Here is a 54,812-nt window from a genome sequence, read left to right as displayed (position 1 = left end):
CACCGCGATCATGGCGGGCACCGGCGTTGCAGCACGCCACGGTATTCTGATCAAGGATGCAGAAGCACTGGAGGTTGCCCACCACATCGACACCGTGGCGTTCGACAAGACCGGCACCCTGACCGAGGGGAAGCCCACTTTGACGGCTGCGATGCCTGCCGAAGGCCTCCAGGATCAGTTACTGCCGTTTGCTGCGGCCATTCAGAACGGCAGCGAGCATCCACTGGCCAAGGCCGTGATGGACGCTGCACGCACCCAGGGTGTGACCGTTCCTCGTGCCACTGAGGTCACAGCGGTAGCTGGCAGAGGCATGTCTGCTGTCATCAAAGGACGCCAGATCCGCCTCGGGAGTACACGTTACATGGAGGAGTTGGGTGTCAACATGGCCAGTCTGACCGGGGCTGCAGCACAGATGCAGCAAGAGGGCCGCACGGTATCCTGGTTGGCTGACGTGACCGATGCGCCAGAAGTGATGGGACTATTGGCATTTGGAGACACCGTGAAGCCCAGCTCACAAAAAGCCATTGCCCAACTGCATGCTCTGGGCATCCAGACCGTCCTGGTCACCGGGGACAACAAGGGAAGCGCAAGCGCAGTAGCCCGCGCGTTGGGCATCGATCAGGTTCGTGCTGATGTGCTGCCGGAAGGCAAGGCGGATATCGTGGCGCAGCTCAAGTCAGGTGGCAGGCACGTTGCGATGGTGGGTGACGGCATCAACGACGCGCCCGCTCTGGCTGCGGCGAATGTGGGAATTGCCATGTCCACGGGCACCGACGTGGCCATGCATGCTGCGGGGATCACGCTGATGCGTGGTGACCCCGCGTTGATCGCAGATGCCATCGACATCTCCCGGCGCACGTACGCAAAGATCCGTCAGAACCTTTTCTGGGCATTCGCGTACAACGTGGTCGGGATCCCCTTGGCTGCATTTGGCTTGTTGAATCCCATGGTGGCGGGAGCAGCTATGGCCCTCAGCAGCGTGAGTGTGGTGACCAATGCGTTGCTGCTGCGTTCTTGGAAGAGGTAAGGACTAGCGCCAGATCCGACAACGGATCCTGTCAGATGTAGACCGCGTATGTCCATCGCTATCCGGTCGAACTCAAGAGGTTCTGTGAACGTGCTGATGGTGCACATCTGGTGCGTGGGGGTGAGCGTGGGTCATAGGCACTCGATTTTCTTGGTGACCTCGCTCAGCGTGAGCTGCCCGTGCTTCCCTGGGGGTGTGCGCAGCCACTCCAGCACTGTGTGACCGCCGGGCCCTGATCGCTTTGAGAATGCGTGCGAGAGAGCCGCCTGAACCTGTTTGGGTGGCGCACAGGTGCGGACCGCTGCGATTGCTGCATTCTCCTGTTCAGCAAATGCCGTGCGCGCCATGTCGCGCAGTGTCCGGTCACCAGGCAGGACGAGCCGTCGATCAAAAAGCCAGTGTTCTGACTGTTGGATCAGGTCATCGACTGATACCGCTGAGGCGGAAAACTCCCCCAAAGCATCTGCCAGGAGCGGTTTGGTGGTGTCATCTACTACCGCGAAGCCGACACGTTCCCGAGCCCAGAGCTGGTGCTCGTATCGCGTGTCCTTGTCCTTGTACAGCGAGGTCACCGAAGCGATATCCGTCGCATGCATACCAAGCGCTGAGGTCAGGTACCGCAGCAAAACGGAGGGGAGGCCTGAAAAGGCATCGGGGTGCCGCCCGGTGGCGCGCAGCATGACCAGTTGGACTGCAGCGCCAAGGCGTGCAGTCCCTCTGAACCGGGGCGGGCGCAGCTCCTGGATGTCTTCAATGCTCAGCCCAAAGCACTCTTCGACTTCCCGCTTAGATAGCGATTTTGGCAGGGTATCGGCGCCAACGAAACATAGGTAGTAGCTAGACAAGCTGGTCCTCCCGTGGCTGGCGTGGTCGCAAGCCTGCTGCAGTCTACGTATTCGCTACTGATAATTCCAGACAATAAAAAATTGCGGGTTAACCCGTAGCTCTTAACCGGGTTTTCTGCACGGAAAGTGAGATCACCCCGCTTCGGGTGGCGCTGGGCGGTGACGCCTTCGGCGTCATCCAGGCGGCGCTCAAGGGCAGGCTGTCTGCCCTTGAAGCGCAGGAGAGTCTGGCGCGATCGGTGGCCTTCGATAGCTGATCGCTGTTTCAGGTCAAGCCCAGGGCGACGGCAAAGCCAGCAGCAGCCATGGCCGCGTACGACGGGAGCACTCTCCATGCGAGCGCCCTACCGCCCAGCGACATCAACAGGACAAGTTTGGTGACCTGATTGACGGATGCGGCGATGAACAAGGCCAGGGTGGCCGAAGCGGCGGTGACGGCGCCCTCGGTCACCAGGCGGCCAATCGAGAGCGTGATCGCATCGACGTCCACCAGACCCGAGGCAGCGGCGGTCAGCATGACGCCAGCATCCCCGAAGCGATCGGCAAGAAAGCGGCCTGCCAGCATCACCGCGGCCAGGAAGGCTGCGAACTGGAGCGCGGAGCGCAGCTGCAATGGGTTGCCAAGCTGAAGTTCGGGCAAGTCGTCGGCGGGCGACCGCGCCGCCAGGAACGTCCCCAGAACACCGCCAGCCACGGCCATGGCCACGAAGATGACCACCGGGTCCCAGCCGATGCCGGGGGCTGCGATGGCGACGAGAGCCGCCATGCGCGCAAACATGGCTGCGCAGGCGAGCGCCGCCCCCGCCGCTGCCAGTGGATGCCAGCCTGGCGTCTGCCCGGCCCAGCGCGCCAACGTGGCCGTGGTGGCGGTGCTCGACACGATCCCGCCGAGCAGCGCTGTGAATACCAGCCCTCGTTTCCTGCCGAGCGAGCGCATCAGGACGAACCCAGCGAACGACAGCACTGCCAGCAGGACAACGGCCCACCAAAGGCGATAGGGATTCAACGCCTCATAGGGGCCAAAGCCACGATCAGGGAGTACGGGCAGTACGACCACGCTGATCAACAGCAACTGCGTGCCGCTGCTGATCTCCGCCTCGGACAGCTTGCCGACGCCGGCGTGCAAGAGCTGCTTGAAACGCAGCAGCGCCAGCACGACCACGGCGGCGACCGCCGAAACGCGCCAAGCGCCACTGGTCGCCAGCGCCCCGATGGCGAAAGTCGCAAGGGCGGCGACGGACGTGGTCAGTCCCATCACGGCATGCATATGCGCCGTCACCAGGTAGCCCACCACCAGATACACCCCGACGAGTACGAGCAGCGCGATGAGCATGCCGGCTCCCCAGCGCTGGGCCAGCAGCCCGCCAAGGCCGCCGAGCAGGCCGATCAGCGCAAAGGTGCGAACGCCCGCGACGCGATGTCCCTCGGGCCGCTCGCGTTGCTGCCATCCCCGTTCCAGGCCGATCAGAAGTCCCGAAGCGAGTGCCAGCCCGAGCCCGACCAGCGCGGGATCATCGAATTCACTCATCGTCGAACCTGGACGCGGTCACGGATGAAATCACGCTGCAGTCCCAGCGAAGCATCGGTGCGCGCCATCGACACCTGGGGATCGGTCTCGATGCCGCTCAAGGCGCGAATGGCATCGATGGTCTCGGGGATTACGATCGCCTGGTTGAAGACCTGGTAGGTGTAGTACGCCTGATCGCCATCGACCGAAAGCACGTCCTCCCACAACGCGACCTCCCACAGGTCGCCGCGCGGGCGGCCGAGATCGGCCATCAGTTCCACCGTGCTGTTGAGGGCCACGAGACCATCCGAGGATCGCACGAACGCGATCCGTGGCGCAGCGCGAAAGGCCGCCAGCACCTCGTCGCGCGTGGCCGGCCTCGTCAGTTCGACCCACCAGGTGTGCAGGTGGCTGCTGTTGTGCGGCGCCTTGACCGCGATCGTGACGACGTCCAGGTCCGGGATCACAGTGCGCGCGTCCGGTCCCTGATGGCTGGGGATCGTCTTCTCCGGCACGAGCGTGTTGATGATGCCCTCCGCATGCGCCTCCCACGGGTCGGAAGCCCGGCGGATCAGCGTCCCGCGGGCTCGCTTGAGCAGGCCCGCTGTCCGAAGCGCCCCCAGGGTGCGCACGATCGACGTCGTGTTGCAGGACACCACCCGGGTGGAGGTGCGGCCGATCGCGGTTGCGTAGTTCTCCTGCGCGACGAACGAATGACCGGTCAACGCGTGGGACTCGCCGCCATGGAAGATGGACTTCACACCGGCAGCGTCGTACGCCCTCTTGTTGACCGCGGCGACTTTCTTGGGTGTGCAATCGACCACGACGTCCGCGTTGGCGAGCAGGTCGGCCAGATCGCCCGCGACAGGAAGCCCCGCAGCACGCATCGATTGTGCGGCTTCAGCGGTCGCCGCGTAAATCGGGAAAGCGCGCTGCGCGGCCACCTGCAGGCGATAGTCGTGCACCACATCCGCGACGCCGGCTAGCGCCATGTCCTCCTGGAGTGCGACCGCATCCGCCACCCGCTTGCCGATCACACCGTATCCGTTCACCGCCACTCTGACCTTGTTCATGCCTGACTCCTTGCTTGATGAGGCGCCTCAGCCGCGGCTGCGCGCGATGGAAAACGTGAACCGGATCGCCAGCGCATAGCCCAGCAGCGCGAGTACCGGCATGTCGCCCCAGCGCGGGCCCACGCCGTGCTGCATCAACAAGCTCGATGCGATGTACAGGCCGAGCGTCACGAGCGCCAGCGCGACGCGACGGCCGAGGCGGTCGATCCCGCTCAGCATCCTGGCATCCGGCTTGATCGACAGTTGCAGCAGGTCACCCTGCCGCAAGACGCTGTGCAGACGCCGCGCCATCAGGGAGGGCAGGGCGTGGGCCGCGTTCCCCAGTTCATATGGCAGACGCTGCGATGCCGCAGACTTGGGCTCGTCGAAGACGCCCGTGGTCGTGTGGCGAGAGATGGCTTCGATGATGGAAAACTCGGGTGCCAGCAGGCGCACCGTCCCTTCGAGCAACAACAGGGTACGCGTGAGCACGAGGAGGTCCCTGGGCAGCCGGACTTCCTGGGTCCGGCCCGCCGCCACGAGCTGCGCGAGAGCACCTGAGAGCGACCAGTCCTTCAGCGGCCTCTGTGCGCAGTCTGCGACCAGGGCACGCACGACAGGCACGAACACGGCCCGATCGGTGCCGTCGCCGAGCAGGCCCAGGTCGAGCCAGGCATCGACCACCCATTCGGCATCCTGCTCGACGAAGGCCAGGGCGAACGCCACCAGCGCCCGCCGCATGTTGCCGTCGACCCGGCCCACGATGCCGAAGTCGTGCAGGCATATGCGGCCATCGTCCATCACGAAGACGTTGCCGGGATGGGGGTCGCCGTGGAAGAAGCCATCGCGGAAGATCTGGGCGACGTAGCTGTCCACGAGTTTGCCCGCGGCCGCCACCGCGGTGGACGAAGGCAGACCGTGCAGGTGAGCTCCGTGGCTGAACTGCTGGACCATGACGGTCGGCGTGCACAGGCCGTCCACCACGTCGGGGATCACGATGTCGGCAGAGCCGCGCCAGGCGTCGGCGAAACGTCGCACGGAAGCTGCCTCGCGCGACAAATCCATCTCGTAGCGGAAGTTGGCCGCAACCTCGTCCACGATGGCTGCCAGCCCCCAGCGACGCAGCGAGGGCACGAGCCCCTGCATGACCAGGACGATGCGGCGCAGGATGCGCATGTCGGTCTCGGCCTGCTCGGCCGCGCCAGGGCGGCGGATCTTCACCACCACTTCCGTCCCGTCCGGCAGGGCTGCACGATGAATCTGGGCGATCGAGGCCGCGGCGAGCGCGTGCATGTCGAAGCGTGCGAAGAGCTGCTGCCATGGGCGGCCGAGCGCCGCCTCGACCTCCTGGACCGCCTGCTCGGGAGGAAACGGCGCCACATTGGCCTGCAGGCTGGCCAGAGCCTCTTGCGCATCGGGCGCCAGAATGTCGGCCCGCAGGCTGAGATGCTGGCCCAGCTTCACGAAGGTCGTGCCCAATCGCTGCAGCACTTCGGCGAAGCGGTCGGCCGCCCGGTGGGTATCGCAGCGCATCAGGCCCCGGTGCCAGGCCACCCAGAGCAGGAACCCGCTCAGGGCCATAGCGATCTGCGTGGCCCGGCGCAGCGCCGAGCGTTGCGTTGGGCGGCCCGCAAGACGCACGGTGGAAACGGGGCGGTTCGGTCGCGTCATGGCTCATCCAACCTGTTGCGCAGGCGGCCCGCATGCCAGGCTGCGATGTTCGAGATGGTCTCGTCGAGGATGCGCGCGATCGCCTCCGACGTATTGAACCCGACATGCGGTGTCACGAGCACACGCGGATGCGTCAGCAGTGGGCTGGATGCCGACCAGCCGGTATCGCAACCCAGTCCGCCGCAGCCCGTGGGCACTTCGGGAGACAGATCCCCTTCCTGTTCCAGCACGTCCAGTCCTGCTGCGGCGACGGTACCTGCCTCCAGTGCGTGCAGCAGGGCGGCGTCGTCGATGAGCGCACCCCGTGCCGTGTTGATCAGTACCATGCCCGGTTTCATGCGCGCGAAGGCCTGGCCATCGAGAAGGTGGTGCGTGGCCTGCGTGGCCGGAACATGAAGGCTCAGAACATCGCTGCTTTGCAGGATCTGCTCCCACGTCACCACGCGGACGCCGGCGATGGGTGCTGCCGTGATGTCGAGCGATGGGGCGAGGGCCGGGTCGTACGCGAGAACTTCCATGCCGAAGCCCAGGGCGATACGGGCCACGTGGCGCCCGATCCGGCCCAGCCCGACGATGCCCAGCGTCTTTCCTTCCAGCTCGAAGCCGGTGAGGCCGCGGTAAGCGAAAGAACCTTGGCGCGCCCGCTCGTGGGCTTGTGTCAGATGGCGAGCCACGCCCAGCAGCAGCGCGAAGGCATGTTCGGCGACGCTGGCGGACCCATAGTCCGGCACGTTGCACACGGCAATGCCGCGTCGGCGGCAAGCCTGCAGGTCGATGTGATCGAAGCCCGCGGAGCGCGTTGCCACGAGCCGCACGCGCGGCAGCAACCGGAGCACCGATTCGTCAACGCGCGTGCGCACGAAGACGCACAGCACCTCGGTGTCTTCATCGCCGACATCGGATACCACCAGGCGTTCGTTCTGGACGAAGTGCGCGTGCCAGTGGGTCGGAAGCCGTTGCTGCAGCGCGGCCTGGTCCGCCGGTGCGATGTCGGAGAACAGAACGGACAGACGGTTTTGTGCGGTCATGAGCCCTCCTCGATTACCCGGTGCAGGGACAGGATGCAGAACGCGGCGATGAAGTGCCCGGTCTTGGTGCCTTGCGCGAGTTCCGCTTGCGCGAATACCGTCGGCAGCCGGCCGGCGACCGCATCGCGCATGGTCTCGAATCCGTCGAGCAACTGAACCGTGAAGAACGCCGCGCGGCGCATCGGGCCCTGCGTGCGGCCGCAGTCCGCGTAGGCCAGTGCGGGCTTGAATCTGGCCGGAGGATTCGTCATGGCACGGCCAGCCTCGCTCGGGGCTCACGGAACTGCCACAGCACGATGAAGCTGAGCACAGCGGCAAAGAAGCACCACACCGAGATGAACCAGGTTGCATAGAACATGTAGGCGGCGATTGCGGAGACAAAGGCGGCCACCCCAAAAGCCGCCACGCGCCGGTGGCTAGAAACCATCAGGCTTGCGCAGGTGCCGATCAGATACAGGGCCATCGTGGTCATCACGTAGAAGTGCGGAGAGTCGTAGAGGATGTGCTGGCCGACCACGCGGGCCGTGATGGGCAGCTTCACCAGCATCGCCAGCAGGTACAGACCGACGAGCGCGCCCGCGACTGCAATGGCCACCAGAACCCGACGGCGCCAACGGACGCTCTCCAGCGCCAGCGCAGCCAGCGGGACGTAGATCGGCCACAGGACGTGCGAGAAGAACGAGTAGAGATGCGTCAGCGCCACGTTCAGCAAGGGCGCGCGGTCGGGGAACGTCAGCCACAGCATGCCTTCGAGCAGTTGCTGGACCCCGAACAGCAGCGGGATGGCGGCATACGGCAGTTCGCGCCGTGAGCGGGCCCGGCGCATGGTGACGGTCCCCAGGCCCAGCAGAACCGCTGCGGCCGTGAAACTGGCGGGTGCGGAAAAGCACATGGGCAGTCATCTCCCCTCGATCGTGAGCGTCATGGCGAGCGCGGCGCAGCGGCTCATGGCGCGCCGGCTTCCATCAGTTCCTGCACCGCTGTCGCCAGCGGTGCCACCACGCTGATGCCGTTAGAGACATGCGGCACGGTGTCGCAGGTCACCACCCGCTGGGGCCCTGCCGCAAGAAGTGCGTGGTACGCGTCGGCGGCGAACAGGGCGTGCACCCCGATGCACACCGGTGGCGGCAATCCCACGCTGCGCACACTGGCGATTGCCTGGATCATCGTGCGCGCGCTGGACACGATGTCATCGATGAGCACGGGCTGGCGGTCTGCCAGGGCCGCGGTGTCGGGAAGGCTGACCTCCACGTCCTTGTCGCCCCGGCGGATCTTCTGCAACACCGTGAACGGCGCGCCAGCCAAGCGCGCGACTTCCTGGACCCATTGCTCGCTTTCCGCATCGGGTCCGATCAACACGGGACGGTCCACATGGGCTGCGACCCAGGCCGCGATGGCGGGCGCGGACTCGACCACACGGGTCGGCACCCGGTAGACCTCGCCGAGCGAGCGGTAGCGGTGCAGATGGGGATCGACGGTGACGATACCGTCGAACACCGTCGACACCAGCGCAGCGAACGTGCGGGACGTGATGGCTTCGCCCGTGTTGAAGCGCCGGTCCTGACGCAGGTACGCCAGGTACGGGGCAGCCAGCAACACGCGGGTGGCGCCGAGGTCGCGCGCTGCGTCCGCGGCGAACAACAAGGGCAGCGCCTTGGCGTCCGGCTGTGCCAGGCTGGCCACGATCACGACGGTGCGGCCGGTGACGTCGGCGTCCAGCCGCACCAGCGACTCGCCGTCCGGGAACCGGTGCAGTTGCAGGGCAGCCCGCTGCGCGCCCAACGCCCGGATCAGTCCATCGGCGAAGTCTTCGTCGCCCGGCAGGTGAAAAACGAGAGGTTTCATAGGTTCTCCGAAATCTGGAAGATCGGTGGGCGCGAGCGGACGAACTGCAGCGCATAGGCCAGCTCGCCCGGCGCCTGGGCGTGCAGCGTGAAGAGCGGCTGTCCCGCTTCGACCTGGTCGCCCAGGCGCGCATGCACGTCGATGCCGGCGGCAGCGGCGGTCGGTGCTCCGGCGAGCTTGGCCGCCCGCGCGAGCAACCGGTTGTCGATTCGGGAGACCCGTCCCGTGGACGGCGATGCGACGGTGTGCCGATGCGTTGCCACCGGGATGCTGCGCAGGCCGCCCTGCTCAGCGCAGATCGCCTCGAACGTGGCCCAGGCGCGGCCGTCGGCCAGCACCTGCGTGGCGAGCGTCAGGCCGCCGCCGGCGGGCGCTGCACCGCCCATTTCGAGGATGTCCGCCGCCAGCCGCAACGCTCGCTCCCGCAGGTCGGCCGGGGCCTCGGGCGTCCCTTGTAGGACGGCCAGCACGTCGCGGGCCTCCAGTGCCGGGCCGATCCCGCGGCCGACCGGCTGCTCACCATCGGTGACGCGCAAGGCCACGTGCAGGCCGATGGCGCTGCCCACCTCCTGCAGGCGCCGACCGAGCGCCGCCGCGGCCTGCGCGCTGCGCACTTTGGCGGTGGCACCCACGGGCAGGTCGATCAGCACATGGGTCGAGCCCGCAGCGGCCTTCTTGGACAGGACCGAGGCGACGAGCTGGCCCTCGCTGTCCAGGTCCAGCGGCCGCTCGACGCGGATGAGGATGTCGTCGGCGGGGCTGAGCCGTACCGAGCCGCCCCAGACGATGCAGCCGCCCGTGCGTTCGACCACGCGCCGCATGCTTCGCACATCCAGGTTCACCGGCGCCAGCACCTCCATTGTGTCGGCCGTCCCGGCCGGCGAGGTGATGGCGCGCGAGGAGGTCTTGGGCATCGTGAGGCCGCAGGCGGCCACGATGGGCACCACGAGCAGGGTCGTGCGGTTGCCGGGCAGGCCGCCGACGCAATGCTTGTCCACCACCAGCGGGCGCCCCCAATCGATGCGGTCACCGACGCCAATCATGGCTTTCGTGAGCGAGACGGTCTCCGCGAGGTCCAGGCGATCGCCGGCGCAGGCGGTGATGAAGGTGGCCAGATGCAGGTCAGAGTAATGGCCCGCCGCGACGTCGGAGATGATGGCGCTGAACTCGGCATCGCCCAGGGCATTGCCGTAGACCTTGGCCCGGACATGGCTGAGCGAATCCAGCGGCGGTGCATGGGTCACCGTGACCAGCTGGCCCGGCTGCGCCCCCAGCGACGCCCATGCCGATTCGGACAGGCCAGCGACGTTCTCGGCCAGCCAATCCCCATCGACGACGCTGAGCGTCGCCACGATGCTGCGGCGGCCGGCCGTCAGCTGCACGCGCGCCTGGGTCGTGAAACCCTCCGACCGGCAGACAGGGCAGTCGCGCCGCATGTAGACCACCGGCTCCTGATGGGTGTCGATGCCGGTGCGCCACGCCTGCAGCGTGTTCACGCCATCCTCTCCGGTGCCGGTGCCGGTGCCGGTCTCGTGCAGGTGCGCCGTCATACCAGATCCACCGTCTGCAGGTACTCGGGCACGGCAACCGACCAGCCCAGTTCATGGTCGATCCGCGCGCGCAGCGCATCGGCCGCCTCCGGCTCGCCGTGGGTCACGAAGGTTCGGCGCGGTGTTTGCGTGAAGCCGCGCATCCACGCGAGGATCTCGTCGGCATCGGCGTGGGCGGAAAGGTTGTCGAGCGAGGCCACCTCGGCGCGGATCGGCACGTCCTGGCCATGGATGCGGACGGTGGACGCGCCGTGCACGATCGCGGCGCCACGGGTGCCGCCCGCCTGGTAGCCGGCGAACAGGATGGTGTTGCGATGGTCGGGCGCGAATGACTTGAGGTGGTGCACCACGCGTCCTCCAGTGGCCATGCCACTGGCGGAGATGATGACCATCGGTCCACGACCGGCGCTGAGCGCCTTGGACTCCTCGACCTTGTTGACGATCTTCGCGGCATGGCACATGCCCTCGCATTCCTCGGGCGAGAGCCGGTGCTCGTCGCGATGGGCGTGGTACAGCCGTGTGGCATCGATGGCCATCGGGCTGTCCAGGTACACGGGCAGGTGCTGGTGGATGCGCCCTTGCTTCTTGAGCTGGTAGATGCCGTACATCAGGCTCTGCGCTCGGCCGACAGCGAACGCTGGGATGACCACGACCCCTCCACGGGCGGCCGTCTTGTTGATGACAGTCTCCAGCTGCGCCAGTGCGTCGGACGCTTCATGCTTGCGGTTGCCGTAGGTGGATTCCACCAGCAGGTAGTCGGCGCCGGGGACCTGCACCGGCGGGCGCAGCACCGGGTCGTTGGGCCGGCCGATGTCGCCGGAGAAGAGCACGGATCGCCGGCCGTCGTTGAGGTGCACGAAGGCCGAGCCGAGCATGTGCCCGGAAGGCGTCAACCGCGCGGTGAGTCCGGGCAGCGCCTCGAAGTCCTGAGAGAACGGACGTGGCGCGAACAGCTTCAGGCAGCGCTCGGCGTCCTCACGGGTGTACAGCGGCAGCGCGGGCTGGTGTTTGGAGAAACCGTGCCGGTTGGCGAACTTCGCCTCTTCCTCCTGCAGATGGCCGCTGTCGGTGAGCAGGATCTTGCACAGCTCGTGCGTCGCGGACGTGCAGTAAACCCGGCCGCGAAAGCCTTGTCGCGCCAGCAGTGGCAGGTAGCCGCTGTGGTCGATGTGGGCGTGGGTGAGCACGACCGCGTCGACGGTCTTGGGCGCGACCGGCAGCGGCTCCCAGTTGCGCAGGCGCAGCTGCTTGAATCCCTGGAACAGGCCGCAGTCCACCAGAATGGTCGCGTCGCCATGGCGCAGCAGGTATTTGGAACCGGTCACGGTGCCGGTGGCACCCAGAAACTGAAGTTGCATGGTAGGTCTCCAAGGATGTTGTCGTTCAAAGAAGGACCGGCCGATCCGGCAACTCGTTGCCGTGGTCCGCGCCCCGCGGAAAGTGCTGCACCAGCAGGTGGCTGACGGCCACGATGCCTTCCAGGGCTCCGGCCTCGAAGCGTCCCTGCGCAAACTGGGCTTCCATGCGCTGGCACACAGCCGACCACCTTTCGGCACCGCAACAGGCATGGATGCCGCGATCGGCCACGATCTCCACGGCCCGGTCGGCCAGCAGCACGTAGATCAGGACGCCGCTGTTGTGCGCCGTATCCCACACACCCAGGCGTGCGAACAGGTCCAGCGCCCGCTCGCCCGGCGATTGGTTGCGCCACAGTGGCGATCCGTCCAGCGCACCCTCGACCACGAAGCGCAGTTGGCCCCCATGCTGGAACTCTCCCGTGCGGATGGCCTGCTCGATCGCATCCAGGGCACGCGGGGGGAAGGCGCGGCGGACTGCGCGATCCGTGGTCGCAAGGTGGCGAAGAAGTCGTTGCATGTTCATCTCACCACCGTCCTGACGCGCCGCCGCCACCGAAGCCGCCGCCGCCGCCGCGGAATCCTCCGCCCGGCCAGCCGCCTCCCCGGTGGCGCCCGTGCAGGCCGCCGTGGCCACCCATGCCGATGCCCAGCAGCGTGACGAGGAATCCCGCCAGTCCAGCCACCGCGGCCACCGCGAAGGTGCCCACCAACAGCCACGCAGCGGCACCCAGCACGCCAGCCGTGACCAGGGAGCCTGGAAGGCGGCCGAGGGCGTTGCGCAGCACTCCGCCCAGCATCAGGGCCGCGACGAACAGGAAGGGCCAGGCCTGCCCGATGTCGTTGGTCTGCCCCTGCCGCCGTGGGTCCGCCGCAGGCAGGGCCTCGCCATCGATCACCCGCATGATCTGTTCGGCGCCTGCGGCGATGCCGCCGTCGAAATCGCCCTGGCGCAGGCGCGGCGTGATCACCTCGTCGATGATGCGCCGCGATACCACGTCGCTCAGCGCACCCTCGATGCCGTATCCGACTTCGATGCGCACGGTGCGGTCGTCCTTGGCCACCAGGAGCAACGCGCCGTCGTCCACCTTGCGACGGCCGAGCTTCCATTGCTCTACCACCCGCAGGGTGTACTGCTCGACGGGTTCGGGCCGCGTCGAGCGGACCATCAGCACGGCGATCTGCACGCCCTTGCGTTGCTCGAAGGCCCGAAGCTGCGCATCCAGCGCGGCGACACGATCGGCGGCGAGCGTTCCCGTGAGATCGGTGACGCGCGCCTGCAGCGGGGGAACGGCGACCAACTCCTGCGCGGACGCGACCGAAAGGAACAGGCTCAGCAGCAGCCAGGCCAGAGCGTGGGCCAGCCGAAGAGGGGCCGCCGGAGAGAGCACCGCTGTTCTGGGCGTTCTCATGTCAGGGGCGCGCCGCCGGCGCCGAGGCGCCGAAATCGACCTGTGGCGGCGCCGCCATGGCCTTCTCGTCGGCGACCGAGAAATTGGGCTTGACGACGTAGCTGAACAGCTTGGCCGTGATGTTGGTCGGGAAGCTGCGCGTGAGCACGTTGTAATCCTGCACCGCCTTCACGTAGCGCCCACGCGCCACGGTGATGCGGTTCTCCGTGCCCTCAAGTTGGGCACGCAGGTCTTGAAAAGCCTGGTTCGCCTTGAGTTGCGGGTAGTTCTCGCTCACCACCAGCAGCCGGCTCAGCGCGCCGGACAGTTCGCCCTGTGCCGCCTGGAACTTCTGGAACGCCTCGGGGTTGTTGACGAGTTCCGGCGTGGCCTGGATCGAGGTCGCCTTCGCGCGGGCCTCGACCACCCGGGTCAGCGTCTCCTGCTCGAAGTTGGTCTCGCCCTTGACGGTCGCGACGATGTTGGGGATCAGGTCGGCGCGCCGCTGGTACTGGTTCAGCACCTCGGACCAGGCGGACTTGGTCTGCTCGTCCAGCCGCTGGAAGTCGTTGTAGCCGCATCCGCTCAGCGACAGGGCAAGCGCTGCGAGCAGGGACATCAGGATCAGTCTCATGGTTCGGTTTCCGTGGAAGTGAGAAAAGTGCGGGACGGTGAAGCGCTCACCAGGACGGGGTTGGCTGGCCACCAACGCCGCGGAATGAGCAGCAGCGCGAGGGTGGCGGCCAGTGGAATCGACAGCCACGCAAAGGTGCTCTGCATCACAGCGCCGAATAGCCATCCGGTGGCGGCCGATCCCAGTGTTTGTCCGAGGCCGGCTGCCGCGGCGAGCCCTCCCATCGCGATACCGAGCCGCCGCGCCGAGGTGCCGGCAGCGAGGTAGGCCAGGGTGGGGAGCACGAGACCCGTGCCCGCAGCCGTGAAACTCACGCCGACGTACAGCCACATCTCGCTGCCATGGCGGGCCAGCATCAGGAGCCCGGCGATGCCCAGGACCATGCCGCAGGCCAGTACGCGGCGTGGGTCGGCGCGCTCCAGCAGGCCGGTGAAGAACAGCACCGCGTTGACGCCCAGCATCACCAGACTGCACTCGGCGAACATCAACGACACCTCTCGGGAGGAGAGATCGGGGTGGCGCTGGCCCTGCAGCACGATGCCGAGTTCAAAGCCGGCAAGCACGAACATGACCACACCGTTGAGAATCCAGAGCGCCAGGGAGCGGCTCCGGGGTGCTCCGTCGTGATCGGCTGCGTCCGCCTCTCCAAGGGAGGAAGGTGCGGGAAGCGTTGCGGCCAGGCCCAGCATCATCAGCGCGCCGAGCGCGGCCGAGAGTGCGATTACGAGCGTGGTCGATGAGCCCTGTACCAGCACGCTCAAGAAGCCCAGGCCGACAAGCCGTTCTGCAGCGGCGTTCAGGCCGGGGCCGAACAGGAACCCGAGCAGCGACATCGCACCCAGCCATGCAAAGCGCCTGGCGCGAATCGATTCTGGGGTGTACTGCGCGACGAGCGCCGGCACCACCGGCACGACCGCGGCCACAAAAAAGCCCGTCGCGCCGCGCAGCGCATAGATGCCGACCACGCCCAGGGACTCGGGGCGCAGCAGCGGGAGCAGGCTGGCCACGTAGCCGATCAGGCCCACCAGCAACACGCGGGCACGCCCCAGCCTGTCCGCCAGCATGCCCCACAGGGGCGCACCCAGCAGGATGCCCGCCGTGTAGATGCCGCTGAGGTAGCCGACATGGCGCGCAAGCGCCGCAGGATCCGCGTCGCCCATCAAGGGCCGCAGCCAGTCGGGGATCAAGGGCATCAGTGCCCCATATCCGGCCGAGACGACGAATACGGCCGCAGCGAGCCAACCCAGCTGCGCGACGCCGAGGTCTTGCTGGCGGGTGGGCCCGGATTCGCGCGGTGATCGCATGGCGCGGCTCTCTACCATGGTGGCCCGCCGCTCAGGCTGACGCGGCCGCTGGGACACTGGCACGCGACGTCACGCGCTTGATCCCCGGCAGGCGCGTGCGCTTGAGCATCAGCGCATTGATCGCGACGATCGCGGAACTGCCCGACATGGACAATGCAGCGACCTCGGGCGACAAGGTGAACGGATACAGCACCCCGGCCGCCAGCGGGAAGGCGATCACGTTGTAGGCCACGGCCCACCAGAGGTTCTGGTGCATCTTGCGCAGCGTCGCCCGGGACAGTTCGATGGCCCCGACCACGTCGTAGGGGTCACTCTTCATCAACACCACCTGGGCGCTTTCCATCGCAACGTCCGTCCCCGCGCCAATCGCAAAGCCCACGTCGGCCTGCGTCAGCGCCGGAGCGTCGTTGATGCCGTCGCCGACCATGCCGACCTTGTGACCCTGCTGCTGCAGTTCCTTGATCTTGGAGGCCTTCTGCCCGGGCAACACATCCGCAAGCACGATGTCGATACCCAGTTCCTTGCCGATGCGCTCGGCGGTCGCCTGGTTGTCGCCGGTCAGCATCGCGACCTTCACGCCGCGTGCCTGCAGCTTGGCGATCGTCTCGCGCGAGGTCGGCCGCACGGCATCGGCGATCGCGATGAGGCCGATCAGCCGGCCACCGCGCGCGACGTGGACCACAGTGCGCCCCCCGCCTTGCAGCCGCGCCGCCTCGCTGGCAAGGGGGGCCAGATCCACCTGTTCCGACTGCATCAGCAGCCGGTTGCCCAGGAGCACCGTCTCGCCCCCGATAGTGGCCCGTGCGCCTTGCCCATCGATGTTGGTGAAGTTCTCGGTGACCTCCGTCGGCATGTCTCCCGCACGCTTGAGCACTGCGAGCGCGAGGGGGTGCTCGGAGAACTTCTCCACCGCGGCGGCCGTCGCCAGAAGCCGCGTCTCCTCGACACCGGGCGCGGCCACCATCTCGACGACATCGGGCTGCCCCAGTGTCAAGGTGCCGGTCTTGTCGAACACCACGACCGTCAACTTGGTGGCGTTCTCCAATGCGGCCGCATTCTTGAAGAGAATGCCGTTCATTGCGCCCAGCCCGGTCCCGACCATGATGGCCATCGGGGTGGCCAGCCCCAGCGCATCAGGGCATGCGATCACGAACACGGTGATGGTCAAGGTGAGTGCGAACAGTAATGTCTGTCCCATCACCCAGTACCAGACGCTGAAGGTCAGCAGGCCAATCACGATCGCCGCCAGCACCAGCCACTGGGATGCGTGGTCGGCCAGCAGCTGGCCGGGGGCCTTCGAGTTCTGGGCCTCCTGGACCAGCTTGACAATCTGCGCCAAGGCCGTGTCCGCGCCGACCTTCGTGGCCTTGTAGCGAAAGCTCCCGCTCTTGTTGATGCTGGCGCCTACGACGGTGCTGCCCACGCCCTTCTTGACCGGCATGGACTCGCCCGTCAGCATCGACTCGTCCACTTGCGACGCGCCCTCGACGATCTCGCCATCCACCGGGATCTTGTCGCCGGGCTTGATCACGACCAGTTCCCCGGCTGCAACCTCGGCGGTCGGTACCTTGGTCTCCACCCCGTTGCGCACGACCGTGGCCATGGGTGGGGCGAGATCCATCAACGCGCGAATCGCGTCGGATGCGCCCGCGCGCGCGCGCATCTCCAGCCAGTGCCCCAGCAGGATGAAGACCAGCAGCACCGATGCCGCTTCATAGAACACCTCACCCTCGTAGAAGAAGGTCGCGCCGATGCTGAACAGGTAGCCGGTGCCCACCGACAGCACGACCAACGTGGCCATGTTGGCGACGCCGTTGCGCAGCGCGCGCCACGCCGCCACGTAGAAAGGCCAACCTGGATAGATGATCGCGGCACTTGCGAGGAAGAAAAGAAAGAGCTTGTCGTCCAGCCCGAACGGCGTCTGGAAGTCGCCGAACATCTTCCCCATCGGGGAATAGAAGAACACGGGAATGGCGAAGACCAGGGCCACGAAGAAGCGATTGCGCATGTCCCGAGCCATGTCCTGCATCGAGCCCGACCCGTGGCCCATGTCGTGCATCATGTCGTCCATCGCAGGGTCGCCTGCGTGGGCCTGGTGCGCAGCATGGGCGGCGGGCGTCGTGGCCGCAGCCTTCGCGCGTGCGGCCGTGGCGGGGGCATGCGCGTGGTGCCCCTCATGCCCCATCTCTTGCGCCTGACGTGCGGGTGCGCCGTGATGGCCGTGCACCGCATGGCTGGGGTCGGCAGAGACGCCAGCGGCGGGCGCGCACACGTGCTTGGGCGTCTGCTCGCCACGGCAGTGATAGCCGCATTCGGCGATGCGCTGGCGCAGATCCTCGACACTGAGTTGTCCCTCATCGAGATGGACCGTTGCGCTTCCCGCAACATAGTTGACATCTGCATGATGGACGCCGGGAAGCTGCAGCAGCTTGCGGCGTACTCCCTCCGCGCTCAGGCTCGATACGAGCCCTCCGACTTCAACGTTGATCGACTTCATGGCTGTTCTTCCTGTTCGCTGTGTTCGTGGTCTCAACGAGCGAGTCGGCCCGAGTCCAGGCAGTCCTGCGAGAACTCGAAGACGATCTCCCGGTCGGGAGCGATGACCTTGTGCTTCTTGCCGGCGTAGTGCAGCCGGGAGAGGATGTCTCTGATCAGGTTGAGCCTCGCCAACCGTTTGTTGTCGGCGTGCACGACAGACCAGGGCGCCGCGGCCGTATGGGTGCGCATGAACATCTCGTCGCGCGCCCGTGTATAGCCGTCCCAGTGCTTAAGCGCGACGGCATCCACCGGGCTCGACTTCCACTGTTTGAGGGGATCACGGCGGCGTTCCCCGAGCCGGCGGCTCTGCTCCTTCTTGCCGATGTCGAGGTAATACTTCAGCAGCTTGATACCGGAGTTGACCAGCATCTCCTCGAACTTGGGCACTGAGTTCATGAATTCCTCGTGCTCCTCGGCGGTACAGAAGCCCATCACCGGTTCCACGCCCGCACGGTTGTACCAACTGCGGTTGAACACCACGAGCTCTTCGCCAACTGGCAGGTGCGGGACGTAGCGCTGGAAGTACCAGCCCGTGCGATCCCGGTCGGAGGGCTTTCCTAGCGCGACGACCCGTGTTTCCCGAGGACTCAGGTGTTCGACCAGCCGCTTGATGCTGCCGTCCTTGCCTGCGCCGTCCCTTCCCTCCAAGAGGATCAGGATACGGTCGTTGCATTTGATGAAATGCCGCTGCAGTTTCACCAGTTCGATCTGCAGCATGTGCAACTGTGCTTCGTAGTCCTCGCGGCCGATCGAGCGTGTCGCTGTCTCGTCGCGCGCTGAGCCGTGGGCAGTGCCGGTGCCGTCCACATCGGCCTTGTGCTTGGCGCCTTTGGCGCCCTTCTTGTTCTTTGCCATGGGTTCTCCGTTAGGTCTGGTCGCAGGCGATCAGCATTGCGTGTGTCGACGCCCGGCGGGGCGCGGCGCTCATGTCCGCATCCGAGCTGGAGCCGCAGCCATCGCCTTGTCCGTAGGCTGCAGCCAGGTACGGTCGATTGATGCGCTGACGCCAGCGGGTCTTCTTCATGTCAGCCTCGCTGGCGCGTGTCCGAGAGGGAGGGAAGGAAGCGCGGCGTGCGCGCGGCATAGGCGTCGAACTCGGCGCCGAACTGCTTGCGCATGTCCTTCTCCTCGTTGACTGCCAGCCTCGAATACATCACGACGAGGAAGGGGAACATCAGCAGCGTCAACAGCGTCGGCCACTGCAGCAGAAAGCCGAAAAGGATCGCCACGAAGGCCACATACTGCGGGTGCCGAATCCTGGCGTATGGGCCGCTCACGGCAAGTTGGGCGTGCCGTTGCGCGTGGTAGAGCACCGTCCAGGCGCTCGACAGAAGCCAGAAGCCGCCCCCGATGAAGATGTAGCTTGCGATATGAAGCGGGCTGAAGTGAGGGTCGCCGCTCTCGCCCAGCAGGGTCGACCAGAGATGGCCGCTGTTGTGCGACAGCAAGTCCAGACTGGGATACTTGGTCTGAAGCCAGCCGGACAGCACGTACAGCGTCAGCGGAAAGCCGTACATCTCGACGAACAAGGCAACAATGAACGCTGCGAATGTCCCGAAGGTTCTCCAGTCGCGCGAGGTCTGCGGTTTGAAGAAGCTGAAGGCGAACATGATGAAGACCGCCGAGTTCACGAGGACGAGCAGCCAAAGCCCATAAGCGGGCGCATCGTGGTTCATTTGCGCTCTCCCGGGCACGGTGGATTCGCCTTGCTACCGTCGCCTGGTACGGCATGGCGATGCATCAGCACATGAGCGATGACGCAAGTCGCTAGGAGGACCAGTGGCAGCGCGGCCAGGTAGTGCCCGCGGTGTTCCGTCAGCAGCATGTAGATGCTCACGGCCAGGAAGACCAGAAAGCCCAGGAACCATCGCGAGCGCGAAAACCTTGGACCGGTGCGGTGAGAAGTTGTCATGGTCGTCCTCCTCACTTCGCCGGCTCAGGCATCCGGTCCATCATCATCTGCATCATGGACTGGCACATGTCCATGCGCATTTCGAGCATTTGCTGCCGCTCAGCTGTCGGCGCCGACTCGGCTCCATCCTTCATTGCGCCCATCATCGCCATGCCAGCCCGCATGGCCTGCATGTGTTCGGCCATGAGCGCCTTGCGCTGCGCAGGCGTCTTCGCAGCCACCATCCGTTCGTGCATGGCCTGCATCGACTTCAGTTGCGCATCCATGCCCTCGGTGGTCGGCGCCCTTGGCGTCTCGGCCGCGGTCGGACTCGCACCTGCGGGGTGATGGGCCTGATGGTTGTCCTGCGCGAACGCAGACAAGGTGACCAGTGCGGCGCCCACGATGGCCGCGATCGAATGCGTGAATTTCATTTCTCTCTCCTTTAGCCGCGGGTGCCTGCCATTGGGGCGAAACCGATGTCGCCGCAAGCGGACAAAGCCCTATGAAAACTCCGTAGTCGGGTACAGAGTCAAGGCTTATGAGTTGTGCGCCGGGTGTGACCGACACGGCAACTCAAAGGAGGCGCTACAGCGCGAGACGCTCGAACAGCAGCCACGACGGCCGCTTGGGAGGTGGTCGCTGGTGACCCCTCGATGGGATGGCTCGCAGAGCCAACGTCGGAGCCAGCAGCTGGTCTCCATAGGCGGGAGGCGCCAAACCGACGAGGTCGAACGCGAAGGTTGGTGCTTTCTGAATGGCGGACTGGTTGACGTCGCCGCAGAGCTTCAGGCACGGGGCCTTCGACGGGTCGTGGGAACCTTCTTCGTGCTCACCATGGAGGCCTTCATGATTTCCATGCCCGGACGATGGGACATGCTCATACCCGACAGCATGCCGATGTTGCTGCGGAGACTCCAGAAGGCAGGCATTGGCCACCCCGGCCCCGAGCGCAAACAGCCATACCCCGAGCACCATCCACGCGATGGCGCGAATCCTGCGGTGGTTGAGAAGTGTGCGCATGTGCGGCCTATTGACCCATTGACACCTGTGATCCTATTCCCAACTGAGCTGCGGGAAATTGATTTGGATCAAATGGAGGCAAGGGTCAACTACGCGGTACTGCGTTATTCTGTGTTGCTCGTGAATAGACAGTGGATCGCTCGATGAACGAAGGTTTGGGTGATTGGATGACGGTTGGCAGGCTGGCGAAGGTCGCTGGCGTCGGCGTGGAGACAATCCGCTACTACCAGGGACGCGGCCTGTTGCCGATCCCGAAGAACGCCGGCAGCTTCCGGCGCTACCCCGCTTCGATGATCCAGCGGATCGGCTTCATCAAGCGCGCTCAGAGCCTTGGGTTCTCGCTGGACGAGGTGAAGTCGCTCTTGGATCTGGAGGATGGGCGGAATCGCCGGGCTATTCAGACGGTGACACGGCGGCGCCTTGACCAGATCGATGAGAAGGTTGGCGACCTTCAGCGCATGCGAGGCGCTCTGAGAGACATGCTGGAGAGGTGCGAAGACACGGGAGAGGCGCTTCCTTGCCCTATCATTGCTGCGCTCATGGGGCCTTTGAATACGTCCGAATGATTGCGCGCTGTGAGGAACAGACGAGACCCAAGGAAAGCGAACGAGGCCTGTCGCACTTCGTTGGTAATGGTCGTGCGGACTGTTCGCTGCACAAAAATGCCGAATGAATTTTCAGCAATCTCACGGCCGACTTAGGGCTACGCTGAACAAGCCCTCGAAATTTCCCGCGCGAACGCGGAAGACGCCATTTTTTGGATTTTGTGGCCTCTTGCGCCGCCCATTTGGGCCGTTCGCAGGGCCTTGAGGCCCGATTTCCACCCTTACGGGCGCACCTGTCCCTGCAGTCGCCCTCGGGCAAGGAAAATGTTGGCCAGCGCCAAGGCCGTGAATGCGCGTGTGGCGTTCTTCTGCAGCCCGCGGTAGCGCACCTTGGTGAATCCCCACAGGCGCTTGACCACCCCGAACACATGCTCTACCCGAGCGCGGATGCGTGACTTGTTGCGGTTCTTGGCCCGCTGAACTTCGTCCACCTCGCCTGCACGGCGGGTGCGCTGGTTGGTGAAGTCTTTGGCTTGGGGCGCCTTGCCCCGGATCAGAGCCTTCTGGCTGGCGTAGGCCGAGTCGCCGTACACGCGCTGCTCGTTGCCATGCAGCAGATCGGGCAGCGGGTGTTTGTCATGCACGTTGGCCGCCGTCACCACGGCGCTGTGCGCCAGCCCGCTTTGGCTGTCCACGCCAATGTGCAGCTTCATGCCGAAATACCACTGCTGGCCTTTGCGGGTCTGGTGCATATCGGGATCGCGCGCCTTGTCGGCGTTCTTGGTAGAACTGGGCGCGGCGATGATGGTGGCATCCACGATGGTGCCGGTGTTGACCTTGAAGCCGCGCTCCTGCAATTGCTGGCCTACCTAGGCAAACAGGGCTTCACCCAGTTTTTGCTCATTGAGCAGTTTGCGAAACTTCAGCAGCGTGGTGGCGTCGGGCACGCGTTCGCGGCCCAGGTCAATCCCCACAAAGCGGCGCAGACTGGCACTGTCATACAGAGCCTCCTCGCACGCCAGATCGGCCAGGTTGAACCAGTGCTGAAGAAAATGGATGCGCAGCATGCGCTCAAGGCCAATGGGCGGGCGGCCGTTGCCTGCTTTGGGGTAGTGCGGCTCTATCACCTGGCACAGAGCGGCCCATGGCACTATTGTCTCCATGGTCCGCAAGAACTCTTCGCGTCGGGTGGGTTTGCGCGAATGCTCGAATCCGTTGTCTTGATCTGCGGCCATTGCCAAGGTCTGCTGCTTCATCTGCGGATAACGTTTGACCCCTCTCAATGGTGGACCTTAATCAGCGTTGCCTTAACACGGTGGGAGTGTCAAGCAAGAACCTTCGCCACCTTTGACCTCAATCAAGGGCCTGGACTGCAACAGGCATCCGATCCCTTCCCAAACGGCACTGCCCTGGATTTCGACGATCCAAGAGCCAGGGCAGCGACATCGGACTCAGGACTATTTGGTAGGAGCGGCAGGTGTCTTGCCACTGCGGGCCAAAAATGCATCCAGTTCAGCGATTTCCTTTTTCTGAGCGGCAACGATGTCCTTGGCCATCTTGAGCATTTTCGGGTCCTTGCCATCCCGCAACTGGGCCTGGGCCATGTCAATCGCACCCTGGTGGTGGACCCGCATCATCTGGGCAAAATCCACATCTGGGTTGCCCGACATTGGCACGGATGCCATCTTGTCGTTGTTCTCTTTCATCATTGCCTTCATGTCCATCTTGCCGTGAGGCATCGATTGATCCATACCGGCGCCCTTCATGCCCGAGTGGGGAGCGGTCTGGGCATGCAGTGCCAGAGGCGACAACAAGCCACAAGCTATGACAGCGGCGGCGGACAGCGAGTGAGAAGCTGGGAATGTTTTCATAGATGCTCTCCAGGAGTTAAGCAACGGGATTAAGCCGCACGCGCCATGGCGTCGCACTCTTGGGCGCACTTGAGACAAGCCTGCGCACAGGCCTTGCAGTGGTCTGCCTCATGCCTGGCGCATTCATCGGCGCAGGCCTTGCAGATCTGAGCGCACAGCGCGCAAATCGCAGCTGCATGCTCGCTATTGCGCGCCATGGCGTCGGCCGCAAAGCTACACGCTGCTGCGCAGTCGACGTCCAGGGCAATGCAGCGCGCCATCATTTTCACGTCGTCTTCTTTCAGACAAGCTGCAAAGCACTGATGGCAGGCCGTGGCGCACTCCTGGCAAGCCTCGATGCAAGACATGTATTGGTTCGGGGTGTGGTTCATCAAAATCTCCTGATAAGTAGCTCGAAAGATGAGCGGGAACCTGCGCAGTTGGCTGCGAGGAGCGTCCATCTTTTGCCGCGTGGGGTGATCGGCGCTGTAGGCTGGCATCGCCAATTGACGCGGCTTTCGAGCGATTTGCCGTCGTTATGGGCCATAGATTACGAGGAGATTTCAGGGCTGTAATTTACGCATCACATTCGCGCAAGGGTCGCCGCAACGGCCAGTTGCTATTCATATCTGCATGCCGGTCGTTTGCTCGTACAGTTGAGTTGCTGAGGCAACGACCGCGCAGCGCACTACGTTCATCGATGAAGAGCGTGATCAATGCAACATAAGCGTACGGCAAAATCATCTTGATGAAGATGTCGGGACATCGACAATCGTGCCAACAGCCACCGATTGCAAGTACGCCCGATCAAGCGTTCCCTGGCAGTTGGTGTCTTTGCGTGCAAGTTCTTCAAGCGCACACAGCACGAGATCGGCTACAGCGAGTTCCCGCTGCCTGCGCGCTTGCTCAAAAACGCGCAAAAGTGCGTAGCTGAGCATTCGACGGGCATCACCAATCTTGTAGGTCATAGCATCACCTCCATGCGTCGCTTTTGCCTAAACTGGCAGCTTAGACCTTGTCCCTGTGTGAATGTCAAGAAGAGTGCAGGCCCTTAGGAAATCGCCTTCGAGCGAAGGTCCATCCTTCGCTCATGCGCTTTTCAGAGCATGCCCGCACCCCCATGCGGCCTGTGGCTTTCAAAATCGTAATCGGAAGGTCACCGCTTCGTAGGGGTGCGGCTTCTAGACTTCTCTCCGTGGCGCAGAAAAACGCCACCTGGATGGACCATATCGGGCATCCGGCGCCACAGGAGACCATCATGAAAGTTCGTACCGCCATCCTCGTCGCCAGCCTCGCTGCATCCGCTACAGCGTCCTTTGCCACTTCGGTGTACCACGCAAGCCCAAGCCAGGAAGAAGGCGTGAGTCTGGCCCCCGACCACCTGGGCAACGCGGTCAGCCGCCAAGCTGTCGAAAACACCGTTCTGGCCGCTCAAAAGGACGGTTCGCTGTACTGGATCAGCCGTGGCTACCCCGCTACCTATCCGCTCGTCCCCGGTCCCAAGCTCACCAAGACCCGCCAGCAAGTTCTGGATGAGTTGCAGGCCGCCAAGCGCAACCCTGTGACCAGCGATGGCATGCGCGACCTGGGCGGCGAGGCAGGTTGGGTCAACGCCCGCCAACTCCCCTGAGCTGTCTCAACGACTACCTGCAATCGTGTGCCCCTTCAAGACCGGCCTGCGGTTGCACTCAAACCACCATCATTTACTCAACAAGGAAATCCCATCATGAAACTCAAGTCCACCCTCATCGTCCTTTCCCTCGTCGCCGCCCCCGCATTTGCTTCGGACCAAGCGGTCAGCAAGACGCGCGAACAAGTGCGGGCTGAATTGGCGCAGGCTCAGCGAAGCGGCGACATGCTCGCCTTTGGCGAATCGGGTCTTACGCTCAAACAGATCAATCCTGGCGCCTATCCCGTGGCTACTTCGACTCAGGTCGGCAAATCCCGGGAGCAAGTGCGGGACGAGTTGGAGCAGGCTATCCGCACAGGCGACATCATGGTGGCCGGCGAGTTCGGGGTCAAACGCAATGAACTGATGTCAGGCCGCTATCCCACCGTGGCGAGCAAATCGCTGAAGACACGCGACCAGGTCAAGAGCGAGCTGGCACGTGCCATCCGCGAGGGCGAAGTCGTCGCTGTGGGCGAAGACGGCCGCAAACTCAACGAAATCTATCCGGACCGATACCACGCAGCGCAGCATGCTGCCGTCGCCGTCACATCGGATGAGTCCACCAAGGCTCCCCGCTTCTAAATCGGTCCGGTCCACGTGAGGACGTCGATGCCTGGCAAGAGCGCCTGCATAGCGAACCATAGGCCCAAGGAAAATATGTCTGTAGGGGCATCGGAGGCATCGGCGCGATGCGAACCTCAGCTCGGCTCTTTGCGGCACAGACAGTAGATGAACTTCTGGACGGTGCCGAGTGGCGTATGGTGCTCTTCGCGCGCTTGCTGCAAGAGCGTGAATGGGGCCCCGAATTGCGCGTGCAAGCCGTCGGCGCTGTAGCGCATGACGGGCAAACCGCTGCACCTCTCTGGTCCGTCTTCTGCAAACGTCGCCACGATGACGTGACCGCCGGGCTTGACAGCGCGCAGAACCGCCTGAACGTAGGCCTCCCGCTCGTGCGACGAGGTAAGGAAATGAAAAACGGCCCTGTCATGCCAAACGTCGTAGGCATGCCGTGGAAGGTCCACGCGCGTAATGTCGCTCACAAGCCAGGTTACGGTGTCCGCACGCGCCCCCAGTCGAGACCGTGACGCCGACAAAGCAGCCTCGGACAAGTCAAGAACCGCGACCTTCATGTACCCCTCATCAAGCAAATCATCGACCAAAGTTGAAGCACCCCCTCCAATATCAATGATGCTCGCATCACGGGCGACTGAAGTCTGCCGAATGAGCTGGGTGGATTGCTGAGCGTGTTCCTGAAACCAACTCACCCCAGAGGTGGGCTTTGCCGTGTAGACCTGCTCCCAATGATCTTTGGACTGCATGTAAATCTCCAATGAAAGTACGCGCGTCTATGCTCTCGCAGGAATGTGCCGACTTCGCTGGGAAGCGTCCGCGCCGATCTGTGCTCCGACTACGTGGCTTTTGCCCAGAGCAAGTCACACCTGCATATTCATCACATCGGTGTAGGCTTGAACAATTCGGTTACGACTTTGCAGGGTAGCCTGAAACGCAATGTTCGACTTGACTCCGGCGAGCATCGTTTCTTCCAAGCTGACCGTGGGATTGCCGAGTGTGACCTCACGACTCAGCCGACCCGACTCACTTTGCAAATGGCTGGTGGTTGTCAGCGCCTGCTTCATCGCGTCCAGAAAACCGCCTTCCTGGATGCTCGGCGCTTTGTGCACAGAGTTTCCCAACAAGCCGACTGGCGATAGAGCATCTAATGGCTTAGTAGTGACGTTCATGTCGAGAGCTTCTTGGTTTTGGCGAAGAATTTGCGAAGTGCCGCCTCGGAGATCTCTACCAAGGTGATGGCTCATCGTAGCTAATGGCGCCTGACCTGTAACTTTTGCGACGCAAGCCTCTGCCCCTCAATCCCTGCGTTTGGGATAACAGGAACTTCATCTTGCCGACATCCCCGAGGATTGCCTCCCCCTGGGCCCAAGGAGCCAAACCCACAGGGACCGCGCCGCGCCGATGAACCGTGGCTCACAGCCGCTGCGAAATCTCTAGCAGCGGCTTGATGCTGGACCCAAAGCGGCTCATGGAAGCATGGTTCTGCTCCAGCTGGCTGTAAGGCAAGTACCGGATTCCAAGCTCCGACACCCTGGAGAAGGCAGGCCTTTGAAGTTGCTCAGCGACCTTGTCTCTGCGATTGTCTGGAGCCACCAGAAACAGCGCACAGTTGCCTGCAACCGGCGTGCCCAAGGCCAGATCGAGCATGCGGACGATGCCCGAATAGATGGACGTGGTGTGTTCGACTTCGAATGCAGCGGCGAATTGCGAGGTCTGGGGATCAACCCATACAACATCGATCAGTCGCACAGACTCCAGTCCTCGGTCCAGGCTGGCGGGCAACTGCGCCATGCATCCATCTCCCAGCAGCCCCCCGCCATGGGCGCGGCCCCGGTCGTTGGACGCTATCCAGACCTCAAAGCCGAGGGCCTTGCCCAGGTCGCGCAGCGAAGCCTGGACACCCGTGTGCGTCGCATCGCTCTCGGTAGCTTGGGACAGTTCCCGTTGCAATGCGGTGGATTCCTGACGTACGCGTTCTAGATCCTCTTGCCACAAAGCAGCGGCTGCAGCGTCCATTGCCGGAGGCGGTGCGGCATATCGGCCACTGCCTATATCAAACATGAGTCCCGCGATCGCGCCCAGATCGTTCGATAGTTTCAGCCGGTACTGCGCGTTCAGGCGAAGCAAACCCTCGCGCATCGAGAGATAGTGGTCCCAGCGCCCAAGCTTCATGCGCCCCCCGGTCACGGCGTTGAACCCGGCGACGATGGCTGTATTGAAAGGGGATACCAGTGTCGGGCGGATGAAGTACAGCAAGTTAGCGACTGCTGGGCCCAGGCCTTTGATGCCAATCGCATCCATGCGCTGTATGGCGGCCACAACGTCTTCTGCGCAATCGCAGTGATCGCAGGTGTGCAGGAGGTCCGCAAAAGCGCGCTGGTTGCTCGGGTTCTCGTAGATGTCCGGAATGCGCAGCTTGGGTTTCCAGAGGAACGCGTGGTCCGCACCCTTGAAGATCTGGCGCTGCTCCGCCACGGAGCCAACGATTGTCTCTAACGAGGATCCTCGGTAGGCGTTGCCAAACGTTCCCGCCCGGATGTCCTCCACCACTTGCGCAATGCCTCGGCGAATAGAGCGGAAGTTTTTGATCCGCTGATCCCACAGGAACCAGGTGTTGTAGGTGCTGCTGGGATCTGCCTTCCAGCAGTCAATGAGGGTGGCCAGGGGGTCATGCATCTGTTGTGAGGCGCTTGCCAATGTTCTGAGCACTGGGGAAATACATCGAAAAACAAGTCCTGCCATCGGCCGAACTCACAGAGATGCGGCCTCGGTGCGCATGAACAATCGCCTGGGTGATAGACAAGCCCAAGCCCGCACCGTCGGAGTCCAGTTGCTTGCGCGACTTGTCTGCCCGAAAGAAGCGGTCGAAAAGGCGGGGGATCATCTGCGCGTCGATGGAAGGTCCAGTGTTGACTACATCCACGGTGGTTCCGTGAACGTCCCCTTGAATGTCAACGACCACCTGTTCTCCAGGGGGGGTATAGCGAATGGCGTTGGACAGGAGATTGCTCAGCGCCCGGCGCAGCATCAACCGATCGCCAGTGATCTCTGCCGCCCCAATAAGCTGCAGACCGACCTGCTTTTCTTCGGCAAGGGCCTCGTAGAAGTCAAACAGGGCCTGTGCTTCGTCGTGGACAGCAATTTTTTCCGTACTGGGAAGAATGAGTCCGTGGTCGGCTTTCGCCAGGAACAACATATCCGCCACCATGCGGGCCAGACGCTGGTACTCCTCGGCGTTAGAGGCCAGTATGTCCTGATACTCCCCGCAGGAGCGAGGCTGGCTGAGCGTGACCTGTGTCTGCGTCATCAGGTTGTTGATCGGCGTACGCAACTCGTGGGCCAGATCCGAAGAAAACTCGGACAAGCGATCAAACTCCTCTTTCAAGCGCCGGAGCATCTCGTTGAGGGTTGTAGCCAAGTCTGCCATCTCCACCGGAAACTCCTGAGTTGGCATCCGATCGTCCAGCCGCTGCGCCGTGATCGCCATCGCGCGAGACCGCATTGTCCGAAGGGGCGCCAAGCCATTCTTTGCAGCCCACCAGCCCAGGATCCCAGCCACCAGCGTTGCCAATGCCACGTAACCCACGAGCACCCGAATCAGGCCTTGCATGAAATGCTTGTGGTGTGCGATGTCCAACGCGACCCAAATCTGGAGCGGTGCTTGAGAGGCGCCCGGCATCGATACGGATTCGGACATCCCTCGGTACTCGCGGTCATTGGTCTGCCAGGATGCGACCCCCAAGCGGGCTTTCTGGGTTTGGGCGATGAGGTCCTGTGGAAACTGGAAACCCGTGGTCGCGTAAAGCGGGTCCTTGTCACGGAAAACGCTGACAAAAAGGCCCTCATGGCTGTGCAAGACGTCGTCCAGACGCATTTTGAGGTCTTCAGGTGACGTGGATTTTCCTATCACCTCACGTGTGAGGTGGATCTTGTCGCGCAGGGCATCGCGATCCAGTTCCACAAAATGCCGGTCAATGGAAATGGCAACAAGTGTCCCCAGGCCAACAAGCACGAGCCCGGAAGCCAGCGTAAAAAAGACTGTCAGTCGTGTCGTGAGCGAGTACCGAGCTATCACACATTCTCCTGGGGTGCCTCAAGCACATAACCCATGCCTCGCACCGTCTGAATCAGCTTGGCGTCATAGGCATCGTCAATTTTGGCCCGAAGCCTGCGCATTGCCACCTCGACCACGTTGGAATCGCTGTCGAAATTCATGTCCCACACCTGCGACGCGATCAGAGAGCGAGGCAAAACCTCCCCTTGGCGACGCATCAGCAGCTCCAGCAGCCCGAATTCCTTGGGTGTGAGGTCGATGCGTTTGCTGGACCTGCTGACTCGACGCCGCAGAAGGTCCAGTTCAAGATCTGCCACCTGCAGAATAGTCACCTCGGCGCCACTGCGGCCGCGCCTCAGTATGGTCCGTGCCCTTGCCAGCAATTCGGCAAAAGAAAACGGCTTGACCAGATAGTCGTCTGCGCCCAACTCTAGGCCTTTGACGCGATCCTGAACCTGGTCCTTTGCCGTGAGAAATAACACGGGCATCTCAAGGCCTCGACGACGCATATTGGTGAGGACCTGCCAGCCGTCCATCCGAGGAAGCATCACATCCAGGATCACGAGATCGTAATCCTCCTCTTGAACCAGACGCAGGCCATCGACACCGTTGTGAACCAGATCAGCGTTGAATCCCGCTTCACGCAAGCCTTGGCGCAGGTATTCCCCGGTTTTGATTTCGTCCTCAACGATCAGTATCTTCACGAGACCTCCTTGGCGCTGCGAGTGGCCGCCAGTGTGCCCGCAGATTTGCGCCTTTCTTGAACATGACAAAGATGTAATTGAGACGTTATCTATTTGGAAGCCGTTGACTCACACAATGCGTTGCATCAAAACGCATGGTGAATCTATGAGAAATTCCTGGCTTTCACGACTTAACTCAATCCCCTGGCTGGCCGCTGCACTGCTGGCGCCTTCGCTGGCCTTTGCTCAGATGCCGGACGGTGCCCCCCCGAAAGTGGACTACCAACTTTCGTACCGATCAGCTCTGACGGGCTATGAGGTCTACAAAGAGCAAGCCGTCCAGCCCTGGAAGGCTGCCAACGACAAGGTGGGCGAAATTGGAGGATGGCGCGCCTATGCCAAGGAAATGCGCCAGCCCGCACCCGCAGCGGACCAGGGCCAACCAGCCCAAGGCCATGACGCACACCACGGGGGCAAACAATGATCCGTACCCTTCGCATGCCCCGCGCCAAACTAGTGATCGCTGTTGCCGCAGTGGCGGTCTTGTCTGGCTGCGCCAGCGTGAATCTGGAGCAAAACCTCTCCAGCGCCAACGCGGCGACAAGCGGTTTCACGGACGGCGGACTTACTCTGGCCCGGGACCGGAATGAGCAAGATGCCTTGCGCCAACGCGCCTCGGACTTGTTGGCCAAACCGCTCAGTCAACAAGATGCCGTTCAACTCGCTCTGGTCAATAGCCCGTCCCTGCAAGCCATCGTGGCTCAAAACTGGGCGGACGCTTCCACGGCGGCCCAGTCCGGCCGCATCGCCAACCCTATTCTGAGCCTGGAGCGCGTTCGGCTAGGCAGCGAGACGGAGATCGGACGCCTCCTTTCCTTCGGTCTGCTTGACCTGCTGACCTTGCCCATGCGCAAAGGTATCGCCGAGCAGCGTGTCAAACAGACTCAGCTGCGCCTCAGCAGCGATGTAGTGGACCAGGTGACCCAAGTACGCCAAGCCTGGGTCCGCGCTGTTGCCGCGCAACAGACGTTGACTTACACCCAACAGGTTGTCGCAAGCGCCCAAGCCAGCGCCGAGTTGGCCAAGCGCATGCAGGCAGTCGGTAATTTCAACAAGCTTGACCGTGCACGCCAGCAAGCGTTCTATGCCGACACAGCGACCCAGCTGGCCACCGCCCAGCACGGGGTCACAGCGGCCCGTGAAGAGCTGGTGCGGATGCTGGGCCTTGATGACAACCAAGCCCAGCAGCTCAAGTTGCCTGAGCGCCTGCCGACGCTGCCCAAGGAGCCGCTGTCCCCAGCAGATGCTGGCCGTCAGGCATCCAAGGGGCGGCTGGATCTTCAGATCGCGAAGGCCGACTATGACGCAGCCGCACGCGCGCAAGGCTGGAACACGATCACGACCTTCACGGACATTGAACTGGGTGTACGGCGCGACTCTGTCTTCGATGCAGCCGAGAACACCCACTCGACGCGGCGCGGCTTCGAGATCAGTCTGCAGCTGCCGATCTTCGATTGGGGGGGCATGCGACGCGATTCCATGAACGCGCAAACCCTGGCCGCTGCCAACCGCCTGGAGGCCACAGCCCGCGCGGCGGGCTCGAACTTGCGCGAGAGCTATTCCGCGTACCGCACGGCATACGACATCGCGCGCCACCACCGCGACGAAGTGATCCCGCTGCGTAAGAGCATCTCTGAAGAAAACCAGCTTCGCTACAACGGGATGCTGATCAGCGTCTTTGAGTTGCTTGCCGACTCCCGCGACCAGGTGAACTCAGTGATGGCGGCTCTGAACGCCGAACAGCAGTTTTGGCTAGCGGACGCAGCCCTTCAAGCCTCCCTCATCGGCAAGCCCACCAGCGCAGGTGTCTCGGGCGGTGGCGCAGCCGCAGCCGAAGCTGGTGCAGGTCACTGATCCCTCAAGGAAACCAACATGAATTCAAGAAGAGATTTTTTCCGATTTGCTGGCATTGCTGGGGGGGCTGTGGCCGCAGCGAGTGTGAGCCGGGTGGCGATGGCCGCTCTGCCAGAGCCAGTGTTCCAGACGAGTGCGGACACCATGGCGCCGCTGGTGCCCAATTCGGGGCGCCCCTACAACCCCGTGGTCACGCTCAACGGCTGGACGCTGCCGTGGCGCATGAACCAGGGGGTCAAAGAGTTCCACTTGGTGGCAGAACCCGTGGTGCGCGAAATGGCTCCTGGCTTCAAGGCCCACCTGTGGGGATACAACGGCCAGAGTCCCGGTCCCACCATTGAAGTCGTGGAAGGCGACCGCGTCCGCATTTTTGTGACCAACAAACTGCCCGAGCACACCAGTATCCACTGGCACGGGCAGCGATTGCCTAATGGCATGGACGGCGTGGCGGGCTTGAATCAGCCAGCGATTCAGTCCGGCAAAACCTTCGTCTACGAGTTCGTTGCGCGCCGTCCGGGGACCTTCATGTACCACCCCCATGCCGACGAAATGGCTCAGATGGCCATGGGCATGATGGGTTTTTGGATCACGCATCCCAAGACCAAACATCCGCTGATCGACGAAGTGAACCGGGACTTCTGCTTCCTCCTGAGCGCCTACGACATCGAGCCCGGCGCCGCGACACCCAAGGTCGCGGAAATGCTGAACTTCAATTTGTGGACCTGGAACAGCCGCATCTTTCCTGGCATCGATTCCTTGAACGTCCGGCTCAACGACAAGGTGCGGATTCGCATCGGCAACCTCACCATGACCAATCACCCGATGCATTTGCACGGGCACGAGTTTCTGGTAACGGGCACGGACGGCGGTCCCACGCCCAAGAGCACCCGTCTCTATGAAGTGACAACCGACGTGGCAGTGGGCCAGATGCGCCAGATTGAGTTCCTCGCGGACGAAGAAGGCGACTGGGCGTTCCACTGCCACAAGAGCCACCACACCATGAATGCAATGGGTCACGACATTCCCACCATGATTGGAGTGGACCATCGCGGCGTCGCCAAGAAGATCAACAACCTGATCCCCGACTACATGGTCATGGGCGAACGGGGCATGGCAGACATGACCGAGATGGAGATGCCCATTCCGGACAACACCATTCCCATGATGACGGGGGAAGGCCCGTTCGGGTCGGTCGAAATGGGCGGGATGTTCAGCGTCGTCAAAGTACGCCGCGACCAGAAGCCGGGCGACTACAAAAACCCGGGTTGGTACAAAAACCCGGAGGGCACGGTGGCCTACGAGTACACCGGCCCGATGGTTGAGCCCGCCCGCTTCAAGGCTGAAGGTGGCCAATCCATGCCCCGCAAAGAAAAGTCAAGTTCGGACACTGTCGTCAAGGTCAAAAAGCCGTCTTCGCACAGCGGCCATTGATCGCCCCCTTTCCTCATTCACAACGTAAGGTAACTATGAAAAGCACTCTTTCCCTGATCGCTGCCTCAACCCTGGTGGCTCTGTCTTTCAATAGCCTGGCAGGTGGTACTCACAGCGGTGGTCACGGCCACGGAAGCGAGGAGTCAGCCATAGGACAGCCAGGTACAGCAAGCAAGGTAAGCCGCACGATCAATGTTGACATGGCTGACACCATGCGCTTCACGCCCGCGGCAATCTCCGTCAAGCAGGGCGAGACTATCAAGTTCGTAATTAAGAACGGTGGTCAGGTCAAACACGAATTCAGCCTGGGTACCGATGCCGAACTCAAGGAACACTACGAGACGATGAAGAAGTTCCCGGATATGGAGCATGACGAACCCAGCAAAGTGTCGCTGGCTCCAGGCAAGCAAGGGGAAATCATCTGGCAGTTCACAAAGGCTGGTGAAGTCAAGTTTGCCTGCCTTTACCCAGGTCATTACGACGCGGGCATGAAGGGCCAGGTCACGGTGGTGAAGAAGTAAGCTGAAAAGTCTTCTACGCGATTGAACAAGGAGTTCCTATGAAAAACGCAAACAGTCTTTTAATCGGCGCGATGTTGTCGCTGATCACCCTCATGCCGCTGTCGGCCACGGCACAGGCCACGGGCGACGCTGGCAAGCCAGCTGCCATGGCTGCGGCCTCTATGACTGATGGAGAGGTACGAAAGATCGACAAGGACGCGGGGAAAATCACCATCAAGCATGGCGACATCAAGCATCTAGACATGCCGGGGATGACCATGGTGTTCCCAGCCAAAGACAAGGCCCTGCTCGACAAGACGCAAGTTGGCGACAAGATCCGCTTCATGGTGATCAACGAGGGTGGAAAGATGGTCGTCACTGCCATCGAACCTGCCAAGTAGGGATAGAAGTGTTTCACGGCGCCCCCAAGAAGGGGTGCGCTTTCGCTCATACCTCAAACTACCAAGGAAAAATCATGAAAACGCTCCTTATTGCTCTGACTCTGACGGCCGCATCGTCCGCATTCGCCGCTGGCGACACCCAGGAAGCCACGCCCTATACCAACTCCAAGGCGCAAGCGCATGGCGAAGACCACAAGAAAGCCCGTCCTGCAACCGGTGTGAAGCGGACCAAGGATGGCGGTACAGCGCGGGGTGAAGGCTCTGGCCTTGCGGACACCAGCAAGGCCGAAGCCCGTGGTCAGGAAAAGGCCAATGCGCGTGAAGCCATGCCGCACAAGGAAGCCACTCCGGGCTCCACGCCTAAGTAATGCAAACAGGTGGGCCACAAGCGTGGCCCGCCCAAGTACGGGCTGGCCGCAATCGCGGTGCAAGGTGATGGCTCTGCAAGCTACCTCACGGCCTAGTTCAATGCCCGCTCTGATGCACGTGTACGCCACGCATCCATGTCATGAGATCCAAATGACTGGTTGTCGGCTTGTTGGTTACCCCAGAGTGAGCGGGGGCGGCCTTGGCACCGCGACGCTTCGGTTTGACAAAGCTAACACTGTGATTGGGGGCCGAGGGACTGTCTGCGGCGAGGTTTTCCAGAATCGCGCAATGGGCATGATCGTCACCTGCGCACACAGAAACCAACTGCTCTAACGCCGATTTCATCTCGACAATTTCCCGTAGCTTCCGCCAAATGGCGCTCGGCTATCGCTTTTAACTGCCGACGGCGTGTGTCACCCCATTGCATTGGCCGATCCACTCCTTGATCTGGGGCCTGGAGTGTTAAGGTTGTTCGATTTGCCGATACCGTCTGGGTCAGGAAAACGCTGCCCAGCAATATCAAGCAAATGACAAGGATTCTTCGCACGGAGGAGCTGTACTCCAGCTGCCTGCCGGCGCCCTGAGCACTGCCAGTCAAATGCTGCGCTGATTCACCCGCTTTGACAGCGCGTCTGCACTCTCGCGTCGCTCGCTATACCGATCCACCAGATAGTCTGCACTATCGCGGGTCAGCAGCGTGAACTTCACCAGCTCTTCCATTACATCCACCACACGCTCGTAGTAGCTTGATGGCTTCATGCGGCCACTTTCGTCGAACTCCAAAAAGGCTTTTGCGACCGACGACTGGTTGGGGATGGTGATCATGCGCATCCACCGACCCAGTACCCGCATCTGATTGACGGCATTGAACGACTGCGAGCCACCCGAGACTTCCATCACCGCCAGGGTCTTGCCCTGGGTCGGCCGCACGGCCCCCACGGACAGAGGTATCCAGTCGATCTGCATCTTCAGGATGCCGGTCATCGCGCCATGGCGCTCCGGTGAGGTCCAGACCATGCCCTCCGCCCATTGGGCCAGCTCTCGCAACTCCACCACCTTCGGATGGCTGTCGGGCTCTGCGTCCGGCAGTGGCAGCCCTCGCGGATCGTAGATGCGGGTTTCAGCACCGAGGGCGCGCAGCAGTCGCGCAGCCTCTTCGGTCAGCAATCGGCTATAGGAGCGCTCTCTCACAGAGCCGTAGAGCAGCAGGATGCGGGGTGCATGGGTAGAACGCTGTGCGGGCACCAGTCGCTCAAGATCGGCCTGCTCGAAGAGCGTGGCATCAACGTTGGGAAGATCCGGATTCATACCAGTCCTTTGAAGAGTTCACGACCTTGACCACCAGCAGCATGACCGGCACCTCGATGAGCACCCCCACCACCGTGGCCAGGGCCGCACCCGAATGAAAACCGAACAGGCTGATGGCTGTCGCCACGGCCAGCTCGAAGAAGTTGGAAGCACCGATCAATGCTGATGGGCAGGCAATGGCATGCTTTTCTCCCGCTGCGCGATTGAGCCAATACGCCAGTGCCGAGTTGAAGAACACCTGGATCAGGATGGGTACGGCCAGCAATGCGATGACCAGGGGCTGCTGCAGGATGGCCTCGCCCTGGAACGCGAACAGCAGCACCAGGGTGAGCAGTAGCGCAGCAATGGACCAGGGACCAATGCGATGCAGCGCAGCGTCGAACACGGCTTGACCTCGGGCCAGCAGTGCCCGGCGCAACCATTGGGCCAGCACAACGGGAGTCAAGATGTACAGGACGACAGAGGTGAGCAACGTGTCCCACGGCACCGTGATTGCCGACAGGCCCAGCAGGAAAGCCACGAGCGGCGCGAACGCGACGATCATGATGCTGTCGTTCAGCGCGACCTGGGACAGCGTGAACAGCGGGTCGCCCCCCGTGAGACGGCTCCACACGAACACCATGGCGGTGCACGGGGCGGCGGCCAGCAGGATCAAGCCAGCGATGTAGCTGTCGATCTGGTCAGCTGGCAGGTATGGGGCAAACCACTGACGTATGAACAGCCAGCCCAGAAAAGCCATGGAGAATGGCTTGACCAGCCAGTTCACGAATAAGGTGACCCCGATGCCGCGCATGTGGTTGCGCACTTCGCCCAGGGCGGCGAAGTCCACCTTGAGCAGCATCGGAATGATCATCACCCAGATGAGCAGGCCCACCGGAATGTTCACGCGGGCGACTTCCCACGCACCAATCGCGCGTGCTGTTCCAGGAAACACCTGGCCCAACCCGATCCCCACCACGATGCACAGCACCACCCACACGGTGAGGTAGCGCTCGAACACGCTCATGCTGGATTTCTGCATCCCGTTTCTCAGTTTGTGACCAGTTGGCGAGCGGTGGTCTGAAGCACCGCCTTGGCCAGCTTGTCTTCGGGAAGGCTAACCAGCAGTTCGAGCCGACGCTTCATGGCGTGCAGCGTCTGGCGGAAGGCTTCAAGTTGCTGCTCGTCCGTGCCGTCGCCCTCGCTGGGGTCTGCATAGCCCCAGTGCGCTGTGGCGGGGTGGCCTAGCCAGATGGGGCAGACCTCGCCCGCCGCGTTGTCGCACACCGTGATGATCAGGTCCATCTGGGGCGCGTCGGGCGTGGCGAACTCATCCCAGCTCTTGCTGCGCAGGCCTTCGGTGGAAATGCCTGCTTTTTGCAGCACCTGCAGTCCGAGGGGGTTGGGCTGCTGGTTGTCGCGTGGGCTGCTCCCAGCGGAGTAGGCCTTGAACCGACCGGCACCCATGTCATTGAGCAGCGCTTCGGCCAGGATGCTGCGCGCCGAGTTGTGTGTGCAAAGAAAGAGAACTTTCAAGGGTTGTGGGGTTGCGCTCATGGTGAACTCCAGGGTCAATGGTGGTGAGATAGGTGAATCTGGGCTGAGCGCACAGGCGCTTGGGGCATGGATTGCCCTACAGGGAACCCTCAGCAGTTGCAGGAGGCGGCCTCTTCAGTGAGGCATAGCGCACCCTGGCAACAGTTTTCTGTCAGGTAGGCCAGCAGACCGTTCATGGTCTGGTACGAGGCGCGATACACCAGGTTGCGCCCGTGGCGCTCCTGGCTCACCAGGCCAGCATGGGCCAACTCTTTGAGGTGAAACGACAGGGTGTTGGAGGCTACTCCCAGCTGCTCGGAGATTGCGCCAGGGGTGAGACCATCCTTGCCTGCCACGACGAGTGCGCGGAAGACACGGAGGCGTACCTCTTGAGCAAGCGCTGCAAGCGAGCGGACAACTTCAGGCTCATTCATTTCTCAATAATACACCAATTATTGAAATATAAGCCGGCTAAATCCACTCCTATTTGCATGGCGAGTGGCGGCTCGGGAAATGCGATTCGCCCCAATGGCCGTGATGAGTGGCACGCTCCAAAATCACACACCCTGGCTCGACCATCGAGGTACGCAGTCCAAAAGGCGCCAGCATCGGTCAGGGGTGGCGGCTTGCATCCGAAATCCTTGATTGAAGGAATCAGTCAGTAGACTGATTGGTCTTCTCTCAGGGCCGTCAACAACAACAGAAGGGATTTCTCGACTGCGGCACGATCCCGCTCACTCAGGCAGGCAAGCAATTGCACTGCGTGGTCATCCAGGGCAGCATTCCAATGATTGACTGACTGAAACCCTTCGTCGGTGAGCGTGACCAACCATTTCCGGGAATCGGCGGGATTGGGCTCCTTGACGACCAGACCACGGGTCGCAAGTGCGTCAACAGAACGCGACACCCAACTTTTTTCGCGTCCAACCCGCCTGCCCAGTTCAGTCATCGCAAGCGTCCCGGAGCGCTCCAGTTCGGCGAGCAGATTGCATTGGCTGTTCATCTTGCTGTTGCGTTCCACTGACCTACTTTGCGATTGTGTGAACAAACGGGCGACCTCCCGCAACAGACTTCCCGAAATGGCCGTTGTCATTTTGGTGCGTATTTCAGTGGATAGTATGAAGTCTTGGTTTTTTTGTGTGGCCAACGCTTCCGCTCAAGAGCCAAGGCGGTCGGCTCATAGCGCCGAAACTAGCTCGTGGAAGTGAGCATGTTCAGCCAACTATGCGGTCTGGCTACCCTCGTACCCTTCGAAGAAGGCGCAGGCCATTGCCCACCACCAGCAAGCTGGCCCCCATGTCCGCGAAGACCGCCATCCACATAGTGGCCGTGCCAACGACAGCCATCACCAGGAAGACGCTTTTGATGCCCAGTGCCAGGGTGATGTTCTGCCAGAGAATGGCGTGGGTGCGCTTGGATAGACGCACTGTCTCGGCGACGCGCTGCAGGTCATCGTTCATGATGACTACATCGGCGGCTTCCATGGCCGTGTCAGTTCCCGCTGCACCCATGGCAAAACCGATGTCGGCCTGCGCCAGCGCCGGCGCATCGTTGATGCCGTCGCCGGTCATGCCGGTAGCGCCATAGCGCTTTTGCATTTCCTTGATGGCATCGAGCTTGGCTTCGGGCAGCAGATCTCCACGGGCGTCATCAATGCCGGCCTGCGCCGCGATGGCTTTTGCGGTGGCCGTGTTGTCGCCGGTCAGCATCACCGAGGTCACACCCAGTGCCTTGAGATCGACGATGGCCTGTTTCGATGTCTCACGGATGGTGTCCGCTACCGCGAACAGCGCCAGGACGCCCGAATCGTCAGCCAGGAGGGTTACCGTGCGGCCTTGCTTTTCGTGGATGACCAGCTCCGCCTCCAGCTCCGGACCACACAGTCCTTGCTCATGGATCAAACGGTGATTGCCCAGCATCAAGCGCATACCATTGACCATGCCTTCGACACCGCGCCCAGGCAAGGCCTTGAAGCTTTCTGCTTCTGGGTCCTTTACGTCCAAGCCCTGGACAATCGCCTTTGAAACCGGGTGATCGGAGCGAGCCGCCAGGCTGGCAGCCATTTGCTGGACTGCTACCTCGTTACCGGCACCCCACACCTGCCACTTCACCAGCTTGGGTTTGCCTTCGGTGATGGTGCCGGTCTTGTCCAGCGCCACCGCCTTCAGAAGCCGGGCATCTTCCAAGTAGGTTCCGCCCTTGATCAAGATCCCACGGCGCGCTCCTGCGGCCAATCCGCTGACCACCGTGACCGGCGTGGAAATGACCAGAGCGCATGGGCAGGCGATCACCAGCAGGACCAGGGCCTTGTAGAGCGCCTCCAGCCAGGTAAGGCCCATCAGGAAAGGAGTGAGGACCGCCACCGCCACGGCAATGGCGAAGACTGCGGGGGTGTAGATGGAGGCGAACCGATCCACAAAGCGCTGCGTCGGAGCGCGCGTGCCCTGCGCCTGCTCAACGGCCTGGATGATCCTGGCCAGGGTGGTGTTGCTCGACAGGGCTGTGACCTCGAACTCCAGCTCACCAGTCTCGTTGATCGTGCCGGCGAACACCTGGTCGCCAGGTGCCTTGTCCACGGGGATGCTCTCGCCAGTCACGGGGGCCTGGTTGATGGCGCCATTGCCCTTGGTCACCTTACCGTCCAGCGGCACGCGTTCGCCCGGCTTGATGCGCACGGTCGCTCCGATGGCGACCGAAGCCACCGGTGTAGCGGTCCATGCTCCGTTGGTGCCCAGTACCAAAGCCTCTTCGGGCGCCAGTTCCAGCAAGCCCTTGATAGCGTTTCGGGCCCGGTCCACTGCCTTGGCTTCGATGAGCTCCGCAATCGCGTACAAAGCCATCACCATCGCGGCTTCTGGCCACTGACCAATGAGGAATGCGCCGGTGACGGCCACCGACATCAGCGCATTGATGTTCAGCTTGCCGCGCAGCAGCGCCGCAATGCCTTTTTTGTAGGTGTCGATGCCGGCCAGCCAGATAGCCAGAGCGGCAATCGCCATGCCGGCCACTTTCCAGGCCATATGGTCGGGCGCGAAGAACGAAAGTACCTCAGCGCCTGTGGCGAACACCAGCGCGGCTACCAGCCGGGAGATGCCGCCTGCAAAACCATGTCCATGGTCGTCGCCTTCGGCTGGTTCGCCCGCCTGTCCGCCCTCGGAGCCATTGGCGCCTGGAACTGGCTGCGGATCGAAGCCCGCTTTGCGCATGGCGTCGAGTGCCAACGGGTAGGTGCCTTCGTTGGCATCGATCTTGAGCGTCCGCGCGCCGAGCTGAAAGCCCAGAGAGCGGATCCCATCCAGAGGCTCCAGCGCTCGGCGAATCTCCGCCTCCTCGGCGCTGCAGTCCATGGTCGCAATGCGAAACACCCGGCCTAGGCTACCCTGGGTGTTTGCCGCAGTGACCACGGGCTGTGGATCGAAACCCGCCTTGCGGATGGCATCGAGCGCAAGGGGCAAGGCGCGATCCTCCGCATCGATCTTCAGCGTGCGCGCGCCGAGCTGGAAACCCAACGAGCGGATTCCCTCAAGCGGTTCCAGAGCCCGCCGGATCTCCGACTCTTCGGCACTGCAGTCCATGGTGGCGATTCGGAACAGCTTGCCCTGGCCCGGGCTGCTTGTGGCTGCAGGGACCACTGCTGCGGTACTGGAACAGCCCGAGGAGCAGCAGGTGTCAACAGTGGTGGGAGGTGTGCTTGTTTCTGATTTCATAGCCCAATTGGAACCCTTCAAGTAGCTTTAAAGTCAAGCAGCAAAAAAGAATATGGCTGCTTTGTCCTGGGTAAATCGGATTTCTTAACGGTCCGTACTCAGTCGCAGGGGCACAGGATCGACCCCACCCCGTCGAAAAACAACATCAATTCGGGGGGATTTCGATTCCCACATTCGTTACCCCGTTTTCTGACGATGCAAAGGGCTTTCCCTGGTGCATGCGTGCAATAGCTCCTACTATGGCCAACCCAAGGCCATGGTTACTCTGCCCATGACTACGAGCCGGATCTGCACGGAAGAATCGGTCAAACAGCTGCGGGAGTAGCTCGGGATCGATAGTGCTGCCGTAGTTGGTGACACTGATCAACACACGGCCCTCATCGATAGTTCTGAGGTTGACTTGGACGATTGAGCCAGGGTTCGCGTATCGGGTGGCGTTGCCGAGCAAGTTCGACAGGGCCCGGCGCAACAACGGCACGTCGAAAGCGCCATGCGCATCGCCGACCACCTTAGCGGTGAGACCAGCCTCGGCCAGTGCCGCTTCGTGGTAATCCAGTACGTCAGCAGCCACTGATGCAAGAGTCGCAACGGGGGCCCGACGTGCTCCCACACCCCGATCCGCCTGGGACAGGAACAGCATGTCATTGACGATGCCCGTCAGGCGGTGCAGCTCCTCCAAATTGGACGCCAGCACCTCGCGAATATCCGCCTGCTCAGGGCGCAGCAAAGCCAGTTCATTGTTGGCAATGAGCGTGGCCAAAGGCGTGCACAACTCATGCGCCACGTCCGCATTGAAGCCTTCCATCTGGGAATAGGCCTTCTCAATGCGAGCAAGGAGCGCGTTGAACTGGTCGATCAAAGGCACGAGCTCAAGGGGCTGCTCGGCGCTGTCGAGACGTTGATGCAGATTGTCAGCCGACACTGCGCGCGTCTGACTGGCCAGTCTTCGGACGGGCGCCAGGCCCAAGTTGACCAGGGAGAATCCGCCTAGCGATACAACGACGGCCCCACCGATGGCTGCGACCAGCAAGGTAAGAGCAAGTCGGTGCAACAACTGGTTGTCGGTTTGGATATCCAGCGACAGCTGAACGCGCAAGTTCTTTGAGGGAGTCTGGTCCGTAGTCTGTGCTACTTCGAACTGCCGTTGGCGCCATACCGTCTTCGCATTCTGGTTGCGGGTGTGGGCGTAGAGAACAATCCCGTCCGCCCGCGCGACTTCGAGCGACAGATCTCCGTGCCCAACAAGGAAGTCATCGAGTTTGTGCGCAAGGTCTTCCGAATCCCCATGCTCCTTGCCATCCACTAGCAAGTGCCGAATGACGTTTTCCTTTTGCGCCAGCGTTTCCTCTTGCCGATCACGAAAGTTGAACTCGGTCACCAGATACACCGCCAGACAGACCACCCCGAGTCCGGCAAAGCTCTGCAGCGCCAGCCACCAAGACAACCGCTGGCGCAATGAGCGATGTTGGGCCAGCTCCTTCATCCGTTGCGGTCCTCCATCACGTATCCCATGCCGCGAATAGTATGGAGCAGCGTAGTGTCAAACGGCACATCGATCTTGGTACGGAGGCGCCGGATCGCGACCTCCACCACGCTGGTATCGCTGTCGAAGTTCATGTCCCACACCTGTTCAGCGATCTCAGTGCGAGAAAGCACTTCGCCTTTTCTTCTCAGAAACAGAGTCAGCAGCAGAAACTCCTTCGCAGTCAACTCCAAGCGCTGGCCACACCGGGACGCTTTGCGCCGTACCAGGTCTAATTCCAGGTCGCCCAACCGCAGTTGCGTGGGCTCTGCGGCATCCCGCGCGCCATGGGTCCGCCGCAGCAGCACCTGGATGCGGGCGCTCAGTTCGGAAAACGCAAAGGGCTTGACCAGATAGTCGTCGGCACCCGTCTTGAGTCCCAATACCCGATCCTCGACGCGGACCCTTGCTGTCAACATCAAGACCGGAGTCTGCTTGGTCTTGCGAAAGGCCGTTAAAAGGCTGAAGCCGTCGATCCCTGGGAGCATCGCGTCCAAGACCAGCAGATCGTGCACGCCTTCCAGAGCCATGTGAAGGCCATCTACCCCGTTGTGCGCAACGTCCACCACGTAGCCAGCCTCTCCCAGGCCCTTGCGCAGGTACTCGGCCAGCTTGACTTCGTCTTCGATGAGCAGAATTTTCATGCCGCCATTCTCGAAGAATGCGGCCAGTTGGTAGTTTACAAATTTGTAATCTGGCTGTTGGCGCCGTGTCGCGCGCGGATTTTTACAGTGTCTCCGTGTCGAAAGGCATAGTCCCGGCAGATCGCCGAGGGCTAACTGATATCAAGGGACAACACCATGACTGTTCGCAAACCCCTCGCCCTCACTCTGATCGCCTTCACAATTGCGGCTCCAGGATTTTCATCTGCCTCGTCGCTGTACCATCCTGCTGGTGGCGAAGTGGGCATGACCACACATCCCGACCACATGCAAAGCGCAATGTCCCGTGGCGATGTGCTTCAGGCTGTCGAAGTAGCGCGCAAGGATGGCACGCTGGCAGTCCTTTCGCGCGGGGGTGCGCTGCCAGTCAAAGCAACAGGCTCAACAAAGACGCGTGAGCAGGTCCAACAGGAATTTCTCAACATGTCGGCAGCTGAAAAGAAGGCGCTTCTGGACATGAACGGCGGCGCTCGCTGATTTCCCAACCCAGTGCCCTTCAGCGGCCATCCAAGCCTCAGTACGCCCTTCATGACGCATGCTAGACTTCAAAAATGCGCCGCTTGATCGCTGTTTTTATGCTTGCATTGCTTCCGTTCCAGTTCAGCTGGTCTGCGGTGGCTGCTTATTGCATGCATGAGAGCTCAACCGCGCAGTCGCAGCACCTTGGGCATCACGAACACAAGCATGAAGCCAAAGGCGGGACTGGTCAGGCCGAAAAGTCCAGCCAGGGAGCCGATGCATTTGATGTTGACTGCTCAGTCTGTCATGGCGCGGGTATCGGGGCCTTGAACTGGTCAGATGCAAAGCCAGTCTTCATCCATGAAAGCCGCGTGGAGCCTCCTTCAGGCAAGCGCCTGCTGGCTGTAACCCCCACGCCCCCAGACCGCCCTCAGTGGTCCGTCCTCGCCTGATCGGCGGGGGCATCTCACTTTTCTTTTTCAGTCTTGTCCGCCATCGCGGCCGAAGCAGTTGCGTGTGTTGCAGCTGGAGTGACTGACGAGTTGCCAGGCAGCTGCACGGTTGCCAGTCCGCCGATTCCCTCGTGTTTTGAAATCACTGGAGAATCGGATGTTCAAGGGTACTTACCTTCAAGAGATGCCGCACGCATGGCGCGGCGGTAGAAAGATCAAGCTCGCGGCAGGCGCCGCAGCTATATGGCTGAGCGCCTCGGGCGGTGCCTTTTCCCAGGGCCTGCCACCAGGGCCAGCCGTTGGCGAACGAGCACCTCAGTCTGCTGCAGCGGCCGCAGCTGAGCCTTTGTCGCTGGCCAAGGCCATCGAACTGGCCCTGGAGGGAAATCCGGAGGTGGCTGCGGCAAAGCGCCAATGGGAGGCAACCGAAGGACAGGTTCTTCAAGGACGCTCGCGCCCCAATCCAGAGCTCGCGTACTCGCTGGAAGACACACGCTCCAAAACACGTACGCAAAGCTGGCAACTCAATCTTCCCGTAGAACTGGGTGGAAAGCGTGCGGCACGCACTAAGGCGGCCGAAAAAACGCGCGAGCAAGCACAAGCCCAACTCGCCGAGCTGCAAGCCACCGTGCGGGCCAATGTCGCTGCCGCTTACTTTGATGTTCTGACTGCGCAGGAACGATTGGTACTGGCCAGAGACAGCGCAGCGCTGGCCAAATCCTCAACGGATACCGTCTCAAAGCGTGTAGCCGCTGGCAAAGTATCCCCTGTGGAAGAGTCCAAGGCCCGGGTTGCAGAAGCCGGCGTTCGCGTCGAACTCGCCCAGGCCGCGAGCGAACAACGCAATGCTCTGTCCCGCCTGTTCGCGCTGTTGGGACAGATCGATGCGCCTTACACCGTGCTGGAGGGCAAGGCCGAGAAACTGCCCTCGGTCCCGAGCCTCGCCGATCTCCAGCCCTTGATTTCTTCTGCGCCAGGCGTGGTACTTGCGCGAATCGAGGTGGATCGGCGCAAGGCATTGACCGCCCTGGAGCAAAGCAAGCGCGTGCCCGATGTCACCGTCAGCGTCGGCATGCAGCGCAGCAACGAAACGCAGCGCAACGTCCTTCTTTTCGGGGTCTCTGTGCCTCTTCCCGTCTTCGACCGCAACCAAGGCAACCTCCTGGAGGCGCTGAAACTTGAGGACAAGGCCCGCGATGAGCTGCAAGCAGCCACCGTGCGCCTGCACAGCGAAGTGGCGCAGGCACGAGAGCGCCTTTCCACGATCACCGCAGAGGTTCAGTCACTGCAGCAGGAAGTTCTGCCCGGTGCGAAGTCGGCCTATGACGCCGCCACCATTGGGTTCGAGAACGGTAAGTTCAATTTCCTGGAAGTGCTCGATGCCCAACGCACTTACTTCACAGCCAAATCCCAGTACCTCAAAGCCCTTGGCGAAGCACACCGTGCAGCGGCTGATATCGACCGCCTGCTCGGGGCCAGCATGGTTCCCGGCCTGATCGCAACGCAACACTGAGCATGACCATGAACACGAACTCCAGCAAATCCACCATCAGTAAAAAACACCTGATCGCCATTGCAGTAGTCCTCGCAATAGGGGGCGGCGCGGGAACCTTCATCTTGCAAGGTGGCGGCAAGCCCAAAGCCGCAGCCACCGAGGACGATGGCCACGGTCACGGCGGCCATACCGAGGCCAAGGGACACGGCGACGGCGAGCACCATGGCAAGGGTAGCGAAAAGGGCCACGACGATGACAAGGGGCATGCCGATGGTGAACACCATGAAAAGAGCGAAGCCAAGGGACCACATGGCGGTACCGTGTTCAAGGAAGGCGACTTCAGCTTGGAAGCATTGTTGTCTGAAGACGGTGGCGAGCCTCGACTGCGAATCTGGCTGTCCGACAAAGATAAACCGCTGCCCCTGAATGCTGCAACGGTCACGGCAACTGTGACCCGCCCGACAGATGAAAAGCAGAAACTGACGTTTGCCGCTGAAAAAGACAGTCTTGTCAGCCGAGAGATCGTTGCTGAACCCCATGCTTTCGACATCGAGATCATTGCGCAGACTGCCACAGAGCCTTTCATGTTCGTGATGAGCAAGGAAGAAGGAAAGATCGAACTGACCGATGCCCAGATAAAGGCTGCATCCATCAGCCTGGACGCTGCTGTGAAAGCCAACATCAAGACGGCGTTGCTCCTTCCCGGGGAGATACGCTTGAACGAAGATCGCACGTCTCACGTTGTTCCCCGGCTTGCGGGAGTCGTGGAAAGCGTCAATGCCAGCTTGGGCCAAGTGGTCAAGAAAGGGCAAGTTTTGGCGGTGATCGCGAGCCCGACTGCTTCCGAGCAACGCAGCGAGCTGCAGACGGCCCAAAAGCGCTTATCGCTGGCAAAGACCACCTACGAGCGAGAAAAAAAACTGTGGGAGCAGAAGGTGTCTGCCGAGCAGGACTACCTGCAGGCCAAGCAGGCCTTGAGCGAAGCAGAGGTCGCAGTAGCCAACGCCAATCAGAAACTGAGCGCGATGGGCCTGTCCGCCTCGTCGGTAGCAGGACTGAACCGTATCGAGTTGCGAGCGCCCTTTGATGGCATTGTCATCGAGAAGCACCTTAGTCTCGGCGAAGCCGTGAAGGAAGATGCTGCGGTTTTCACCATCTCGGACCTTTCCCAGGTGTGGGCTGAGATCAATGTTCCGGCGAAAGATCTGCCATCGGTTCGTGTGGGCGAAAAGGTCACGATCAAGGCCACCGCCTTTGACGCCTCCGCTACAGGCACTGTCGCTTTTGTAGGAGCGCTCATTGGCGAGCAAACCCGCACGGCAAAAGCCCGCGTGGTTCTTGACAACCCCAAGGGCGCTTGGCGCCCCGGCCTGTTTGTCAATGTTGAGGTGGTGTCCGAAGAAACGGCAGCGCCTGTAACCATCTCGGCCGACGCCGTCCAAAACGTCGGGGAAAAGCCGGTGGTCTTCCTCAAGGTTGATGGAGGCTTTATCGCTCAACCCGTGAAGCTGGGCCGAAGCGATGGCAAGCGGGTCGAAGTCCTCTCGGGTCTCAAAGCCGGTATGCCCTACGCCTCGACCGGCAGCTTCGTCGTGAAGTCTGAACTCGGCAAGGGATCTGCCGAACACACGCACTGATCGCGGAGCGCATACATGTTTGAAAAACTCATTCGATTCTCGATCGAGCAGCGATGGTTGGTGCTTCTAGCGGCCCTGGGCATGGCGGCGCTTGGCGTCATCAGCTACCAAAAGCTGCCTATCGATGCGGTCCCTGACATCACGAACGTCCAGGTTCAGATCAACACACAGGCCGCAGGCTACTCGCCTTTGGAGACTGAGCAGCGGGTTACATACCCCATTGAGACGGTCATGGCTGGCCTGCCAAACCTGGAGCAGACCAGGTCGCTTTCGCGGTACGGTCTGTCGCAGGTGACCGTCATTTTTAAAGACGGAACCGACATCTATTTTGCTCGGCAGCTCGTCAACGAGCGTATCCAGGAGGCGCGCGACAAGCTGCCTGCCGGCATCACGCCAGCGCTGGGGCCCATCTCGACCGGGCTGGGCGAAATCTATCTCTGGACTGTCGAAACCAAGGACGGGGCGAAGAAGCCCGATGGCTCACCCTATACCGCAACAGACCTGCGCGAGATTCAGGACTGGATCATCAAGCCACAGCTGCGAAATGTTCCTGGCGTGACCGAGATCAATTCCATTGGCGGCTTTGCCAAGGAATACCAGATCGCGCCCATCCCTGAACGCCTGGCTTCTCTGGGCGTGACACTGCAGGATGTGGTCACTGCGCTGGACCGCAACAACGGCAATGTGGGCGCGGGCTATATCGAAAAGCGTGGCGAGCAGTATCTGATTCGTGCACCTGGTCAGGTGAAGTCGCTGGAAGACATCGGTAACGTGATCCTCAGCAGCGCCAACGGTGTTCCTGTGCGCGTTCGCGACGTGGCAGAAGTTGGCATTGGCCGGGAACTGCGCACAGGTGCTGCAACAGACAACGGACGCGAAGTGGTCCTCGGCACGGTGTTCATGCTGATCGGCGAGAACAGCCGGACTGTCTCGCAGGCGGTGGACAAGAAGATGTTGGAAGTCAACAAGAGCCTCCCAGAGGGGGTGCACGCGGTGACTGTCTACGACCGTACCGTGCTTGTTGACAAAGCCATCAGTACGGTGAAGAAGAACCTGCTGGAAGGCGCGGTTCTGGTGATCGTGATCCTGTTCCTCTTTCTGGGCAACATCCGTGCCGCCATCATCACGGCAATGGTCATCCCCTTGTCGATGCTTTTTACCTTCACGGGTATGGTTCAGTACAAGGTGAGCGCCAACCTAATGAGCCTGGGAGCGTTGGACTTCGGCATCATCATCGACGGAGCGGTGGTGATCGTTGAGAACTGCGTACGGAGACTTGCCCATGCACAAGCGCACCACGGTCGGCCACTGACGCGGGCTGAGCGCTTCCATGAGGTGTTTTTGGCATCCCAGGAGTCAAGGCGTCCATTGCTGTTCGGACAGCTCATCATCATGGTGGTGTACCTGCCCATCTTCGCGCTGACAGGCGTTGAAGGGAAGATGTTCCACCCCATGGCATTCACGGTGGTCGCGGCACTGCTGGGCGCCATGGTTCTGTCGGTGACATTCATCCCCGCAGCGGTGGCCCTGTTCATCGGCAATCGGGTCAGCGAGAAGGAAAACTTCCTGCTGGGCCATGCCAAGCGCTTGTATGGTCCACTGCTCGACCGTGTCATGGCCGCCAAGGCGGTCGTACTGACCGCAGCTGCAGTTGCGGTGATCTTGTGCGGGTTGATCGCCACGCGTATGGGCAGCGAGTTTGTACCCAATCTCAATGAAGGCGACTTTGCGATCCAGGCGCTGCGCATCCCAGGCACCAGCCTTTCCCAGTCAGTCCAAATGCAGCAGCAAATTGAAAGGACCTTGAAAGAGAAATTCCCCGAGATCGAGCGCATCTTCGCCAGAACCGGTACTGCGGAGATTGCCTCGGACCCCATGCCGCCGAACATTTCGGACGGGTACATCATGCTCAAGCCAATGGCCGAATGGCCCGAACCTCGAAAAACCCGCGACGAATTACTCGCGGCGATTCAGGAAGTCATCGGGAAAATCCCGGGCAACAACTATGAGTTCTCCCAGCCCATTCAGCTGCGCTTTAACGAGCTGATCTCCGGGGTGCGCAGTGACGTAGCCGTGAAGATCTTCGGTGACGACATGGATGTCCTGAACAAGTCCGCAGAAGAAGTCTCCGCAATGCTGCAGAAGATTCAGGGCTCCTCTGAGGTGAAGGTTGAGCAGACGACGGGGCTTCCGATGCTCACCGTGAACATCGACCGCCAGAAGGCTGCTCGCTATGGTCTGAACGTTGCCGACATTCAAGACACCGTGGCCACCGCTATCGGTGGACGCGAGGCCGGCACTATGTTCGAGGGCGACCGCAGATTCGACATCCTGGTTCGTCTGCCTGAATCCCTGCGCAACGATCTCGAAGGGATGAAGCGCCTTCCTATCCCGCTGCCGCGTTCTGCCAATGGGACAGAGGCCAAAACGAACTTCATCCCGCTGGGCGAGGTAGCAACATTCGAGCTTGCTCCTGGCCCCAACCAGGTGAGCCGAGAAAACGGCAAGCGCCGCATCGTCGTGAGCACCAACGTGCGCGGGCGCGATGTGGGCTCTTTCGTCGCAGAGGCTGAGAAAGGCCTGGCCCAGATCAAGATTCCTACCGGCTATTGGACGAGCTGGGGCGGAACCTTCGAGAACTTGCAGTCGGCCACGCAGCGCCTGCAGATCGTCGTGCCGGTGTCCCTGCTGCTGGTTTTCGTGCTGCTGTTCGCTATGTTCGGCAACGTCAAGGATGGTCTGCTGGTCTTCACTGGCATCCCATTCGCTTTGACGGGGGGCATCCTGGCGCTTTGGCTTCGCGACATTCCGATGTCTATCTCTGCGGCTGTCGGCTTCATCGCGCTTTCTGGGGTGGCCGTGCTCAATGGTCTGGTGATGATTTCGTACATCCGCAGCTTGAGGGAAGGCGGCGTTGGTCTTGACGAAGCAATCCGTGACGGCGCGCTCACCCGGCTACGGCCGGTTCTGATGACTGCCCTGGTGGCCTCGCTGGGCTTCATTCCAATGGCCATTGCGACAGGCACCGGCGCTGAAGTCCAGCGTCCCCTGGCCACCGTGGTGATCGGCGGAATTCTCTCGTCCACGCTGCTCACGCTTCTCGTGCTGCCGATTCTTTACCGTCTGGCCCACCGGCCCGATGAGGAAGATGAGGACGTGTCCGCTGAGCCCTCGCATCCCCCAGACGTGTCCGCGTCCGCGTAGTTGAAACGGTCCCGCTCGCTGATCGTGGGGCCGTCCCTTTTCTCCACCCCCAAAGGAACTGTCATGAAACTTTCCCAACTCATTCTCGCCCTGTCTGTGTCGATCTCGGGCGCAGCCTTCGCTGCGGACAATCACGGCCACGACCTAAAGCCGATGCACGGTGGTGCTGTCGCAGAAGCCAAGGAGGTCGAGTACGAATTCGTTGCCAGCGCCGACAAGCTGCAGCTCTATATGCGCGACCATGGAAAGCCCGTTGCCGTTGCGGGAATGACCGCCAAGGTCACGCTGCTGGCAGGCAGCGAGAAACAGGATGTCCAGCTCCAAGCCGGTGACGGCAAGCTGGAAGCCACGGGCAGCTTCAAAGTCCCCGCCGGTACCAAAGTCGTCGTCGCCGTCTCGAAGGCTGGCAAGTCGATTGCCTCCGTCCGCTTCACGCTGAAGTAGTACACGAAGGCCGGCTGGGGGGATTGCCTTCGCAACGCTTCCAGAAGTGATCCCACTTTCCGCAGTCCGTTCACGTCAAAGCAGCTGACTACATATCGGCGAGTTCGGACCGCCCATCGGCAACATGCCTGTGCTGGAGGCCAAAAAAGGAGCGATCCATGTCAATGCAGGCTGCACAGGTCGCGCTCTTTGCCAAGCTGTTCTGGATTTGGATCGGCTTGTTGACCTCCGTGTTTGTGTTTTGGAGGCTGCGGCGTATCTGGCTCAAACGCCACCCGCCAATGGCGGTGAGAGTCAAGTACAGCCGACGCTTGGCCAAGAGACTGAGGGATCGACAGGCAATGCGTTTCAAACACCGAAAAACACCGAAATCGCGGCACCGCCATATGCAATCCAAGGAGGCAGACCGTGGGTGACGGTACCGGGGTCGCTGATGAAGCTTCAGGCAATACGCAACAACCTCCACAGCAAAAAAACAGATCCATGACAAAAATACCTGCATATTCAGGCACCCGCCGCCTCTCCGTGATCCTCAGCTCTGTGCTGGCAGCTAGCCTGCTGGCGGGTTGTGCTACCTCTACTGGGGCCGATCCCTCCGCCGAAGCGCCATACTGCTACAAGACCAGTAAGGGCAGAGTAGTCGCGTGCACTCGGGTACCCGCCCCCAGCCTGAATGCCGACGCTCAGGCGAAGCGCTTTACTCCCGATCCGAATGCGCTCACCGTCTACGTCGTACGGCGCAACTGGGGAGATGGCGGGCGGTTTGTGAAGATCAGCGCGGATAACGCAATGGCCGCCGAGACTCTCCCCAACACGATGGTGCGCTTCAAGTTGAAGCCAGGAACGCATACGTTCACCTTGGATTTCGAAGGAGAGCGTCAAGTCGCAACCGTGGATGGTAAAGCTGGTGACCTACGATTTCTTCGGATCGATGGAACGGTTTGGGCATGGAAGAGCACGTTTGTATGGGCGACTGACGGCGAGGATGCAATTCGGGAAAGGGCTTACAAGGCTCGCCTGGTCGCCGACCTGACGGTCAAGTGACCTCGGGGGAGCAGACAAAAAAATACCGGGGGTTCAGTGAACGTGTTGATGGTGCACGTCAGGAGCATGGGGATGGGCGTGGGTCATAGGTTCATGGGTGTGCTTGTGACTGTGGCTGCCCTTTGGCATCACATCGTGCACATGTGAATGGTGCCCATCGTCGTGCCGGTGGGCATGCTCATGCTCAAGCACTTCGTGTGTGTGCTCGTGACCATGGCCTTCCGCCAAGTGCAGTACCACTCCCGTGGTTAAGGAGTACGCATGGCTCACGGATCGCCAGTTCGTGGACGCCGTGGCCGTGGCCATGATCACCCCCGGCCCGGTGGTTATCACGACAGGATTTATCGGCTTCCTCATCAGCGGCTTCTGGGGCGCGGTCGTCGCGGCGTTGGCAACCTTTATGCCCTGCTACTTGCTCACCGTGATTCCCGCGCCGTACTTCGAGAAGCATGGCAAACATCCTGGTGTGCTGGCGTTCGTTGACGAAGTGACTGCTGCTGCCGTGGGCGCCATTGCCGGTGCGGTGGTGGTGTTGGGCCAGCGATCCGTTGTGGATTTACCCACAGCTGCGCTGTTTCTTGCCACCGCTGCCGTCCTGTGGCGGTTCAAGAAGCTGCCCGCGCCTGTGGTGTTGCTTGCCGCTGCCTTGATGGGTCTGGCCGTGTATCCGCTTGTGGCCCACGTCCAACCCTGACCATTTGACGGAGAACCCCATGAACTACCAAATCCGTCCGCTGACGCTGAACCCCGATCAACTCTCTGGCTTTTCGAACCGTCTAATCACCAGCCACCACGAAAACAACTACTCGGGTGCGGTCAAGCGCCTGAATGCCATACGCAACGAACTCGCAGCGTTGGACTGGAGCAATGCTGCAACTTTCACCATCAATGGCCTCAAGCGCGGGGAGTTGATCGCCGCAAATTCAGCATTCCTGCACGAGCAGTATTTCGACAATCTGGGGGGCAACGGTGTATTGCCTTCCTGCGGGTTGTCCATTGCGCTCACGCGTGACTTTGGCTCCGTGGACGCTTGGCGCAGCCAGTTCACTGGGCTGGCCAAGGCCATGGGGGGCGGATCGGGATGGGCCTTGCTGTCCTGGTCCTCCCGCGAGAGCCGCCTCATCAACCACTGGGCGGCCGACCCACACGCACCTCCTGGCCGGCGCAACGCCCGTACTGGCGCTGGACATGTACGAGCATGCGTACCAACTGGACTTCGGGGCCAAGGCGGGCGCCTATGTGGATGCCTACATGGCGAAATCCAGTGGGACAAGGTCTACAAGCGCTAAGGCGCTGCTGTCGAGGCGGATGCGTTGGCATTTGGCATCGACACAGGCTCTGCGCTGGCCGGTGCGGCAGGTGCGTTTGACTTGCGACTTGAGGAGGACTATCTGCAGAGCCCGCAGGTCATTGCCGGAGTGTCCTCGCGCGATCCGTCGCGCGTGTTGGAGTGGAGCCAGGAACTGGACGCCACGAAACCTGTGCGGCTGTATTGCTTGCGCGGCAAGGACATTGGCCGCTCTACGTTCCTGGCGCTGCGGGCACGCGGCATGAACGCGCGCTACCACGTGGGCGGCATCGAGGCCTGGCAAGCCGCTGCCCTGCCTCTGGAAACGCAAGGAGGTGCCGCATGAAATGGGTCACCCGCGAGCGGCCCAAGATCGACCGCATTGCCTGCCCCTGGCTGATTGCCCGGTTCATCGACAAAGAGCCGGAATTCCTCTATAAGCCTACAGCCTCGGTGCTTCAGGTGGCCCAGGACACGGGAGCGATCCCCTACGACGTGCGCGGCGTCGAATTGACCCACGACGGTGACCTGTGCAGCTTTGACGCCTTTCTCAAGAAGTACGAACTCACCGATCCCGCCCTACAGCAACTGACCGTGATCGTGCGGGGCGCAGACACATCCAGGCTGGACCTGGCGCCGCAGTCTGCGGGCCTCTAGGCGCTGTCGCTTGGCCTGTGCAAGACCTTCAGCGATGACCTTGAGATGCTAGGGCATGGCATGGTGATGTACAACGCGCTCCATGCTTGGTGTAAGTCCTGCTAGGCAGAAACCCACAATTGGCCCCCGAGTATGGCCGCATGACGGCGGGTGCTAGGCGGTGGCTCAGCCGCTTTACCAAGGCGTTGTGAGCGCATTTCCTGTGCATGACGCTTGCTCCGTTGGCCTGCGCGGCGCCCCCGGAAACGAAACTGACCACCGCGCAGATCCGCGCCACGCTGGGCGGGCACCATGTCACCGACGGACGCCATTGGGGGCATGACTATTTCCTGGACGGCCGCCTAGAGCGTTCAGAAAACGGCCGCACACGCGCCGGACGCTGGAGCACGCAGAACAACCAACTCTGCCTGCTGCTGCCCGAGGTCAGCAAGGTCTCGCCCGTCTGCTTTGACGTGGTGCGCGTGGGGGAGGAATTGCAGTATCGCGATGCGGGCAGTGTGGTGTACGCAGGCACGGTCAGAAAGAGTCCGTCTCGTTGAGGCTCCTCGTCAGTCTCTACGGCGTTTGCCCCGCCTTGGCCCCACGCGGGGCCTTCGGCACTATTGGAGGTTGGTCACACTTCCACGCGTTGAAGTAAACCTCATCGCCCACGGCCATGCCGGAGCCCGCGTCAACTCTGGCGAAGTGCCCACGGGTTCGGGTGACTTCCCGCCATCGGATGACTGCAATCTGGTCGGTGGGGCCGAGCTCCATTTGCCGGCAGCGAGA

General features: G+C 62.0%; 56 protein-coding genes and 5 pseudogenes (1 of these 61 running past the window's edge). 22 read left to right on the top strand and 39 right to left on the bottom strand.

What is annotated here, in order from left to right:
• Window positions 1-1,027: the 3' portion of a heavy metal translocating P-type ATPase gene (locus C8C93_RS24245; RefSeq protein ID WP_121508966.1), read on the top strand. It extends 1,382 nt beyond the left edge of the window; only the last 1,027 of its 2,409 coding nucleotides appear in the window; its start codon lies beyond the left edge, outside the window; the stop codon is at window positions 1,025-1,027.
• A 131-nt stretch (window positions 1,028-1,158) separates the two neighbouring features.
• On the opposite strand, the gene C8C93_RS24240 is transcribed toward C8C93_RS24245, so the two are convergent.
• The 21 genes from C8C93_RS24240 to C8C93_RS25180 form a co-directional block, all read right to left on the bottom strand.
• Complete coding sequence (locus C8C93_RS24240; protein ID WP_158603293.1) at window positions 1,159-1,872, bottom strand: DUF4158 domain-containing protein; 714 nt, start codon at window positions 1,870-1,872, stop codon at window positions 1,159-1,161.
• A gap of 265 nt (window positions 1,873-2,137) precedes the next feature.
• Complete coding sequence (locus C8C93_RS24230; protein ID WP_003121546.1) at window positions 2,138-3,400, bottom strand: MgtC/SapB family protein; 1,263 nt, start codon at window positions 3,398-3,400, stop codon at window positions 2,138-2,140.
• A complete protein-coding gene (locus C8C93_RS24225; protein WP_003121545.1) occupies window positions 3,397-4,452 on the bottom strand; it encodes a type II glyceraldehyde-3-phosphate dehydrogenase in 1,056 nt (351 codons plus the stop codon). The genes C8C93_RS24230 and C8C93_RS24225 overlap by 4 nt, the downstream gene beginning before the upstream one ends.
• A 27-nt stretch (window positions 4,453-4,479) precedes the next feature.
• The gene (locus tag C8C93_RS24220) at window positions 4,480-6,012 is read right to left on the bottom strand and encodes an AarF/ABC1/UbiB kinase family protein (protein WP_170962203.1); all 1,533 of its coding nucleotides are present in this window, start codon (window positions 6,010-6,012) and stop codon (window positions 4,480-4,482) included.
• 86 nt (window positions 6,013-6,098) lie between these two features.
• Window positions 6,099-7,130 carry a hydroxyacid dehydrogenase gene (locus C8C93_RS24215; RefSeq protein ID WP_003121543.1) on the bottom strand — a complete coding sequence of 344 codons (1,032 nt, stop codon included), beginning with the start codon at window positions 7,128-7,130 and terminating at the stop codon, window positions 6,099-6,101.
• Entirely contained in the window at window positions 7,127-7,381 is a 255-nt protein-coding gene (locus C8C93_RS24210) for a hypothetical protein (RefSeq protein WP_009516033.1), read from the bottom strand. Before C8C93_RS24210 ends, C8C93_RS24215 begins: the two co-directional genes overlap by 4 nt.
• Window positions 7,378-8,022: a DUF6629 family protein gene (locus tag C8C93_RS24205; protein WP_003121541.1), complete on the bottom strand. Its 645-nt coding sequence runs from the start codon at window positions 8,020-8,022 to the stop codon at window positions 7,378-7,380. Before C8C93_RS24205 ends, C8C93_RS24210 begins: the two co-directional genes overlap by 4 nt.
• 53 nt (window positions 8,023-8,075) lie before the next feature.
• Window positions 8,076-8,975, bottom strand: coding sequence for a ribose-phosphate pyrophosphokinase (locus tag C8C93_RS24200; RefSeq protein ID WP_015012972.1), 900 nt, complete (start codon window positions 8,973-8,975; stop codon window positions 8,076-8,078).
• Window positions 8,972-10,525, bottom strand: a complete 1,554-nt coding sequence (locus C8C93_RS24195) for a thymidine phosphorylase family protein (RefSeq protein ID WP_113639718.1) — start codon at window positions 10,523-10,525, stop codon at window positions 8,972-8,974. The genes C8C93_RS24200 and C8C93_RS24195 overlap by 4 nt, the downstream gene beginning before the upstream one ends.
• A complete protein-coding gene (locus C8C93_RS24190) occupies window positions 10,522-11,883 on the bottom strand; it encodes an MBL fold metallo-hydrolase (protein WP_003090261.1) in 1,362 nt (453 codons plus the stop codon). The genes C8C93_RS24195 and C8C93_RS24190 overlap by 4 nt, the downstream gene beginning before the upstream one ends.
• 25 nt (window positions 11,884-11,908) lie before the next feature.
• Entirely contained in the window at window positions 11,909-12,406 is a 498-nt protein-coding gene (locus tag C8C93_RS24185) for a TPM domain-containing protein (protein ID WP_003121538.1), read from the bottom strand.
• Window position 12,407: 1 nt separating this feature from the next.
• On the bottom strand, window positions 12,408-13,292 hold the full coding sequence (locus tag C8C93_RS24180) for a YgcG family protein (RefSeq protein WP_009516027.1): 885 nt from the start codon (window positions 13,290-13,292) through the stop codon (window positions 12,408-12,410).
• 1 nt (window position 13,293) lies between these two features.
• Window positions 13,294-13,905 carry a LemA family protein gene (locus tag C8C93_RS24175; RefSeq protein ID WP_009516025.1) on the bottom strand — a complete coding sequence of 204 codons (612 nt, stop codon included), beginning with the start codon at window positions 13,903-13,905 and terminating at the stop codon, window positions 13,294-13,296.
• Window positions 13,902-15,209 (bottom strand): MFS transporter, encoded by a 1,308-nt coding sequence (locus tag C8C93_RS24170; RefSeq protein WP_015012974.1) that lies wholly within the window; start codon window positions 15,207-15,209, stop codon window positions 13,902-13,904. Before C8C93_RS24170 ends, C8C93_RS24175 begins: the two co-directional genes overlap by 4 nt.
• Before the next feature lie 31 nt (window positions 15,210-15,240).
• Window positions 15,241-17,706: a cation-translocating P-type ATPase gene (locus C8C93_RS24165; RefSeq protein WP_006226038.1), complete on the bottom strand. Its 2,466-nt coding sequence runs from the start codon at window positions 17,704-17,706 to the stop codon at window positions 15,241-15,243.
• A 32-nt stretch (window positions 17,707-17,738) separates the two neighbouring features.
• Window positions 17,739-18,602, bottom strand: a complete 864-nt coding sequence (gene ppk2, locus C8C93_RS24160; RefSeq protein WP_003090242.1) for a polyphosphate kinase 2 — start codon at window positions 18,600-18,602, stop codon at window positions 17,739-17,741.
• A gap of 10 nt (window positions 18,603-18,612) precedes the next feature.
• Window positions 18,613-18,771 (bottom strand): hypothetical protein, encoded by a 159-nt coding sequence (locus C8C93_RS25285; protein WP_009516017.1) that lies wholly within the window; start codon window positions 18,769-18,771, stop codon window positions 18,613-18,615.
• Window position 18,772: 1 nt separating this feature from the next.
• A complete protein-coding gene (locus tag C8C93_RS24155) occupies window positions 18,773-19,423 on the bottom strand; it encodes an isoprenylcysteine carboxylmethyltransferase family protein (protein ID WP_003090238.1) in 651 nt (216 codons plus the stop codon).
• Window positions 19,420-19,659: a DUF2933 domain-containing protein gene (locus tag C8C93_RS24150; protein ID WP_009516014.1), complete on the bottom strand. Its 240-nt coding sequence runs from the start codon at window positions 19,657-19,659 to the stop codon at window positions 19,420-19,422. The genes C8C93_RS24155 and C8C93_RS24150 overlap by 4 nt, the downstream gene beginning before the upstream one ends.
• An 11-nt stretch (window positions 19,660-19,670) precedes the next feature.
• Window positions 19,671-20,072, bottom strand: coding sequence for a hypothetical protein (locus C8C93_RS24145; protein WP_003090236.1), 402 nt, complete (start codon window positions 20,070-20,072; stop codon window positions 19,671-19,673).
• Window positions 20,073-20,226: 154 nt separating this feature from the next.
• Window positions 20,227-20,661 (bottom strand): hypothetical protein, encoded by a 435-nt coding sequence (locus C8C93_RS25180; protein WP_079279895.1) that lies wholly within the window; start codon window positions 20,659-20,661, stop codon window positions 20,227-20,229.
• A 143-nt stretch (window positions 20,662-20,804) separates the two neighbouring features.
• Here C8C93_RS25180 and C8C93_RS24135 point away from each other — a divergent pair, with 143 nt between their 5' ends.
• A complete protein-coding gene (locus C8C93_RS24135; RefSeq protein WP_003090234.1) occupies window positions 20,805-21,227 on the top strand; it encodes a MerR family DNA-binding protein in 423 nt (140 codons plus the stop codon).
• A 260-nt stretch (window positions 21,228-21,487) separates the two neighbouring features.
• Here C8C93_RS24135 and C8C93_RS24130 read toward each other — a convergent pair.
• From C8C93_RS24130 to C8C93_RS25095, 4 genes and pseudogenes are all read right to left on the bottom strand, one after another.
• Window positions 21,488-22,462: pseudogene (locus C8C93_RS24130) on the bottom strand (IS5 family transposase).
• Between the two features lie 201 nt (window positions 22,463-22,663).
• Window positions 22,664-22,972, bottom strand: coding sequence for a DUF305 domain-containing protein (locus C8C93_RS24125; RefSeq protein ID WP_051022494.1), 309 nt, complete (start codon window positions 22,970-22,972; stop codon window positions 22,664-22,666).
• A 134-nt stretch (window positions 22,973-23,106) separates the two neighbouring features.
• Window positions 23,107-23,517 carry a four-helix bundle copper-binding protein gene (locus C8C93_RS24120; protein ID WP_370110674.1) on the bottom strand — a complete coding sequence of 137 codons (411 nt, stop codon included), beginning with the start codon at window positions 23,515-23,517 and terminating at the stop codon, window positions 23,107-23,109.
• Between the two features lie 279 nt (window positions 23,518-23,796).
• Window positions 23,797-24,024 (bottom strand): hypothetical protein, encoded by a 228-nt coding sequence (locus C8C93_RS25095; protein ID WP_147433798.1) that lies wholly within the window; start codon window positions 24,022-24,024, stop codon window positions 23,797-23,799.
• Between the two features lie 290 nt (window positions 24,025-24,314).
• On the opposite strand from C8C93_RS25095, the gene C8C93_RS24115 reads away from it, so the two are divergent.
• Window positions 24,315-24,686 (top strand): hypothetical protein, encoded by a 372-nt coding sequence (locus C8C93_RS24115; RefSeq protein WP_121508523.1) that lies wholly within the window; start codon window positions 24,315-24,317, stop codon window positions 24,684-24,686.
• A gap of 96 nt (window positions 24,687-24,782) precedes the next feature.
• Window positions 24,783-25,307, top strand: a complete 525-nt coding sequence (locus C8C93_RS24110; RefSeq protein WP_008904063.1) for a DUF4148 domain-containing protein — start codon at window positions 24,783-24,785, stop codon at window positions 25,305-25,307.
• Window positions 25,308-25,423: 116 nt separating this feature from the next.
• Here C8C93_RS24110 and C8C93_RS24105 read toward each other — a convergent pair whose 3' ends face one another.
• The 5 genes from C8C93_RS24105 to C8C93_RS24085 form a co-directional block, all read right to left on the bottom strand.
• Complete coding sequence (locus C8C93_RS24105) at window positions 25,424-26,044, bottom strand: class I SAM-dependent methyltransferase (RefSeq protein WP_008904064.1); 621 nt, start codon at window positions 26,042-26,044, stop codon at window positions 25,424-25,426.
• A 114-nt stretch (window positions 26,045-26,158) separates the two neighbouring features.
• On the bottom strand, window positions 26,159-26,467 hold the full coding sequence (gene fliE, locus C8C93_RS24100) for a flagellar hook-basal body complex protein FliE (RefSeq protein ID WP_056745009.1): 309 nt from the start codon (window positions 26,465-26,467) through the stop codon (window positions 26,159-26,161).
• 244 nt (window positions 26,468-26,711) lie between these two features.
• The gene (locus tag C8C93_RS24095; protein ID WP_121508522.1) at window positions 26,712-27,974 is read right to left on the bottom strand and encodes a type II restriction endonuclease; all 1,263 of its coding nucleotides are present in this window, start codon (window positions 27,972-27,974) and stop codon (window positions 26,712-26,714) included.
• The gene (locus tag C8C93_RS24090) at window positions 27,967-29,373 is read right to left on the bottom strand and encodes a heavy metal sensor histidine kinase (RefSeq protein WP_121508521.1); all 1,407 of its coding nucleotides are present in this window, start codon (window positions 29,371-29,373) and stop codon (window positions 27,967-27,969) included. The genes C8C93_RS24095 and C8C93_RS24090 overlap by 8 nt, the downstream gene beginning before the upstream one ends.
• Window positions 29,370-30,056: a heavy metal response regulator transcription factor gene (locus tag C8C93_RS24085; protein WP_121508520.1), complete on the bottom strand. Its 687-nt coding sequence runs from the start codon at window positions 30,054-30,056 to the stop codon at window positions 29,370-29,372. Before C8C93_RS24085 ends, C8C93_RS24090 begins: the two co-directional genes overlap by 4 nt.
• Before the next feature lie 145 nt (window positions 30,057-30,201).
• Here C8C93_RS24085 and C8C93_RS24080 point away from each other — a divergent pair, with 145 nt between their 5' ends.
• The 6 genes from C8C93_RS24080 to C8C93_RS24055 all read left to right on the top strand — a co-directional run bounded on the left by C8C93_RS24080 (window position 30,202) and on the right by C8C93_RS24055 (window position 34,649).
• Window positions 30,202-30,519, top strand: coding sequence for a hypothetical protein (locus C8C93_RS24080; RefSeq protein ID WP_063459330.1), 318 nt, complete (start codon window positions 30,202-30,204; stop codon window positions 30,517-30,519).
• Window positions 30,516-31,949 carry a TolC family protein gene (locus C8C93_RS24075; protein WP_063459329.1) on the top strand — a complete coding sequence of 478 codons (1,434 nt, stop codon included), beginning with the start codon at window positions 30,516-30,518 and terminating at the stop codon, window positions 31,947-31,949. Before C8C93_RS24080 ends, C8C93_RS24075 begins: the two co-directional genes overlap by 4 nt.
• Window positions 31,950-31,967: 18 nt before the next feature.
• The gene (locus C8C93_RS24070; protein WP_063459328.1) at window positions 31,968-33,380 is read left to right on the top strand and encodes a multicopper oxidase family protein; all 1,413 of its coding nucleotides are present in this window, start codon (window positions 31,968-31,970) and stop codon (window positions 33,378-33,380) included.
• A 35-nt stretch (window positions 33,381-33,415) separates the two neighbouring features.
• Window positions 33,416-33,901 carry a plastocyanin/azurin family copper-binding protein gene (locus C8C93_RS24065; RefSeq protein ID WP_063459327.1) on the top strand — a complete coding sequence of 162 codons (486 nt, stop codon included), beginning with the start codon at window positions 33,416-33,418 and terminating at the stop codon, window positions 33,899-33,901.
• Between the two features lie 38 nt (window positions 33,902-33,939).
• Window positions 33,940-34,281: a copper-binding protein gene (locus C8C93_RS24060; RefSeq protein WP_063459326.1), complete on the top strand. Its 342-nt coding sequence runs from the start codon at window positions 33,940-33,942 to the stop codon at window positions 34,279-34,281.
• A 74-nt stretch (window positions 34,282-34,355) separates the two neighbouring features.
• Window positions 34,356-34,649, top strand: a complete 294-nt coding sequence (locus C8C93_RS24055; protein WP_055396768.1) for a hypothetical protein — start codon at window positions 34,356-34,358, stop codon at window positions 34,647-34,649.
• Window positions 34,650-35,244: 595 nt separating this feature from the next.
• Here the strand turns inward: C8C93_RS24055 and arsH are convergent.
• From arsH to C8C93_RS24015, 8 genes are all read right to left on the bottom strand, one after another.
• On the bottom strand, window positions 35,245-35,958 hold the full coding sequence (gene arsH / locus C8C93_RS24050; RefSeq protein ID WP_055396770.1) for an arsenical resistance protein ArsH: 714 nt from the start codon (window positions 35,956-35,958) through the stop codon (window positions 35,245-35,247).
• Window positions 35,933-36,979, bottom strand: a complete 1,047-nt coding sequence (arsB, locus tag C8C93_RS24045; RefSeq protein ID WP_199727068.1) for an ACR3 family arsenite efflux transporter — start codon at window positions 36,977-36,979, stop codon at window positions 35,933-35,935. Before arsB ends, arsH begins: the two co-directional genes overlap by 26 nt.
• An 8-nt stretch (window positions 36,980-36,987) precedes the next feature.
• Window positions 36,988-37,494, bottom strand: a complete 507-nt coding sequence (locus C8C93_RS24040; protein WP_063459417.1) for an arsenate reductase ArsC — start codon at window positions 37,492-37,494, stop codon at window positions 36,988-36,990.
• Window positions 37,495-37,583: 89 nt separating this feature from the next.
• Window positions 37,584-37,907, bottom strand: coding sequence for a helix-turn-helix transcriptional regulator (locus C8C93_RS24035; protein WP_063459325.1), 324 nt, complete (start codon window positions 37,905-37,907; stop codon window positions 37,584-37,586).
• A 224-nt stretch (window positions 37,908-38,131) separates the two neighbouring features.
• Window positions 38,132-38,566, bottom strand: a complete 435-nt coding sequence (locus tag C8C93_RS24030) for a MarR family winged helix-turn-helix transcriptional regulator (RefSeq protein WP_024815622.1) — start codon at window positions 38,564-38,566, stop codon at window positions 38,132-38,134.
• 142 nt (window positions 38,567-38,708) lie between these two features.
• Window positions 38,709-41,105, bottom strand: coding sequence for a heavy metal translocating P-type ATPase (locus C8C93_RS24025; protein ID WP_255424298.1), 2,397 nt, complete (start codon window positions 41,103-41,105; stop codon window positions 38,709-38,711).
• Between the two features lie 220 nt (window positions 41,106-41,325).
• The gene (locus tag C8C93_RS24020) at window positions 41,326-42,663 is read right to left on the bottom strand and encodes a heavy metal sensor histidine kinase (protein ID WP_082836287.1); all 1,338 of its coding nucleotides are present in this window, start codon (window positions 42,661-42,663) and stop codon (window positions 41,326-41,328) included.
• Complete coding sequence (locus C8C93_RS24015) at window positions 42,660-43,346, bottom strand: heavy metal response regulator transcription factor (RefSeq protein ID WP_063459324.1); 687 nt, start codon at window positions 43,344-43,346, stop codon at window positions 42,660-42,662. Before C8C93_RS24015 ends, C8C93_RS24020 begins: the two co-directional genes overlap by 4 nt.
• 156 nt (window positions 43,347-43,502) lie before the next feature.
• Here C8C93_RS24015 and C8C93_RS24010 point away from each other — a divergent pair, with 156 nt between their 5' ends.
• From C8C93_RS24010 to C8C93_RS23975, 7 genes are all read left to right on the top strand, one after another.
• Complete coding sequence (locus tag C8C93_RS24010; RefSeq protein ID WP_069103149.1) at window positions 43,503-43,841, top strand: DUF4148 domain-containing protein; 339 nt, start codon at window positions 43,503-43,505, stop codon at window positions 43,839-43,841.
• Between the two features lie 74 nt (window positions 43,842-43,915).
• Window positions 43,916-44,275, top strand: a complete 360-nt coding sequence (czcI, locus tag C8C93_RS24005) for a cation efflux protein, CzcI family (RefSeq protein ID WP_082836286.1) — start codon at window positions 43,916-43,918, stop codon at window positions 44,273-44,275.
• A 157-nt stretch (window positions 44,276-44,432) separates the two neighbouring features.
• Window positions 44,433-45,788, top strand: a complete 1,356-nt coding sequence (locus C8C93_RS24000) for a TolC family protein (protein ID WP_082836285.1) — start codon at window positions 44,433-44,435, stop codon at window positions 45,786-45,788.
• Window positions 45,789-45,790: 2 nt separating this feature from the next.
• The gene (locus C8C93_RS23995; RefSeq protein WP_082836284.1) at window positions 45,791-47,407 is read left to right on the top strand and encodes an efflux RND transporter periplasmic adaptor subunit; all 1,617 of its coding nucleotides are present in this window, start codon (window positions 45,791-45,793) and stop codon (window positions 47,405-47,407) included.
• Window positions 47,408-47,422: 15 nt separating this feature from the next.
• Entirely contained in the window at window positions 47,423-50,611 is a 3,189-nt protein-coding gene (locus tag C8C93_RS23990; RefSeq protein WP_063459323.1) for a CusA/CzcA family heavy metal efflux RND transporter, read from the top strand.
• A gap of 63 nt (window positions 50,612-50,674) precedes the next feature.
• Complete coding sequence (locus C8C93_RS23985; protein WP_063459322.1) at window positions 50,675-51,055, top strand: hypothetical protein; 381 nt, start codon at window positions 50,675-50,677, stop codon at window positions 51,053-51,055.
• A 408-nt stretch (window positions 51,056-51,463) separates the two neighbouring features.
• Window positions 51,464-52,099: a hypothetical protein gene (locus C8C93_RS23975; protein WP_233559556.1), complete on the top strand. Its 636-nt coding sequence runs from the start codon at window positions 51,464-51,466 to the stop codon at window positions 52,097-52,099.
• A 33-nt stretch (window positions 52,100-52,132) separates the two neighbouring features.
• Here C8C93_RS23975 and C8C93_RS25525 read toward each other — a convergent pair.
• Window positions 52,133-52,342, bottom strand: a pseudogene (locus C8C93_RS25525) (EamA/RhaT family transporter); the annotation flags it as partial.
• A 1-nt stretch (window position 52,343) separates the two neighbouring features.
• On the opposite strand from C8C93_RS25525, the pseudogene C8C93_RS23965 reads away from it, so the two are divergent.
• The 5 genes and pseudogenes from C8C93_RS23965 to C8C93_RS23950 all read left to right on the top strand — a co-directional run.
• Window positions 52,344-52,793, top strand: a pseudogene (locus tag C8C93_RS23965) (chromate transporter); the annotation flags it as partial.
• Between the two features lie 19 nt (window positions 52,794-52,812).
• Window positions 52,813-53,181 (top strand): annotated as a pseudogene (locus C8C93_RS25695) (superoxide dismutase); the annotation flags it as partial.
• 231 nt (window positions 53,182-53,412) lie between these two features.
• Window positions 53,413-53,733 carry a rhodanese-like domain-containing protein gene (locus C8C93_RS25515; RefSeq protein ID WP_051022504.1) on the top strand — a complete coding sequence of 107 codons (321 nt, stop codon included), beginning with the start codon at window positions 53,413-53,415 and terminating at the stop codon, window positions 53,731-53,733.
• Window positions 53,730-54,149: pseudogene (locus C8C93_RS23955) on the top strand (chromate resistance protein ChrB domain-containing protein). The gene C8C93_RS25515 and the pseudogene C8C93_RS23955 overlap by 4 nt, the downstream one beginning before the upstream one ends.
• A gap of 101 nt (window positions 54,150-54,250) precedes the next feature.
• On the top strand, window positions 54,251-54,583 hold the full coding sequence (locus C8C93_RS23950; RefSeq protein ID WP_015013008.1) for a hypothetical protein: 333 nt from the start codon (window positions 54,251-54,253) through the stop codon (window positions 54,581-54,583).
• The last annotated feature ends 229 nt before the right edge of the window (window positions 54,584-54,812 follow it).

This window comes from Acidovorax sp. 93 (assembly GCF_003633835.1).
GTDB lineage: Bacteria > Pseudomonadota > Gammaproteobacteria > Burkholderiales > Burkholderiaceae_C > Acidovorax > Acidovorax facilis.
Note: the sequence above shows the minus strand (reverse complement) of the source record. Positions and strands in the feature narration are given on the sequence as shown.

What these genes read in the sequence shown, in the direction of transcription:
- C8C93_RS24165 (WP_006226038.1), bottom strand. Translation starts at nt 17,706, where the DNA reads ATGAAGTCGATCAACGTTGAAGTCGGAGGGCTCGTATCGAGCCTGAGC.
- C8C93_RS24200 (WP_015012972.1), bottom strand. Translation starts at nt 8,975, where the DNA reads ATGAAACCTCTCGTTTTTCACCTGCCGGGCGACGAAGACTTCGCCGAT.
- C8C93_RS24215 (WP_003121543.1), bottom strand. Translation starts at nt 7,130, where the DNA reads ATGACCGCACAAAACCGTCTGTCCGTTCTGTTCTCCGACATCGCACCG.
- arsB (WP_199727068.1), bottom strand. Translation starts at nt 36,979, where the DNA reads ATGCAGAAATCCAGCATGAGCGTGTTCGAGCGCTACCTCACCGTGTGG.
- C8C93_RS24030 (WP_024815622.1), bottom strand. Translation starts at nt 38,566, where the DNA reads ATGACAACGGCCATTTCGGGAAGTCTGTTGCGGGAGGTCGCCCGTTTG.
- C8C93_RS24195 (WP_113639718.1), bottom strand. Translation starts at nt 10,525, where the DNA reads ATGACGGCGCACCTGCACGAGACCGGCACCGGCACCGGCACCGGAGAG.
- C8C93_RS25285 (WP_009516017.1), bottom strand. Translation starts at nt 18,771, where the DNA reads ATGAAGAAGACCCGCTGGCGTCAGCGCATCAATCGACCGTACCTGGCT.
- C8C93_RS24065 (WP_063459327.1), top strand. Translation starts at nt 33,416, where the DNA reads ATGAAAAGCACTCTTTCCCTGATCGCTGCCTCAACCCTGGTGGCTCTG.
- C8C93_RS23995 (WP_082836284.1), top strand. Translation starts at nt 45,791, where the DNA reads ATGACCATGAACACGAACTCCAGCAAATCCACCATCAGTAAAAAACAC.
- C8C93_RS24080 (WP_063459330.1), top strand. Translation starts at nt 30,202, where the DNA reads ATGAGAAATTCCTGGCTTTCACGACTTAACTCAATCCCCTGGCTGGCC.
- C8C93_RS23990 (WP_063459323.1), top strand. Translation starts at nt 47,423, where the DNA reads ATGTTTGAAAAACTCATTCGATTCTCGATCGAGCAGCGATGGTTGGTG.
- C8C93_RS24135 (WP_003090234.1), top strand. Translation starts at nt 20,805, where the DNA reads ATGAACGAAGGTTTGGGTGATTGGATGACGGTTGGCAGGCTGGCGAAG.
- C8C93_RS24115 (WP_121508523.1), top strand. Translation starts at nt 24,315, where the DNA reads ATGAAAGTTCGTACCGCCATCCTCGTCGCCAGCCTCGCTGCATCCGCT.
- C8C93_RS24185 (WP_003121538.1), bottom strand. Translation starts at nt 12,406, where the DNA reads ATGAACATGCAACGACTTCTTCGCCACCTTGCGACCACGGATCGCGCA.
- C8C93_RS24070 (WP_063459328.1), top strand. Translation starts at nt 31,968, where the DNA reads ATGAATTCAAGAAGAGATTTTTTCCGATTTGCTGGCATTGCTGGGGGG.
- arsH (WP_055396770.1), bottom strand. Translation starts at nt 35,958, where the DNA reads ATGAATCCGGATCTTCCCAACGTTGATGCCACGCTCTTCGAGCAGGCC.
- C8C93_RS24210 (WP_009516033.1), bottom strand. Translation starts at nt 7,381, where the DNA reads ATGACGAATCCTCCGGCCAGATTCAAGCCCGCACTGGCCTACGCGGAC.
- C8C93_RS23950 (WP_015013008.1), top strand. Translation starts at nt 54,251, where the DNA reads ATGACGCTTGCTCCGTTGGCCTGCGCGGCGCCCCCGGAAACGAAACTG.
- ppk2 (WP_003090242.1), bottom strand. Translation starts at nt 18,602, where the DNA reads ATGGCAAAGAACAAGAAGGGCGCCAAAGGCGCCAAGCACAAGGCCGAT.
- C8C93_RS24220 (WP_170962203.1), bottom strand. Translation starts at nt 6,012, where the DNA reads ATGGCCCTGAGCGGGTTCCTGCTCTGGGTGGCCTGGCACCGGGGCCTG.
- C8C93_RS23985 (WP_063459322.1), top strand. Translation starts at nt 50,675, where the DNA reads ATGAAACTTTCCCAACTCATTCTCGCCCTGTCTGTGTCGATCTCGGGC.
- C8C93_RS24170 (WP_015012974.1), bottom strand. Translation starts at nt 15,209, where the DNA reads ATGCGATCACCGCGCGAATCCGGGCCCACCCGCCAGCAAGACCTCGGC.
- C8C93_RS24000 (WP_082836285.1), top strand. Translation starts at nt 44,433, where the DNA reads ATGTTCAAGGGTACTTACCTTCAAGAGATGCCGCACGCATGGCGCGGC.
- C8C93_RS24095 (WP_121508522.1), bottom strand. Translation starts at nt 27,974, where the DNA reads ATGCATGACCCCCTGGCCACCCTCATTGACTGCTGGAAGGCAGATCCC.
- C8C93_RS24120 (WP_370110674.1), bottom strand. Translation starts at nt 23,517, where the DNA reads ATGGACGCTCCTCGCAGCCAACTGCGCAGGTTCCCGCTCATCTTTCGA.
- fliE (WP_056745009.1), bottom strand. Translation starts at nt 26,467, where the DNA reads ATGAACGTCACTACTAAGCCATTAGATGCTCTATCGCCAGTCGGCTTG.
- C8C93_RS24190 (WP_003090261.1), bottom strand. Translation starts at nt 11,883, where the DNA reads ATGCAACTTCAGTTTCTGGGTGCCACCGGCACCGTGACCGGTTCCAAA.
- C8C93_RS24230 (WP_003121546.1), bottom strand. Translation starts at nt 3,400, where the DNA reads ATGAGTGAATTCGATGATCCCGCGCTGGTCGGGCTCGGGCTGGCACTC.
- C8C93_RS24040 (WP_063459417.1), bottom strand. Translation starts at nt 37,494, where the DNA reads ATGAGCGCAACCCCACAACCCTTGAAAGTTCTCTTTCTTTGCACACAC.
- C8C93_RS24110 (WP_008904063.1), top strand. Translation starts at nt 24,783, where the DNA reads ATGAAACTCAAGTCCACCCTCATCGTCCTTTCCCTCGTCGCCGCCCCC.
- C8C93_RS24125 (WP_051022494.1), bottom strand. Translation starts at nt 22,972, where the DNA reads ATGAAGGGCGCCGGTATGGATCAATCGATGCCTCACGGCAAGATGGAC.
- C8C93_RS24205 (WP_003121541.1), bottom strand. Translation starts at nt 8,022, where the DNA reads ATGTGCTTTTCCGCACCCGCCAGTTTCACGGCCGCAGCGGTTCTGCTG.
- C8C93_RS24015 (WP_063459324.1), bottom strand. Translation starts at nt 43,346, where the DNA reads ATGAAAATTCTGCTCATCGAAGACGAAGTCAAGCTGGCCGAGTACCTG.
- C8C93_RS24055 (WP_055396768.1), top strand. Translation starts at nt 34,356, where the DNA reads ATGAAAACGCTCCTTATTGCTCTGACTCTGACGGCCGCATCGTCCGCA.
- C8C93_RS24010 (WP_069103149.1), top strand. Translation starts at nt 43,503, where the DNA reads ATGACTGTTCGCAAACCCCTCGCCCTCACTCTGATCGCCTTCACAATT.
- C8C93_RS24035 (WP_063459325.1), bottom strand. Translation starts at nt 37,907, where the DNA reads ATGAATGAGCCTGAAGTTGTCCGCTCGCTTGCAGCGCTTGCTCAAGAG.
- czcI (WP_082836286.1), top strand. Translation starts at nt 43,916, where the DNA reads ATGCGCCGCTTGATCGCTGTTTTTATGCTTGCATTGCTTCCGTTCCAG.
- C8C93_RS24020 (WP_082836287.1), bottom strand. Translation starts at nt 42,663, where the DNA reads ATGAAGGAGCTGGCCCAACATCGCTCATTGCGCCAGCGGTTGTCTTGG.
- C8C93_RS24075 (WP_063459329.1), top strand. Translation starts at nt 30,516, where the DNA reads ATGATCCGTACCCTTCGCATGCCCCGCGCCAAACTAGTGATCGCTGTT.
- C8C93_RS24105 (WP_008904064.1), bottom strand. Translation starts at nt 26,044, where the DNA reads ATGCAGTCCAAAGATCATTGGGAGCAGGTCTACACGGCAAAGCCCACC.
- C8C93_RS25180 (WP_079279895.1), bottom strand. Translation starts at nt 20,661, where the DNA reads ATGCGCACACTTCTCAACCACCGCAGGATTCGCGCCATCGCGTGGATG.
- C8C93_RS24225 (WP_003121545.1), bottom strand. Translation starts at nt 4,452, where the DNA reads ATGAACAAGGTCAGAGTGGCGGTGAACGGATACGGTGTGATCGGCAAG.
- C8C93_RS24060 (WP_063459326.1), top strand. Translation starts at nt 33,940, where the DNA reads ATGAAAAACGCAAACAGTCTTTTAATCGGCGCGATGTTGTCGCTGATC.
- C8C93_RS24175 (WP_009516025.1), bottom strand. Translation starts at nt 13,905, where the DNA reads ATGAGACTGATCCTGATGTCCCTGCTCGCAGCGCTTGCCCTGTCGCTG.
- C8C93_RS24180 (WP_009516027.1), bottom strand. Translation starts at nt 13,292, where the DNA reads ATGAGAACGCCCAGAACAGCGGTGCTCTCTCCGGCGGCCCCTCTTCGG.
- C8C93_RS24150 (WP_009516014.1), bottom strand. Translation starts at nt 19,659, where the DNA reads ATGACAACTTCTCACCGCACCGGTCCAAGGTTTTCGCGCTCGCGATGG.
- C8C93_RS25095 (WP_147433798.1), bottom strand. Translation starts at nt 24,024, where the DNA reads ATGACCTACAAGATTGGTGATGCCCGTCGAATGCTCAGCTACGCACTT.
- C8C93_RS24155 (WP_003090238.1), bottom strand. Translation starts at nt 19,423, where the DNA reads ATGAACCACGATGCGCCCGCTTATGGGCTTTGGCTGCTCGTCCTCGTG.
- C8C93_RS24145 (WP_003090236.1), bottom strand. Translation starts at nt 20,072, where the DNA reads ATGAAATTCACGCATTCGATCGCGGCCATCGTGGGCGCCGCACTGGTC.